We start from the raw sequence: 57,671 nt of genomic DNA, 5'->3' as shown, positions 1-57,671 counted from the left end.
AAGCGGCCCTAATATCGGATTTTGCACTTGTACATAAATCCGATAACAATCTAATTCATCATCATAACTTTCTATAATCTTTGCCTCTCCATATAAAAACCTTGGCAATGGAATTTTCATTCCACATAAGTAGAACCATTGTTTTTTTGATGAAATATAAATCGCTCCTTTTGCATCAACATGAAACGCAAGCGTCGATACGAGCAAATGTGGTTCACCGAAATAATCGACAATTTCTTCTTGTTTATCATTCAAATACATAACAGCATTAAAATAACGCTTTTTTTCACCAAATAGAAACATCCGATTCCATCTTACAAATACCTCTCCTCTACTATCTTTCTCTGCAGTATTCTGAATGATAAACGGTACTTCTTCCCCTCTTTCTGAAAAGAACATCCGGAATCTTGCTGCTACTTTTAAAAACATTCTTACAGCAACTGAGCCTTCTGTAATTTCATCCATCCTTCCTTCTCCTACAAAACTATATTTTTCTGTAATTGCATAACGTTTCTGTAATTTTGGATGTAACTGATGATAGGATTCTCCTAATAATGTTTCGTAAATGGAAGACAAATTCTCACCCCTTTCTGCTTCTTTTACAATGTTTTGCTTGCGGTAAATTATTACTATTTACATAACCGATTATTGAGAATCCAATTAGCATGATGTTTAAAGTAATTGGATTAAAAGGTTGTATAAAACTATCAATATTTGTGAATCCTGCTACAGCTGTCAATGCCAATAGTATAATAATATGAACGAAAAACAATTTCTTTTTTTGGAAAGGTATCAACCATGCGATTCCAAACACGATTTCCAAGAAGCCAATCATTTTAATAATCCATGCAACATTATCAGTTGCACCAATAAGACTAGAAAGCATTCGTACCTCTTCCGGGTGAGTATATAAAACTTTCGGAATAAAGCCTTGATAAATCCATACAAAAGAAAGTAAAAAGCAAACAAAATAGTACGTAACAGCTCTTTTCAATAATAAACGTGGATGAAATCCTTTTTCTAACCACAGTTTTAAAGCATCAAAACTCCATGCAGTTGCCCATCCTAATAACGGACGAAATATGTATGAATCTATAAATCCCCCTATATTTCCAAACCTTGTTTCATAATCATATTGCGTTTCAAAGCGAATCTTGTTCCCATTCGGTGTATACTTCCAATAGCCTCTTCCTACCGCAATCAACGAAAGTTTACTCTCTGTCCAAAATTTCAATGAAGAAATTCTTCCCCCATCTTCTTTTTGTAGTTCTCCTATTGATTCTCCTTCTCCAGCAATTTCAAGTCCAAAACCAATTTTTGTTTTATATAAAAAACGCTGCGGTTCGCCTTCTTTTCTCTCTAAATACGATATTTCTGTAAACCGCGCATCCCATTCTGTATGTATCTTTGGATCTTGTGTATATTTCCAAAGTTCATTCATTGTTGTTTCTATTTCAGCTTGCACATAAATAGGTTTTTGCTTTTCCATCCACACTGCCCCATCCATATAATATAATTTATATCTTTCAAAATATTGTTATAATTTCTTCTTTTAAACACATTTTATATCATTTCCACTTCACACTCTAATAGATTTAATTTTCTGAATTTTTATAACCCACTTGATTTCTCTCACCATTTTGATTACTATGGAACAAATGTTACCAACAACTTCATACAACCAATCACTCTCGCCGAACGACGTGAGATAGAGGTTGCAACTTTTATGAGTATTCTAAAGGAGACACAGAGATTGTCAGTGAGTTTAGAAGAAAGGAAAAGTTGCCGAAATTTATATGTTTCTCTGAACATGTAAATTGGGGCTGTTTTCGAATAGAAACAGAACTGTCATATATACAGCGGTGTATATATGAGGAGCTATCTACAAAAAAGAGAGATCATGTTTCTTTATGATCGTCTTCTTTTTTGGCGGTTTTTTTATTAGCTCCGTTTTCTGTTTCCTTTTTCCTGTAACAGCACCATCCTCACCTATTTGAGATGGTGTTTTTTTATTTGCTTTCGGTAACTTACAGGAATGAAAGGGATCTATATTTCCCATCTTATGTTTAACAACATTTTTCCTAATTTATTAACCAATATTAAATTGAAAGTGGGCTCTCATGATGGAAATTATTGTTCAAAAATTTGGAGGTACATCCGTTGGAAGTATCGAACGTATTCAACATGTTGCGGATTTAGTCATTGAAGAATATGAAAGAGGACATGGAATTGTAGCGGTCGTTTCCGCGATGGGACATAATACAGATGAATTAGTATCTTTAGCTGCTGGTATTACTGATCAGCCTAGTAAACGAGAAATGGACATGCTGCTTACAACAGGTGAACAAATTTCAATTTCTTTATTAACAATGGCTCTGCAAGCGAAAGGTTATACTGCAATTTCACTAACAGGCTGGCAAGCAGGTATTACAACCGAATCCGTTCACGGCAGCGCAAGAATTACCGATATTGATACAGAGCGTATTCAATCTCATTTACAAGAAGGAACAATTGTCGTTGTAGCCGGTTTCCAAGGATTAAGCGCAGAACAAGAAATTACGACGCTCGGCCGCGGCGGGTCTGATACAACTGCAGTCGCATTAGCTGCAGCATTACAAGCAAAAAAATGTGATATTTATACGGATGTAACAGGTGTTTACACAACTGATCCACGAGTTGTAAAAGATGCTTACAAATTAGATGAAATTTCCTATGATGAAATGCTAGAACTCGCAAACCTTGGTGCTGGTGTGCTGCATCCAAGAGCAGTAGAATTCGCGAAAAATCATAACGTTATATTAGAAGTTCGCTCAAGTATGGAACGAGAAAACGGAACAATCGTAAGGGGAGAATGTGACATGGAACAACAATCAATCGTAAAAGGCATTGCATTTGAAGACAATATTACGCGCGTAACAATTAAAGGATTACAACAAGGAAAACTTTCTACAATCTTCTCTACATTAGCGAGTGCTCATATTAATGTAGATATTATTATTCAAAGTATTACAAATGAAGGAACTGTACATTTATCCTTCTCTATTCATTCGAATGACTTAAAAGAAACATTAGCCGTACTAGAAGAAAATCGTGAGGTTATGCACTATGAATCTGTAGAATATGAAAATCATTTGGCAAAAGTATCAATTGTTGGATCAGGTATGGTATCTAATCCAGGTGTAGCTGCTCAAATGTTCTCAACATTACAAGAAGAAAATATTCATATTAAAATGGTAAGTACATCTGAAATTAAAGTCTCTGTCGTTATTGATCGTCTTAACTTAATAAAAGGTGTGGAAGCACTTCATGAATCGTTTATGGCAAAAATCGAGCCTCTCGTATCAGTAAATTAAATAAAACAAGGGATGGAGAAGTTATCAAGACCTAAATCACAAAACTCCCTAAATAAAGGAGAACACATATTAGTCATGTGTTCTCCTTTTTTCTTTTTCTCAAACTCAAGCCTCCTTTAATGAAGAAAGATTAGATGTATGTGCGGTTTTTAGCTGTATTTGTTGCAATGTTTACTTTATTACTTAAAGAATCGTTTTTTCATTAATTGTGAAGTAAAAAGGTGAAACTTCCATCAGTGGAGATTTTTTTCATCTCCCACTTATGGCTAGTTGAACCAATCGGGCTTTTACGGGTAGTTATCCCCTACCTATCTTCCTCGCTTCTCTCTCAATCTTGAAGCGGGGGTCTTACTGCCCGTTAATGCGGGATAAAAAAGGATCAGCCTTGATTTTTAGATAAGGTAAGAAAGCTTGTATAAGTTAATAGATGGCAATAAGTAAGTTTCCACTAATGGATTGATGCGTAGGTTAACTTTACCCATTGTCATTTATATCTTGATATAAATTATTAGACATCCAGGTTATAGCATAATTGGTATAACCATTACTTAGAAGCCACCCATACCCATTCCTGGGAAACCACCCATGCCCATTCCTGGAGGACCACCCATGCCCATTCCTGGGAAACCACCCATGCCCATTCCTGGAGGACCACCCATGCCCATTCCTGGGAAACCACCCATACCCATTCCTGGAGGACCACCCATGCCCATTCCTGGGAAACCACCCATGCCCATTCCTGGGAAACCACCCATACCCATTCCTGGAGGACCACCCATACCCATTCCTGGGAAGCCACCCATGCCCATTCCTGGGAAGCCACCCATGCCCATTCCTGGGAAGCCACCCATGCCCATTCCTGGGAAGCCACCCATGCCCATTCCTGGGAAGCCACCCATGCCCATTCCCGGGAAGGCTATAATACGTTGAGAATCTAATGTCATGTTTCCACCTACTTTTTCATAAATATTTCATAGTCTTTTACATGCTATGCTTAAAAAAAATAAAGGAGCTTATTCTCCTTTAAAGTTAGGCAGACTAACTACCACTAACAGGTTTTATGTCAATAAATTTTCACTTCCTGCACCTTGTTACGCCTCCCGCTGTGGCCTACGTCCCCTTCTTAACAAATGACCATTTGTTCCGTTATCGTTATATACATGTTAGACTACAGTTTCAATCTCTAGGTATGTAGTATGAGATGTATGAAAAAAGAGGATATATGCCCTCATGTTGGACATAGTATCCTCTTCTAATTATGGTATATTTATCAATTGCATCCCTTGTTTTCTTTTTAGAACAAGTGAATGTTTTGCTTTTTGCACTCTTCACGCATGTCATCTGGCCATACAGAAGTTTGAACTTCGCCAATATGTGCTTTGCGTAAGAAGTACATGCACATTCTTGATTGTCCAATACCACCGCCCATTGTAAGTGGAAGCACGCCCTCTAAAATGCCTTTATGGAAATCATAATCACGTTTGAAATCTTCCCCTTTTATTGTTAATTGTTCATCAAGAGATTTGCTGTCAACACGAATCCCCATGGATGATAATTCAAATGAAGACTGCAGTACTGGATTCCAGAATAAGATATCTCCGTTTAATTTCCAATCATCATAGTCAGATGCACGTCCATCATGTTTTTCACCAGAGCGTAGCGCCCCCCCAATTCCGATAATAAAGACTGCACCGTGTTCTTTCGCAATCGCATGCTCACGATCTTTCGGTGTTAATTCTGGATATTTATCTTCAAGCTCTTGAGATGTGATAAATACGATATCTTCCGGTAAGTACTTACCAAAGAACGGGTATTTTTCAAATAAATAATCTTCTAAATCTTTGAATATTCCATAAATTTCTCGTACTGTTTCTTGTAAGTAATCTACTGTACGCCATTCTTTTTGAATAATTTTTTCCCAATCCCATTGATCAACGTAAATGGAATGCGTTGCATCAAGCTCTTCATCGCGGCGAATTGCGTTCATGTTTGTATATAAACCTTCACCAGCTTCATATCCATATTCATGCAGGGCAAATCTTTTCCATTTTGCTAGTGAATGTACAATTTCTAACTCTTCTCCTGAATGCAGCATATCAAATTCAATTGGACGCTCTACACCGTTTAAGTGATCGTTTAACCCTGATTTTTTCGTTACAAATAATGGCGCAGATACACGGAATAATCCAAGACGTTTTGATAATTGCTCTTCAAAAAATGTTTTAACTTCCTTAATTGCGATTTGTGTTTCTCTTACTGTCATTAATGTTTGGTACATGTTGTTTTCCTCCTAAAATGTTTTGATGTAGTGAGGAAAGAAACCAATAAAAAAAGCCCTTCTTTCCCAAAAAACTGGGACGAAAGGCTTTGGTTCCGCGGTACCACCCAAATTAGCAACAGAGGTTGCTCACTTATTCAGTACGGAGACTAGAGATATCTCGATACTGTTCTTCTTGTAACGGCGAAGTTCCCGGCTAAGTCTACTTTCCTAAAAAGGATTTCGGTTAGCGACTCCAGGAGGTTCTTCATAACAGGCTTCGTATCAGGCTCACACCACCCCTGACTCGCTTGGACTACGTCCTATTACTACTCTTCCTTTCACAGTCGTTTTACTGTCACATCTCTGAAACATTTTATTAATGTTTATTCTATACAAAAAAATAAGAAAGTCAACAAAAAGTTTTAAAATATTTTTCAATTCTTTATTTTACGCATTTTCGAATAGTATGTAATAAAAAATATTGGAACTTGGTTCCATAAATACAATGTGTCACACTAGGACTTATCATTACTTGCACGGGAATACTCTTGTTCTTGAAAGAGGATAACATGTATTTTCTCTCTATAAATACAATCATATTTGCAGCAGGAATTTCAATTGTATTACCTTCTATCATTTTTCATATTGGACAAATAAGCGAAGAAAGAAAAGGAGTTGCGATGGCACTTTATACATTTACTTTATTTTTTGGATCTAGTGTAGGTCCGTATATCGGGACAAAGATAATGTTTAAATATGTCGTATTTATTATTTTCTCTATCTTATTCTTATTTATCCTAATGTCATTTTCTTTACGAAAAAAGCAACATTATTTCTACGAAAAGATACAAACTAACCAAAATGATTAGTTTACATACAATACATTTTTTATTACAAATAAGAGTTGCTCTAACAGTCATCTCACAACTTTTAGAGCAACTCTATACTTTTAATGTATAGTAATGTGCTTAAGTTTATCAGGATTCACAACATAAAATATTCGCTCAATCTGATTCGTATTTTGCTTCCAAGCGAAACTGAAAACACCAACCACCTCTTCATCTTTTAATATGAGAACGCCTGGCTGATTATTTACTATGATAGCTTGTGCTTCTTTTCCTTTGAAAAATTTTGTAGCAATTGCAGATAACAAGCTCAGAACACGTTTTTTACTAATAATTTGATTAATAGCCGTAGCGACATTCCCTCCCCCATCTGCAATAAGTATTACATCGCTAGTAAGAATTTCTGAGATTTCTTGAACATTACTTCGCGATAAGGCCGAAATAAACTTAGTGATTTGGTCTTGTTGAATTTCATATGGTGTATACTCCTCACCGAAAGATACATTCATTTTCTGCTTCGCACGGCTAAACACTTTACGGCAATTTATTTCCGTAATATTTAGTAAGTCAGCAATTTCATTATGTTTTAAATCTAATGCTTCTTTTAAGACATAAACGGCTCTCTCTGTAGCAGAGAGTTTTTCCATAAGAACAACAAATGTATAATATAGTTGGTCATCTTGAATGATTTTCTCTGAAGGGTCCCATTGCATGCCCTGTACAATAGGTTCTGGCAACCAAGTACCAACGTAAGTTTCTCTTTTTTTTCTGCTCGACTGTAATTCATTTACACAACGATTTACAACCATTTTGCTTACATACGACTTTATGTTTTTAATATCAGTTGGATGAATTTCTTTCATCTGCAGTTTTATAAATGTATCATGGACAATATCTTCGGCATCACTTAGAGATCCCAGCATTTTGTATGCTATAGAAATAAAATAAGATTTGTACAATATGTATAATTCACTTACATCCAGGCTATTTTGCCCCATAGTAGTCCCTCCTTAAAACTCTTTAATCAATAAATCTATCATAATATAAAATAAGAAATACCCTAGAAAAAACTTTCTAGGGTATACCTATGCAAATTTCTCTAAAAAACACTCTTACAAAAATGGCCTTCTTATGACAAAAATTATATTAGACAAATTCTACAAATTATGTTGAAACCCATTAGACCAAGAAGGATGAATGGGTTCCCATCCATATTCCTTTCGAGCTTTTTTATTGGAAGCGCCGCGCTCCCCACGATTACTACCAGCTTGACGAAGAGGCTGAGGCGCACCAATTGCAGAAGCATAAACAGGCAGCCAAACATTTCCTGGTGCAGGATGATCATCGACAATGTTAACAGGACCAGATGGCCAATCTAGAGCTAACAATGCAGCTCTTGCTGCATCGTCTACATGAAGAAAAGAAAATACACCATCAGTTGCTACAACTTCTTTCCGGCCTACCTGATCGGCAATCTTTCCATCTATCGCATACCAAGTTCCTGGACCATAAAGCGTTCCATAACGAAGTATAACAAATTCCGGAATTTGAGAAACTTTTTCTTCTAACACCGTAATGCCTTCTATGGTCGTTTTTCGTGGAAACGGAGCAGCAATGTCCAACATTTCTTCTTCTATAGCAGGCGTGTCTCCAGGTTCATATGCCCACGAAATACTTTGTGCAATTATTCGTCTAACTCCCACCGCTTTTGAAGCATCTACAAGATTTTCTGTTCCCTTAATTCTTATTTTTGCATTATCAACCAAGCTTCCTGCACTTAACGATGTAAGTTGATGAATCACTACATCCGGCTGACTTTTTTCCAGCGCTGTAAATACAGCATCTCGATTTAATGCATCCGCTACCACTGGCTTTGCACCCATTTTTGTCACTGCACTTCCATACGAGTCATCACGAATCATCCCAAATACTTCATGACCTTCTTTTACTAACAAAGGAATTAAAGAACGTCCGATTACACCTGTTGCACCAGCAAGAAAAACTCTCATTTCTATACCTCCATAATACATTTTTTAAAATTTAATAATTCGGTACCTTTAGAATGAAAAAATGACTATAAAATGTACTCTTTTTTTACGTTCATATTTAAGACAAATTGATCATGTAATGTGTGACATAACTATAAATATAATCACAAATTTTTTCATATCTCGGACTTTTTTTCTTTTTATGCAACGTAAAACTAAAAGATAACAATTCATATATAATTTTTTTGAAATATTACCAAAAATCTATTTTCTAAAAAAATATTGTATAATATTAATAAATTCAAGATTAAACACCTTTTACATAACACATTACTATCAGCAAAAATTAAAAGAGTCCTAACTGTGAAGGACTCTTTTTTCTACTTTAAAAGATTTCTATTAGCGGGATAAACCTGAGGATTTTGCGCATTACTGTCCATGTTATGATATACTATTATATCCTGCTGTTCATTTTTATGAACAACTGTCGGAAAGGAAAAAGTCATAAACCCAAATTTTATTTTAAAGATTTATTGACTACTGTGGAAACAGATTTGCTATACAATAATAACGGAGTGATTATATTATATGAGTAAAGCTAAAGGTAAAGGTGGAACAGGTAGAGGAACAGGCAGTAAGGGCTGGAACCGATGGAAAGCCAGTGCCAACAAAAAAAAGAGTGCCAAACCTTATACAAGCAAAGGTGTTAAAAAAGCGGGTGGCGCAAAGACAAACAGTAATACAGGTGACAAATCCGAAAGATAGGGACTGCTATTTACGCTTGGTATCTTTCGTGTAAGATAGATGTTGTGTGGGTTTATTTTGCGGAGAAAAGCAAAGATTTAAAACAACAAAACAAGTGGTTACTCATTGTAAAAAGACAACTTTTAAAATTCATTAATACGATAATCTATATTATGAAAAAAGCTATTCTTTTAGTAAGTACTTATACAAAAGAATAGCTTTTTTATGATGTGGATACAATTTTCTATTTACTCGATGACGATATGACAGAACCACTTATAGAAATTTTCAAGTTATATTTAAAGCACAATATCGTAATCCTTTATTTTAATCGTTTCTATCATACCTTTCGAGAGGACTCCCACCTCTAAACGTACGTGAAGGTGGCGAGGTGAATCGAAAAAGTGTATCTTATTTTCAGAAAATAACAGAAACATATGTTCCTTCTTGGTATAATCTTCTTAAGAAGGAGGTGAAAAGATGAAAAAGAATCAGGAACAACAATCCAACTATCAAACATTTCAAATTTGGATTAAAAAAGGACATCGTATGTATGCTTACTTTCAAGAATCTTGTCAGAATGCCAAGAATATGTACAATACGACCAACTTTTATATACGTCAGGTGTATACAGGACTGACACAAGAAAAAGAGTTACAGCCCCTACAAAAAGAAGTGTTGGATATGATAGATCAATATATCGAAAAGATGAATGATACGCAGCTTCTTGCCTATCGAAAGAAATTAGCAAAAGAGAAGATGAAACCGAAAGAAAAGCAGAAAGAAATCAAATGCAATTTGTTTTCCAAACCTACGAAAGAAAATCCTCATGTAGATTATTATTTTCTAGATGCCTTGTTTAAAGCTATGCTTCAAAAAGATTATCGTTCTTTACCTACACAATCCAGTCAATCCATCATGAAAACTGTATTTCAAAACTGGCATTCCTTTTTTTCAAGCTTACGAGATTATCAACAAAATCCAAACAAATATACAGGAAAACCGAGAATTCCCAAATATATTCGTTCTGTGGAAAAGGAGGTGCTGTATACAAACCAAGACTGTGTCATTAAACATCATACCTTTTTAAAATTTCCAAAGACAAAATACCAATTAAATATTGGAAAATTAGGTTGCGCCAAAGGCAAACTGAAACAAGTTCGTGTGATTCCTAAATATCATGCATATGTAGTGGAATTGGTGGTAGATGCTCCTTTCAAAATACCATCCGTTGAAGAGAATGGACGTTATATGGGAATTGATTTAGGCATTGATAACCTTGCAACTATTGTCACAAGAACAGGTATGAAACCTGTTCTTGTGAAGGGCAAGCAGATCAAAAGCATCAATCAATTCTACAACAAATTAAAGAGTGATTTTACAAGTGTTCTTCGACAAGGGAAACAAACAAACGAAGGACCTTATACTTCGGAAAAATTAGAAAAACTTCATCAAAAACGTTATCTGAAAATCAAAGATCGTTTTCATAAGGCAAGTCATGAGATTGTAAAACGAGCGCAGGAAGAGAGAATTTGCAAAATCGTGGTTGGTCAGAACAAAAATTGGAAACAGGAAACGGATATGGGAAAGAAACAGAACCAAACGTTTTGTCACATCCCACACAGTGTATTGATTCAAATGATTACATATAAAGCAAAAAAAGTAGGTATCGAAGTGATTGTAATCGAAGAATCGTATACATCCAAAGCAAGTTTTTTGGATCATGACTTCATTCCAACGTATAGAACAAATGACAAGCATGCAACTTTTTCAGGAAAACGAATCAAGCGTGGTATGTATCGTTCTGCGAAGGGAATCTTCATTAATGCAGACGTAAACGCTGCGGCTAATATTTTACGAAAAGCATTCCCGAATGCATGGACAAACGGGATAGAGGGGTTAGGCGTGAAACAGCTCGCCAGTGTGTTAACTCCACTAACGTTAATCGTCCGTTAGGTCGAAACGTTAGAAACCCCCACTTCCAGCTCTGCTAAGTGGGGGAGTATTCATATTTCATGTTCATTTCTTTTACTCTGCACGAACTATATCATACAATCCCTATAAGTTTTTATTAATCCCGAGTTTATTTTATTGAATTTTCAGAAATATAAGTTTATACTTATGGACAAATAAACAGGAGGACGAAAAATGCAACCAAAACTAAAACTGTCCATTGTTCTTATTCTTATGCTTTCTATTATTTTATCAGCATGTAACCAAAACAAATCAGAAACAGCCACTACTCAAACGCAAGAAAAAAGAAAACCAGTTTTAAATATTGTAGAATCAGGCGAAATCTCAACTTTAGATTCTTCAATTGCCTCAGATGGCTTATCCTTTGGCGCTCTCAATAACGTCATGGAAGGCTTATACATGCCTGGCCTTGAGGGAAAGCCTGTACCTGGAGCTGCAGAATCTCATACAGTGAGTAAAGATGGATTAACCTATACATTTAAACTGCGTGATACGAAATGGTCAAACGGCGATCCTGTAACAGCTCATGATTTTGTGTATGCATGGAAACGTGCAGTAAACCCTGAAACAGCTTCAGAATATGCACAAATTCTATTTGATATTAAAAATGCGAAAAAAATTAATAAAAAAGAACTTCCTTTAAATGAATTAGGTGTAAAAGCACTCGATAACAAAACATTAGAAGTTCAACTTGAACATCCTGTTCCATACTTCCTTGGATTAATGGGATTTGCTACGTTTTATCCTTTAAATCAAAAGTTCGTAGAATCACAAGGGAAAAATTTCGGATTAGAAGCTAAAAATGCAATCTATAACGGACCATTCGTACTAAGTGAATGGAAACATGAACAAGAATATAAAATGACGAAAAATCCAAATTACTGGGATAATAAAAATGTAAAATTAGAAGAAATTAATGCTCATATCGTCAAAGATATTTCAACAGCTGTCAATCTATTTGAAGCAAAACAAGTAGACCGAGCAACTATTAACGCTGAATTCGTAGATAAATACAAAGATAGTGATAGCTTAAAAAAATTAGCACGACCAACAACAGTTTTCTTACGTTTCAATCAAAAAAATCAAGTTCTTGCAAATAAAAATGCGCGAAAAGCCATTAGCTTAGCTTTTGATAAAAAAGGCGTTGCTAATACAATTTTAAACAATGGTTCTATTCCAGCCAATGCACTCATTCCACAGGGATTTGTAAAAGGACCTGATAACAAAGATTTTCGCAGTACAAGTAATGTAAAAATAGAGACGAATGTTGCAGAAGCAAAAAAATTATGGGAACTTGCTAAAAAGGAATTAGGCACCCAAACTATAACATTAGAAATTTTAAGCACTGATGATTCGAATGATAAAAAGATTACCGAATTTTTAAAAGGCGAACTAGAAAAAAATTTACCAGGATTAAGCATTACATTAACGCAACTTCCTGTTAAAGTATATTTAGAACATGAATCTAAAGAGGATTACGAAATTTCCCTTTCTGGATGGGGTGCTGATTATCCAGACCCAATGACATTCTTAGATATGTTTATAACAGGTAGCTCATTTAACCGAATGAACTATTCCAATCCAAAATACGACGAGCTTATCCATAATGCTGGTTCTTCCCTACTAACAGATTTACCTGCTCGCTGGAAGGCTTTCCAAGATGCCGAAAAAATTCTCATAGAAGACGATACAGCCATTGCTCCTATTTATCAAGCTGGACTTGTGTATCTGGAACGACCATATGTGAAAGATGTTTGCATTAGACCTTTTGCTGGAGTGTATAGTTATAAATGGGCGTATATTAAACAGTAAGGGAAATTATCATTGTAACTAAATAAGAAAGTTGTTTAAAAAATATTATCAAGACCTAATTCGTAAAAAGTCATAAAAAATAAAGGGTGATACATATTAGTCATATATAATATGTATCACCCTTTTACTTCTTGTTCAACAATCGCGCCCTTTAATTGAATAACTAAAATGTAGGGGCTTTTTTATTATTTCTAATTTTAATTCAAGTAAAAAGAAGAGCTTCAGCAACTCGTGCCTGACCATTCGAACCTATTGTTCTAATTTAATGTTTTCTCTTGAATAATATTTAACTAGCATACTGAAGGTTCTTTTTTTAAATTCCAGGAAAACGACTAGTAGGCAGCTGGCCTTTTCTCTACAAGGATACTGAAAAGATATAAGACAGACATAGTGATTTGGGCCACTTAATTATCCTGCGTTTCAAATTATTTAATTGAATCCTGCTAATATCATTTTATAAGTATCTTTCTTTTAGCTCGGATTAAGGTACTTTTAGAAATTCCGGTCATTTCCTCTACATGTCTATAAGAGTGGGTTTCTAATAATCCTCCAACACATACTGTGAACCCCGATCAGATAGGATCTCTTCACGAGCTGCCTGTCAGCTACGAGCCGACTAGGCTCTTACCTCGACCGGACTATACCAGCTAGTTGTGCCTGACTTGGTTAGACACGCAATAATAAAAAAGAGCTAGCAAAAATACCGCTAACTCTCGTATTGATCAATAAATAGCCTAATTACAATCTTTGAATCAACCAATAAAATGCCAGCACAAAAATAAGGCAAGACGTTGAAATCATCATTTTACGATACCACGGGAACTTTCGCAGCCATATCAAGAGGGGCAGTACTAGGCATAAGATCAATAGTTGGCCTGTTTCCACACCTAAATTAAACATCAGGAGTGAGCCAATCAGATTTTCTTTTGGAAGTCCTGTTTCAGCTAAAGCCCCGGCGAAGCCCATACCGTGAATCAGGCCAAATATGGCTGTCAATATCCACCGCCACTTCGCCTTTTGAACAAACATATTTTCCACTGCCACATAACAGATCGTCAGGGCAATCAAGACTTCGACCCAATGCGAACTGACCTGAATACGGTCGGTGGCCACCAAGAATAGTGTTATGCTGTGGGCGATTGTAAAAGCAGTAACAATTTTCAACGCATCCTTGAAGCGAGATGCGATTAATACTAAGGATAACAAAAACAGCAAATGATCATAACCTGTCAAAATGTGTTCGATTCCAAGCTTAAAGTATTTCCACAAAACAGCGCCAATCTTAGGCTGGGGAACGTCGCTCAGATTATCACTTTTAGTGCTATCAATATGGGGAAGGTTGATCAGAATATCTCTATTAGTGCTATCAATCATATCCTGCTGAAAATATTCCCCTGCATGGACCATGAGTACACTCGTATGAGCAGGCGCATCGTCAAACACCAAATCGTAATAAAGATTAAATTGTTTGATTTCTTCATCGGCGATAAACTTTAGTTGAAATTCCACGCCTCTTACGGCACCCTTTTGCGCCATGTTCATCGAAATCAATTCCATCGTTAAGGGCTTCGAATCTGCATCTATGCGAAGACCTTTCTGTAGATAGGATTCGATTTTTTGCTGGGCCAGTTCATCGTTCACTAGATTATCCAAGTCAGTACCGAATTGTGGAAACAAGTCTGTTTGTTCAATAAAAAGATCATAGAGAATCTCGTTCCCTTCAATGGTTAAATCCGAGTAATTCATATTTACGGAATGCGCAAGTGAAGTTGTGGCAGTCCCAAAAAATAATAAGATCATGATGATGAACATGGACAGAAATGAACGCTGCTTCATAGCGGAACCCCTTTTCATGAAATGTTAGTAATACAATCTGCAATATAGCTTATCCGGTTACGAACGTTCAATCTGCAACTTGAACATGTCGCTCGACTTATTTCAAGCTGTCCAAGAGTGTTTTTACTTGTGGGTTAAGGGTCAATGCGTTCAGAACGATCGTAAGTACCTCTGCGCGTGTGGAGTTGCCCTTCGGATCAAATAAGCCATTGCCCTTGACGCTGATGATTCCCGCTTTTTCCGCATCCTTGACTTGGTTTGCTGCATAAGAGCTTGCGCTTGCTATATCCGCAAAGTTGCCCCTTTGGCAAGCATCTTTGTCCACTTTACTTAAGTCCACAATACGGGATCGAATAATAACCACTTTTTCACGGTTAATCGTTTTGTTCGGTTTGAACGTCCCGTCATCATATCCGGTAATCACTCCAGTGCTAGCAAGCTTCTCAATGGCGTCTTTACCCCCAGTGTCTGTCAATATCTTTCACAACAACCGACTGACAACAATTAGGTCAATTTCTACACCGACGGCGCCAGCGACTGTCACATTACATATGAAATATGAGCCGGTATCCCGTTGCAGAGCGAGGAAATGCAGCTTTAGTACACCTTGGGTACCATTAATCGTCCAAATAATGAGGGGGAGAAAATTGATCTCCCCCCGTTTCATTACCGATCTATCCTAAATGTCACTAATGTGATGACACCTGCGTGTATACTTTTAGTTTCAAACACTTGAATTGCTCTACTTTTGTGTCAATACATATTGAGCGTCTCGCAACAAATATTCAGCCGCTTCGCTTGAGATGTGCTTCCCGCATCGGTAACCAGTTCGACCGTAGCAGGCAACCCAAGAGCCGCGGCCGTCTTCGCTGTATCGTTCGTCTTCGCTGTACCGTTGGCCAATTCGGTGATTGCTGCAGGTGGTTGGATGTTCAAGACCGTCTTACCTTGATCAACGAATTTTACTCGATAAGTCGCTTTCGCTTTTAACGTTGTTCCGTTCACGGTAAATGTGCCCGCCTTCGCAACCATGTCTGCTGTGATTTCCTCCCATACAACATTCACTGCCCCTGTTGTTCCGTCATTGTATATGGCCTCAACCTGTGCAGGAAGTGCGGGTATTTCGCCTATGTTCGTATCCATGGCAACCGGTTTGAAGTCTACCATGTCTTCGGTATTACAGTTTCTTATACAATATTTTGAACCAGTTGATATTAAATCCGTCTGCAGCTGCCTGAAGCCTTATTGTATGCTTCCCGGCCGTCAGTGTAACCTCATCGGACACTGTTGACCAATTCTGCCACCCTCCTGTATTCGGCAATGTCGTTGTCTTCTGCGGAACTCCGTCTACGATAAATGTGATGCCGGATCCTGTCGACTTATTGACAGCCACCCTGTATTGCAGGGTATAAGTTCCTGACGACGGAATATCGATGTCACTATATTCCATCCAAGAATCCGCACCAATCCATCCAAGTGCCTGTCCGCCGCCAATGTCATTGGTGTCCTCTTTCTTTACATTGTTCATAGAGTTATAGTTTTCCGCCTGAATAAAAGCTGCAGCATCAACAGTTACACTGATGCTTGTTGTCAAAGGGACGTTATTGGGATTTTTCACCCCAGTTGGCAAAGTTACAGTTCCATTGACAGCGAAGGTTTGTGCAGCCTTTACAGTGGGATCATAGTTTGAAGCATCTACATTCCATGTCACATTGGCTTCTCCCCTGCCTGCATCGGTATCCAACGATACTGTCTTTGGCAATCCAAGGGCATCCGCTGACTTCGCCGTTCCGATTGTCAACCCTGTTATGTCAGAAGGCGCAGTGATGCTGTTTAAATTAACACTTTGAGCCTCAATGTCAATGTCCTGCGACGAACGGTTATACATGGAATCGTCGGCGAATACCCTGAGTATATATGGAGTAGTCGGTGACAAATCTGTAAACTTATAATGTCTGTATTCATCGAATGGTTTGTCTAACGGCAGCGAAAGGCTGTTAAACGATTTGTCCACTTTCCCCGTGAGCTTGTTGATAAGCTGAATATTATATTCCAAAACGCGCACATTGTCTTTTGCTTGCTTTATTGTAAAAGCAAGTTCGTTGTTTTTGTAGGAATCGACCGTAATACCCTCTTCAAACTGCGGAGCCATGAGTTCTCTTATATCGCTCCTGCTATAGGTAAAGGCCTCTTTGCCTTCACCAACGACTTTTACAGAAGGTGTGCCTACATATTCATCTGTACTTAAATTATACTGTTTGATGATAATTTTTGAACCGTAAACCTCTATGAAATTCGCGATGCGAGGTGTGGTTTTGTAATTGATATACGAGCCTTCTATATATCCGCCGTACGGACCGTTATCAATATAGCTGGAATATGAACTCGCACCGCTGTCGAGATACGTAGCCGCACCTTGATAGTGAGAACGTTCGTCGGTCGGGTCGTATTGCGTATGACCTGACATATATACCACCTGCGAAAAATTATTGTCGGCAATATATTTACCTACATTATTACTTGCCGCGCTGCTCCATGCCGATCCCCACACGGTTCCGCTTATAGGGTAGTGAGAAGATACAAATATGGGTTTGGTTGGATCGTAATCCGCTTCTTTTTTAATTTGGTCAAGGAAATTTTTGGTTTTCCCCACCGTATTGTCGTTGTTATAATTTCCGTCAAAACCCACAAAATTATATCCTTTTACCTTTACCCTATAAGCACTATTAAAGAAATCGTTATCGTATGAATTCGTTGAGGCGTTCCACGCGCCCGCCGAACCGACAGGTATAAATTGTTCGGCGCCGCCCATATCATGGTTGCCTCTTACCATATAAAGCTTCGTATTGTCAAACAGACCCTCACCTTTAAGTTTATTGTATATGTCTGTCAGATTTTTCATCCACACATATTCATTGGCGTTGTTACCGCCGGTAACGTCGCCAGGAATAAAGAGTACGTCGGCCTGTGGGAATAGTCTCAGTTCTGTTCTGTAATCTTTTTCAATGCGCGCGATTGTTGCGGGATTAGCACTTACTTCTGGGTCGCTGTCCACAATCATATTTAAACTGGCGGGAGTTAATGTTTTATTGCTTTTTTGATAGATGAATATGGCGTTGTTTAGTTCACGTTCGTAATAATTGATGGTTTCCTGTGTATATAATTTTTCTTTTTGCGTTGTTGCAACCGTATTTGCCGTATTCAAGACCTTTTTCAAATGATCAAAATCGGTTTCGCTGAAGCCGTTGCCGAGACCGTCTGCTATTATTTTATTTGCTTCTGATATTGTGTCGTTAAGTGCCTTCATATCTACTTTATTTACAGCGTAACTATTATAATTCGCTTGAACTACATCACCGCTAAATGCACCTTCCCAAACATTAAGATCAGCTATATCGAATGAATTACCGCCATGTTTGCCCAATCCGTCGCTACCTATATTTAATGGGTTCGATGTATCTAAAGTTCCGACCCCCAGCGAAGTTTCAGTCATTTTGTAACCATCAATATACAACGATGCGAGCATTTTATCTCTGTCTACAACAAATGTCACGTAACGCCAATCGGAAGCATTAAACGTGTCGCGCCCAAATTTTACTGATGCGGTCGGGAATCCTAAATTCATATTGACCGAATTAGCTGATGTATAAATCGCCCAGCCTTCGTTAGAGCTCTTAGTAAAATCCTTGTTTGATAATATTACCTGATTATTGTTAGTGTCACCCTTATACCAGAAGGATGTGGTAAAACTGTCATTACCAAAATTCAAGCTATGCTTCGTACCGACATAATTGCCGTCTCCGCTTTCTAAGTGCAGAGCTTTGGTCCCTGGTAACACACCGTCTACATAACTATAATTTCCATTTGCTGTCAAATCCTCTTGATTTACATCGTCCTTTAAATTATTATCGAATTTCATCGATGCAATAAGGGGGTTGGCATTTAATACTGCGTTCGTGGATAATGAAGTTTTTTTGTCACCATTTGATGGTAAACTAACTACAACGCGTAATTTTTTACCAATATCATTTAACGTTACGGTGTAGCTTTTGGATGTACCACCCGATTTGACATTAATATATTTATCGCTTATACGTGATTCCTGTACTTGCCATTGAAATGTGAGATTTTTGCCATCTGACCCATGACCCATGATTGCACTGGCGGTGATCGTTTGACCGTAAACTGGCTGCATATTGTCGATTTTGACGAGTTTGTCGTCCGATTCGTTTGCAAGTGCGTCTGTGGTGGTCGATAACATAACGAATATCATCGTGAATACGAGGGAAATAGATAATATTCTTTTCATTACAGAAAACCTCCATATTTTAAGTATTTTAAGAGTCTGTTCAAAAAGCTTGTAAAATTGAGTAAAAAAACAGAGCCGTAGTGAAACTTTGATGCGGAACTCATTGATTATATCAATCATGTCGACGACTCCATTGTGCTGGAGAAGGTCGCCCCGCTTTACAAGGATGGCGGGCATCCTCCCATCGATCGGGATGAGAGGAGATTTTTCGTCATGGAAATCCCCCTTTCGTTTCCAAAAATGGTACTTTTTTAATAGGCTCTTTTTGAATTGTAATGTAAAAATATTATATTTATATTTTCTCAGAGTTAATTTATTGTAAAGTATGAAAATTTAGATTTATGTAAAATAATGGTATCGTAGGTAAAAGTATCTAGTATATTCAAGGGAAACTTAATAGTTTATCAACCAAATATTTTATTTAAGGGGTACCGCCACATGTCCATCAAGCTAAGGTTTTGAAATATCCCCAAAACGAAAAAACGTTATTCTCTCTGTAGAAATATACAGGAAGAATAGCGTTTTTTGACCTCTTCTATTAAATGTGCATGCTATGTTTACACATGATGTGATGGCTTGTATTAACCCTTTATTATTACTAAAGTAGGAAGTATACCAAAATAACATGATGAATAACATGTCCCAAAGCGTGTGCAATCATCGCATATTGTAATCTCAGCTTCTGGTACATCCAACCAAAAGCCATTCCAAAAATGCTATTGAGTAAAAAGCAGCGTATCAGGATAAGGTTGTTCAGACCGCCAAACATCGTAATTGTTGCATTATTTTTAAATAGAAAAACGTTATCTTTTCTTGCAACAATATAAAAAAGATAACGTTTTTCTTTATTATGATAAAAGTTGATATTTAAGAGTGTAACTAATCGCTTACCAACAACCTTTTCAGAAAAGGTAAAATGCCCCTCTTCTATCAATTAACAACTATTCATTTGTAATCAGTCCTTTAAAAATGATAGCAGTGCTTCATTAAATTCTTTAGCATGTGTTGCATTTAACCCATGTGGACCACCCTTTATTAAAGCTACCTTAGAATTAGGAATTGCTTCATGTGTTAGCTTCCCACTATATTCAAATGGAACAGTTGCATCTGAATCACCATGAATAACAAGGGTAGGTATATTAAACTTGGCTAAATCTCCTCTGAAGTCCGTTTTGCTGAAAGCAGCGATACAATCTAGTGTTCCTTTAGGCGATGCACCCGCTGCAATATCCCTATTGTAAAGTCGGAATGGTTCACTGACTAAGTCAGTTCGATCTCCAGCAGCAAAAAATCCTCTCGTAAACTCATCAAGAAATGCTAGGCGATCACTTTTTACTCCATTTTCAAATCCTTGAATTGCTGCATCATCTAATACTCCCTCAGGATGATCTGCTGACTTGTAAAGAAATGGTGGTACAGCTCCTGCAAATACAGCCTTCTCTACTCTATTTGTTCCATAGTTTCCGATATAGCGAGCTACTTCTCCACCACCCATTGAAAATCCGACCAGTGTGACATCTTGGAGATCCATATGCTCTAGTAACAGATGTAAATCAGTAGCAAATGTATCATAGTCATAACCGTTCCATGGCTGAGAAGATTTCCCGAACCCTCGACGGTCATAAGTTATGACTCTGTATCCAGCCCCAACGAGAGCAGGAACTTGGTATTCCCAAGATCGACCACTTAATGGCCAACCGTGAATTAATACTACTGGCTTCCCTGTACCATGATCCTCATAATATAGCTCAATGGGTGCTTGATTTTCGGTTCCTACAGTAATTTTTGCCATTCTTCTACCTCCAAAAAATATTTTAATATATATTCTTTTCTTCAATAATCCGGATGAATCTCGTAACCTATTTATGCACGTTTATGTTGTGGACTCTAAGCATGAAACTCTATTGTTCCGATGAATTCATTTTCTGTTTTTATAACAATTCCCCATCTAATACTTTTTTCATCATGAAATTAACCTAAAAGACGAAGCAATCCGATTAATTTCCTCTAAGGTCGGCATCTGTCGTTCCTGAAATTGAAACTCAGTCCACCTTCCAACTACTCGAACCCAATGAGGGGCGAGGGTTCGATCCACTTGTTTTTTCAACTTGCGCAAAGCATCAACCACCGATGGAACTCCATCCCAACGTAGCTCTAAATTTAAATTTAATCCTCCACGTATGAGATGAATGTGGGAGTCATTTAATCCAGGAATTAGGAGTCGCTTATTTGCATCAATCACTTTAGTCGAAGACCCTTTGTATTGCATTACATTTGAATCGTTACCCACAGCTAAGAAACGGTCACCTCTAATCGCAACTGCTGTTGCCATCGGATTAGCTATGTCCATAGTCACAACATTTGCATTGCGAATCAATGTTTGTTTCATGCGACATAATCTAATTACCTCCTTATTAAATAACGTTATGTTAATAATCATTGATGGTTTAACCACATCTTAGTCCAAGGAACTAGCCGTTCTCCTAAGAACATGCTAATTAGACCTATTAATCCTAGAATAGGAGGAGCAGGTCCCAGAATACGAAGTGTTTGCAAAAAAAGCCAAGGATGATACCTGTACCTAAAACTAATAAAGCAGAACAAATTAACTATCTTCCTTAAACAAATGGTCTTAATTGCTGAACATTCCTCATATTCAATTCTAATAACAAAAATAGGTGACTATCAATATTGTTCTATCTATAGAATGTATAGGTAAAACCAATCAATTTTATGGTGAAAATAACTATAGTTACCATCTATAGAAATTATAGATAATTTAGAATTGATTAATGAATTGGTTTTCAAATACTATAAATTTGTATAGCGCTTCATGTTCTGTGAATGCTGCTATAACTAATATAACGAAAGGAGGAAATATATGACTAAGACCATAGGCCTTATTTGTGGTAGTTTAAGAAAAAACTCTTATAATCGAATCATTGCTCAATCATTAACAGGGATGGATGATTCTCATCAATTTCGTTGGATCGAGATAAATGATCTACCTTTGTTCAATGAAGACTTAGAAATAAGTGTTCCAGAAACAGTGACATCATTTAAATCTGCTATTCAGGGCGTTGACGGTATCATTATTGTAAGTCCAGAGTACAATTCTGGAATTCCAGGCGTATTAAAGAATGCATTGGACTGGGCATCAAGACCTCGGGAATCTGCTGTTCTTAGCAGAAAACCAGTTGGTTTAATTGGTGCAACTCCTGGGGGATTAGGTACTGTTTATGCTCAAATGCAAATCAGAGAAATACTAGAAGCCATGCAAGTTCATGTTCTTCCATTTCAAAAAGTACTGATTTCCCAAGTACATGAAAAGATTGATTCCGATCAGAAAGTACTTACTGACGAACAAACAAAACGTTATCTTCAGCGTTATTTACAACAATTTATAAATTGGATAGATAAAGCTCCTATTTTAGATTAATAAAAGGAGATCAAGCATTTTTAAAAATTAGTCTAACTATTTTTCTGATTTTCAAGAAAATTATTGACGTGTCATAAGCTTATAGATAAATTAATTTTAACGGTCAGTTTAGTTATAAACTAATCGTAACAAACGAAGAAATTTATGATAATATTCCACTTTTTAAACTTTCTTCGATTACTTAATTTTTAGGAGGAATACATAATGTCTGATCTCTATTCTCGTATTAACAAAGATGATGCTGTCGTTCTTTTAGTAGATCATCAAACTGGTCTTATGTCCGGACTAGTACGTGACTATGGTGTTGATGAATTCAAGAACAATGTTTTAGCTCTTGCTCACACTGCTAAGTTTTTTGATTTACCAGTTATTTTAACAACAAGCTTTGAAAACGGACCTAACGGACCTTTAATGCAAGAATTGGTTGATCTCTTTCCTCACGCACCAAAAATAGCTCGACCTGGACAAATTAACGCATGGGATAATGATGATTTTGTAAAAGCAATCGAAGAAACTGGAAAAAAACAACTTATCATCGCGGGCGTAGTTACGGATGTTTGCGTTGCTTTCCCTGCACTTTCCGCTATAAAAGCTGGATATGAAGTATTTGCTGTTACTGATGCTTCAGGAACTTTCAGTAAACAAGTTGCAGATGCTGCCAATACGCGTATGGCACATAGTGGCGTGCAACTTATGAACTGGTTTAGCGTAGCGTGCGAATTACAACGCGATTGGCGCAACGATGTCGAAGGTTTTGGCAATTTGCTTGCTAGTAATCTTCCAGGTTATCAAAATATAATTGGAAGCTATATGGGAGCTCAGCGAGATCTTAGTAAACAAAATGCATAAATTTATTCCTAAGAAATAGCTATAAATCACTTTTTTTAAAAGTGGATAGTATAAATTTAGCGCTGATTTAATCAGCGCTCCCTTTTAAATTAAGAAGTATAGCAAGCTTTTATTTTTACGATTACAGCAGAAATTAACAGAAAATATAATTGTTTCAAAAAAAGGAGTGTTTTATTATGAGTAATTTAGAATTGTTAACCCCGGAGAACAGTGCATTAATTTTGATCGATTTTCAGCCTCAAATGACTTTTGGGGTTGCAAGCATTGACAGACAAACATTGATTAATAACGTTATGCTGCTTGCTAAATCAGCAAAAGCTTTTAACGTACCTACTATTCTTACTACAGTTGAAACACGCAGCTTTTCTGGTTATTTTTGGCCACAAATTCTTGACATATTACCAAACCATGAAATTATAGAACGTAGTTCAATGAACTCTTGGGAAGATTCAAAATTTGTTGAGGCAGTTAAAGCAACAGGTAGAAAGAAATTGATATTTGCAGCACTTTGGACTGAAGTTTGCCTTGCATTCCCTGTGCTTGAAGCAATTAAAGCTGGCTATGAAGTTTATGCAGTTGATGATGCTTCAGGTGGTACTAGTTTGACAGCACATAATGCTGCTATGCGTCGTGTAGAACAAGCTGGAGCAATTCCAGTGACAGCAATTCAAGTTTTACTTGAATACCAACGTGATTGGGCACGCAAAGACACTTATGATGCTGTTATGGAAATTGTAAAAGAACACACTGGCGCTTATGGTCAAGGCGTGGAATACGCATATACTATGGTACATGGCGCGCTTCCAAGTAGGAAAATATGAAACAAGAAAGAGTAACTGTCGGAGAAACTCATACAGGGAACACGATGGATGCTGGCGGTGCAGTAACAACGATTGTTACATGGGAAATTCAAGAAGGTAGAGAAAAACAGTTTGAAACATGGAGACATGAAATCGAAGCTGCCGCTACTAAATTTCCCGGGCATTTAGGCGTAAATCTAATAGTCCCCAATAACGGATCCAGGGAGTATACTGTTATTTTTCGCTTTGATACGTATGAGCATCTACGTGCTTGGCAAGAATCAGATATTCGTCGAGATTTGTTAAAAAAGGCAGAACAATTTCAAGCTACTAATCCAACTTACAAAACTGAAAGCAGTTTGGCTTATTGGTTTGTTACTCCGAAAACGCCAGTTCCACCGCCAAAATGGAAAATGTCTATTGTTACCCTTCTTGGTGTATGGCCTCTTAGCATGTTAGTTCCTAAAGTGATAGGACCTATTATAAAAAATATGAATCCTATTATGTCAGCTTTTTTTGTTTCTGTATGTATAGTGTCCTTACTATCATGGGTAGTCATGCCGATTCTCGGTAAAACATTTCATCCATGGTTACAGAATAATAGGAAGTAGATGAGGTGTGAACATGAATTTACCGGATATGATCTTATATAACGGAAAAATCACTACCCTTGACCCATCTCAGCCTGAGGTATCGGCTATCGCCATAACTGATGGTTTAGTCACTGCAGTAGGTGGAGATGAGCTTCTTGATAGTGCCACAGAAAAAACCAAAAAAATAGACCTTAAAAGAAAGAGAGCTATTCCGGGCTTGAATGACTCTCATATACACGTTATTCGTGGAGGTCTTCATTATAATATGGAATTGCGCTGGGAAGGTGTGCCATCACTTGCTATTGCTCTGGAAATGCTCAGAGAGCAGGCAAGGCGTACACCTGCTCCTCAGTGGGTAAGAGTAGTTGGAGGTTGGTCTGAATTTCAATTTAAAGAGAGACGGATGCCAACTTTGGAAGAGATTAATGCTGTTTCTGAAGACACGCCTGTCTTTGTGCTACATCTTTACGATAGAGCACTTGTAAATCGTGCAGGGCTGCGTGCACTGGGATACACAAAAGATACCCCAGACCCTCCAGGCTGTTTAATTGAGCGGGATAAACGAGGTAATCCAACGGGGCTTTTAATTGCCAATCCTAACGCTTCTATTCTTTATTCAAGTTTGGGTAGAGCTCCAGTACTTAATTTTGACGACCAGATTAACTCAACTCGCCATTTTATGCGCGAATTAAATAGATTAGGTATTACAAGTGCCATTGACGCAGGTGGTGGGTTCCAAAATTATCCTGATGATTACAAAGTTGTTGAACATTTAGCCGAGAAGGAACAATTAACTTTGCGTATTGCGTATAATCTATTTACGCAAAATCCAAATCATGAATATGAAGACTTTGCTTCATGGGCAAAAATTGTTTCTCCGGGTCAAGGAAATGATAAGTATAAAATGAATGGTGCCGGAGAAATGTTAGTATTCTCGGCAGCCGATTTTGAAAAATTTCAAATGCCGCGGCCCGAACTAGCTACGGTGATGGAAGCTGACTTAAAGAAAGTAATTTCTCTATTGGTGGAAAACCGTTGGCCATTCCGTTTACATGCAACTTATGACGAGTCAATAACACGTTTCTTAAATGTTTTTGAGGAAGTCAACAGAGAAATTCCTTTTAATGGTCTACGCTGGTGGTTTGATCATGCAGAAACAATCTCAGATCGTAGTATGGAACGTGTTAAGGCTTTAAATGGCGGTATCGCTATCCAAGACCGCATGGCTTTCCAAGGTGAATACTTTGTTGATTTATACGGAAAAGAAGCTGCAAAGCGTACTCCTCCGATTTATCGTATGCTAGACCTGGGTATACCTGTTGGCGCCGGTAGTGATGCAACCAGGGTTTCCAGCTATAACCCTTGGGTTGCTCTTTACTGGATGGTTGCCGGAAAAACCATTGGTGGTCTTTCGATATACGATAAAAAAAATAAACTTGACAGAAAAGTAGCCCTGGAACTATATTCCAAAGGAAGTGCGTGGTTCTCTGGTGATGAAGGTAAAAAGGGAACCCTTGCAGTAGGTCAGTTTGCTGATATTGCTGTATTGTCTGCTGACTACTTTACTGTGCAGGAAGAAGAAATCAAAGACCTTGAATCATTACTCACCATTATGGGTGGGCAAGTTGTTTATGGAAATGATGAATTTAAAAATTTGTCACCTGAATTGCCGCCAGCATCACCTGATTGGGCACCGACGGGAGTTTATGGTTATGGTGGTGCTAACCTAGCCCACAATATACTTTCTCACGATGCCCATGATCACAAGTTACATAGTTGCAGTAACCCTCTCCATCAACACACTCATACCGTAATAGGAAAAGATGGAACTAAATGGGGTATTGGTTGTACTTGCTTTGCTTTCTAAGTCAGAACCACCGGTCTAATGCCGGTGGTTTTCTTTCTACAATAAGGGTTTGGGGTCGAGGACGGACCCAAATAGTAATGGTATTAAGATCATATGCATGACTGCTAATCTCAAAATAATAGATGTAGCCGTGTCAAGAGACTTGAACCTTAACATTGGAAGGACTCAGCTCTTAATAAAATGAGGAACATGCGCATATGAAAAGATACTTGGCTGATTTGATTTTTCCATTTTTCCTTAAATAAAAGTCAATGGTATTCCCTTTTGAATCGACTGCACCATACATATACATCCACCGCCCTTTGACTTTAATATAGATCTCATCCCAAGATTTATAGATTATTTTCAATTTTCCTGAAATTTTAACACTAGAATCATTATTGTATCTATTATACTGATACTTTTTCAGGATCATTTAACTTCTGCATAAAGATACGTGCTGCAAAACTTAAAAATTTATCATCAAAGTGAATAAGATTAATATCTTGACTTGGTGTTGGATCAACAATACGAACTATGCTCAAGGAATCATTATTAACAAAATCAACCAGTGAGAGTGGTATTATGGCAACCCCATGTCCATTGCATACAAGACTCAATAGAGAAATAGAAGATTTTGTTTCTATATTTGCCTCAGATAAAGATAACCCTAAATTTTCACAATATATCTTAATTGATTCACGACAACTGCTTGAAGCCATTATTCTACTCAGCCCTACTAATTCTCGAAAAGAAACAAATGATTTTTCATTCAAAGGATGATTTTTTGGAACCACAAGGACGAGCTCTTCCCTATACAAAAGAGTGCTTGTTAATGTGTCTGGAGTTTGAAAACTACGTGTGATCCCTATATCAATATTTTTTTCAACGATTTGATTTACAGCAACTTCTGATTCTATGATTTTTACTAAGATGTTGGGATAGTGTTGTTGAAATTGCATAATATAAGGTGTTAAATAGGTGAGGTCCTCTAATAACCCTCCTATAGTAATCACACCTCTTTTCACACCCTTTAATTCAAAGATCTCATTATGAACCTCGTCAAATAGCTGCATGATAAATTTACCTTTATCAAATAGTAACTTACCTGCTTCTGTAATTTTGATACCTCTTCCAACTCGATGAAATAAAGGTGTATCAAGTTCACCTTCTAACACACGTATTTGTTGACTTAAAGTCGGCTGTGAAATACCTAGAACTTCCGCAGCTTTAGTAAAACTACCATTATTACAAACTTGAATAAAATACTCTAAATGGCGTAATTCCATTGTTGACACCCACTCTCAGCTTTTATTAAAGATTCACTCTTAAAAGAACACTTAGCCCCCGCACTATATAAGTAGAGCGGGATTCCTTTATGAATCTTAATTTTTAATTTTCTCACTAGTAAAATGATAATAACCGCAATCAATCCAACAATGTGAATAAGAACGCTGGCTTTATAGTTTCCTATAACTTCTGATAAGATGCCGTTTAATGGGATTATAAGTGCGATGAGAGCACCAATAAGTGCGGAAAGTAATTTATACATACCGCTTCTCCCTTGTATTTTTAAGGTTAATTTATCATGATTAGATTAACGAGTATTATGACATATGTCATAATCCAGAGGGGATTTTTTACTTTTATTCAATTTATATTTAATTAGGATATTACTAATTCGAGATATATGTTCAAAAAATTTATAGTTCTTGCGCATAATATCCTAATTTTTTCAACTGTTCGATTATCACTTTTTTCTCACTAGAGTCCAAACCACCAAATATTTGCCGAATCGCCTCTTTATGCTGAGGGAAAATAGTATCCATCAATTCAATACCTTCTGAAGTAATTGACGCATACGTGACACGGCGGTCTTTAGGACATGGTTTTCGTATTAAGAACCTCTTCTTTTCCAACTTATCAACTACATACGTGATACTGCTACTTGCAAGTAATATTTTGTCTCCAATTTTTTGTATAGGCTGATCGCCTTTATTGTATAGTAACTCAAGAACTGCAAATTCAGTTGGATTAAGTCCATAACTTTTTATATCTTCTTCAATACGCTTTGTGATTGACTGTACTGCTCGTGATAATATAACAAATAACTTTAAAGATAAATTCTCATCATTATTAATCACACTCATAATCACCAATCCTTTGTAAAATATTTCTAATTCGAGATTTATTATATGATCGTCAAAATATTATGTCAATAATTCATTTTAGTTTTATCAAACCACTTATAATTTATTTCTCAACATGAGACGTATGGAATCATAATAAGTCAATTGGTAATATATAGACATCTCAATTACGTTATTTCTTTTAAAGAGAGCTTGTTTTTTGACACAAGCTCTTTTTTTATCATAGTCTACATAGAATTCAGACATATTTTACATGGTGAGTTTTGTACCCTTACAGCGATAGAGACAAAAAATCTGGTTCTGGTGCAAAAAACTCAAAATAATTGCAATTAATCTCTAAAGCTTGGACATACCAAAACTTAAACAGTCAGACGAATCCTGACTGCTTAAGTTTAATTAAAGAACTATTTCTCTGTGGCAAAATAAAACAGTGCTATGATTGGAAAAGCGATTCCCATCCATAATGCTGCACTCCATCCCCCTGAGGCGTATGCCCATCCTCCGATAGAGGATCCAACAGCACCACCCAAAAAGAAAATAGCCATGAATAATCCGTTTAATCGACTACGAATTTCTGGCTCCAAAGAGAAAATCAAACGTTGACTAAGCACAAGATTTGCGGATACTCCCATGTCCAACAGAATAGCTGCAACTACTAAAACAGCTATTCCAACGGGCGAACTACTCTGAATCATGAGTGGTAGTAATAAAGAAACGATAACAACAGCGAGAGCTATCCCAGTGGCAAGCCGAGTCCATCCGCGATCAGCTAGACGGCCACCTACTGGCGCAGCTATCGCACCCGCAATTCCGACAAGAGCATACAGTGCTATATCTTTCTGAGAAAAATGAAAAGTAGGGCTAGACAATAATAACGGAACAGTAGTCCAGAATAAGCTGAAAGTCCCGAATACACACGCATGATAAATTGCGCGACGGCGTAAGATCGGGGTAGTTCGCAGTAGTTTCCACATTGAACCGAGTAAGGCCGTATAGTTTGTGTTTGCCATTGGCCTCCTAGTAGGGAGTACTTTTGATAATATGATCGCTAAGAGAAGAATTACTGCCGCAGACAAGGCAAATATTGCATTCCATCCCCAAATGTCAGCTACTAGGCTTGATATCGGACGTGACAGCATGATGCCAAGTAACAGACCACTCATGACATTACCAACAACGCGACCGCGTGTAGCTTCTGATGCAAGGTATGACGCAAAAGGTACGAGAACTTGTGCTGCGACCGATCCCAATCCGATGAAGAATGAAGCCACTAGGAAAAGAATTCCGTGTTTCACAAATACTGTGGCAGTCAGGGCGACTGTACTTAGAAGTAAAGATATAACTACTAGCTTTCGGTTTTCAACAATATCTCCTAAAGGCACAAGAAATAGTAAGCCGACAACATATCCAATTTGAGTTAGCGTTACAATCAATCCAGCACTACTAGTAGAAAGTCCAATTGCAGAGCTAATTAACCCAACCAAGGGCTGTGCATAATAAAGATTAGCTACAATGATACCACATGCAGTTGCTAGAAGTATGGTTAACCCCGTTGAAATATCTTTATCAATTGTTTGATTTTTTAAATTAGACATAGTTAACTCCTCCTATACCATTATCCCGAAGTTCTTGGATCATCTTGGCAAATGCTGCTGCAGTGTCAGACGCCATTTTACTAAATTGAGTCTGAACTGCATCCAACTCTTCTTTCAAGACTTTCAATTGTGCCATCTCTCCCCTCTCTTTTCCCATGTATTATTGTAATAAGTTCTTGTGGAGTCTTAGGCTTAGTTGCATCAGTTAACATCGTAAGATTTTTTAACTATTAAATACTAAACGTTTAGTCCATTAATTAAAATAAATAATATACTATACGTTCAGTTTTGTAAATGGGTTATTTTATTTTGTATTCAAATTAAGTATACTAAACGTATAGTTTATATTTTTGAAAGGAATGATTAATGTGCAAAGTAAAAGAGGTCGGCCGCGTAATGTCGAAACGCATAAGTCTATCCTTTCCGCATCCTATGAGTTATTGTTGGAAAAGGGCTTTAAAGCGGTCACGGTCGATAAAATTGCAGATCGTGCTAAAGTTAGCAAGGCCACGATTTATAAATGGTGGCCTAACAAGGCAGCTGTGGTAATGGATGGTTTTCTTTCTGCTACCGCTGCCAAGTTGCCTGTGCCTGATACGGGCTCGGCATTAAATGATATTCTAATTCACGCCACGAGTTTAGCCAGGTTTTTGACAAGTCGGGAAGGGATCATTATTACGGAGTTAGTAGGCGAAGGGCAGTTTGATTCAAAATTGGCTAAGGAATATCGTACCCGATATTTTCAGCCCCGGCGACTCCAAGCTAAGCATCTTCTGGAGAAGGGAATTCAGAGAGGAGAATTGAAAGAAACTCTCGATATTGAAGTAAGCATCGATCTCATTTACGGGCCGATTTTCTATCGTTTGCTCGTAACTGGCGAAAAGTTGGATGATTCCTATGTGCATCATTTGGTGATGAATGCATTTGAAGGAATCCGATTGACCTGAATAACATTCGAACAAAAATTTATTTACCACGAAATTGCCGATTCTCCACTCTCTCGATATAAACCGTCATGACCTTGCATCACTTTAATATAGCTGAGCGATATCGACCACCGGAGAATCAAAGAGCACTTTTTGAATCTATACCTGACCGATAAACTGGGTTTCCAACCACATTAATGAATTGGATAGTGTGAATTTAGAGAGTATTGAGGAGCATTATATTATACGGATACAAATTTATCTTAAGTTGATGGGCATGGGGTACCGCCAACATTTCGGAAATTTTGTACGCTAAGCGAATTTTAACCTAAAAAAAGTCGAATTCCTGTACGCTAAGGAACCGACTTTTTTAGATTGGCTTGTTCAACTATCCTGCTCCGTTAGTTTAAGTACATTCCTTCACAATATTATCTATATATTAACATGAATATCCAGTCTTCTTTAAAGGTGTTGTTCAATTATATGGCCCGATTGTGGAAAAACAAGAGCTTTTTTGTCCCACTAAATAAGATCTGCCTTATCAAACTAGAACTTTTTATAAACCTCCGCGTATACACTTTTCAATTGCTCACGTAATTTTTTATTTTCTTCCTCTAACTTCTTATCCTTACGTTTAAGCGATTCAATAAGAGCCTCCTTTTATTATACAACAAACGCGAAAACATTCTGATTATTAACATTTATTCTATGTACTTTTAACTTAGTTTACTTTATAGTTAAGTTAACTTAATTATTAAGTGAGGTGTTTTATGTATGAAAAATGATCTTATTCAACAAATTAACAGTTTACAAAATCATTTAAACGTTCATTTAGCAAGTAGATTTGAGCATAAAATTGATAATCAACTTACAGCTAAGCAAGTTTTATTATTAGAGCTAATCCGGATAGGTATCACTTCAACGAAAGATTTAGCTACCCAATTGAATATTTCAACGAGTGCAGTTAGTCAACTTCTTAATAAATTAGAAACAAAAGAATACATTACCCGCAATATTAATAAAGAAAATCGTCGTGAAATCATATTAAAATTGGCGATAAAAGGCGAGCGGTATTTCGAAGAATTGCAAATGCTCGAAGATGAAATCAATCACAATGTTTATGGACAGCTACCCTTAGAAGACTTGAAACATTTGGTCCGTATACTTGAAAAATTAAATACGATTGTAAAAGGGGAATAATCTATGTATGTGATTAAAAGAGGAAAGTACATTTGGTTATTATTGCTTTTCGCTATTTTTTGTAGTAATTATATGCTCTATCACACGCAAATAGGAAATAATCTTCTCCCACCAGAAACAAATATGGTAGTATTAGGGTCATTATTAGACCTAATTATTATGTTGCCTTTATTCTTTATGTTGTATAGCAAGAAGTTTTCTGTAAAAACAGCGATTATTTTATCAGCGACAGGATGTATATTAGCTAGGTTTCTAATTCCAAATCATCTTTTAGAACCATTTGTAGCTATTACTTGGGCTGGAATTGTAATAGAGGCTGCGTTAATCATCTTTGAAATTATATTAATTGTTACATTTGTTCGTTACATGCCAAAAATCGTGAGAAAGGTGAAAATGAGCAAATTACCGGTAGTTTTTTCTTTCCCACATGCAATTGATGACTATGTAAATAAAAATTCAATTATCCATGTGATTTGTTCAGAGGTGATGATGTTTTATTATGCTTTCTTCAGCTGGAAAAAGGCGCCACCTACAGGTATAACACTATATAAAAGTTCAAGTTACATAGCATTTCAAATCATGATGATTCATGCAATTGTTATTGAAACATTAGGTTTCCATTGGTGGCTTCATGATAAATCGATGGTTATTTCGATCATCTTATTAGTTCTTAATATTTATTCTGTAATTTTTTTCTTAGCGGATATTCAAGCTATTCGATTAAATCCAATTTATATAAACAATGGATCTATGTTTCTCTCTCTTGGATTATTAAAGCGTACAGAAATTCAATTTAAAAATATTGAGTGTATTATCGAAGATCCAGCGATTCTAGAAAGTAAGTTATCGAAAGATACGATTGATTTTATTGTACGAGATTTTGAAAAAGTTTATCCAGACATGATTTTAAAAATGAAAAAACCTGTAAGAGCAACACTATTTATGGGAATTCAAAAAGAATACTCACAAATAGCTATTCGTTCTGACAATCCAACACAACTTAAAGAAATTATTTTAAATAAAATAAGAATAAAAACCTAGATTTTTAAAATAGTCTATTAACCTATCTATTTGAGCTGCTGGTCCTTCTTGAATAGAACCAAAATAAAAAATCCATATTTTCTTTTAGATAACTAACTTTAAAGAGCCTTGCTACATAAAAATTGTAGGAAGGCTCTGATTTTTTTAGCTAAAAATTAAACGACCTTATTAGCTCTATATAATCCTTATATATACACAAAGATGTTTGCTACAAACGAGCAAACATCTTTTCTTTCAGCATTCTTTCTCAGAACAGTATTCACTTAGTCTACTTCGGTCAACCGCTTCGCTTCAAAATATAATACTTGAATAAATTTCTTCGTATTAATTCTCGTATGTCCAGATGGGGCTGGTTCATCTTTTGTCAGTTCTGTCATACGTTTTCGTATAATTGTAAAATCAAAAAATTTCGGAGCATAGCTTTCAAACTTCGGATTTGAAAAATCTGTTAAACCGAGAGAAGCTAAATGATTTAACGATTGATAAATCGCTCGTCGTACTCGTTGTTCAGAAGCTTTTCTTTCTTTATCAATCTCCGCTTCCGAAGCCGTTTCTCCTAATTTTTTAACAGTAATATGTTGAAAAATATCTTTTAATGCTGGGAATCCATACTCAAAGGTTTCTTTCTTTTCTTGCCCAAATAAATATTCTAACATACTCAGTAAATCTTTACTTCCGTTCTCTCCGGCAATTCCGAGTTCCGATAATAAATATTGACCCGAATCAATAATTTTTTTCTCTTCTAACTGTGGTTCACTTCGTAATCCAGGCTTCTCCCACTGAAATACATTATTCAGTGATTTTTGAATATCTTGAATCGATCGTTCTAAACGAATACGCTCTATCACTTTTCGTACAACTGACAAAACCTCAAGTTTATTAAGAGGTTTTGTAATATAATATTCAACCCCAAGAGAATAGGCTTCACCAATTAATTGCTTCGATTCTACTTGAGAGATCATAATCACTTTCCCTGTAAACGACGGAATAATGTTCCGAACAGTTTCAATCCCATCACGAAGGGGCATTAATAAGTCAATAAATAATATATCTACTTTTTTAAAATTCAACTGATCTCCTTCTATGAAAGCACCATCTTCTACTTCTCCTACTATTTCTCCAAGGTCTTCATCTTCAATGATTTGTGATAGCATAGAACGAAATACTTCGTCATCATCTACGATGTAATAAAACATCCCCTCACCCTTCCTTAGTCAGACTAGACTCCGGCAGTCTCACAATAAACTTGCAGCCTCTTTCATTGTCTCCGTCTTGTAGTATAACCTCTCCCCCGAGTTCCGTCACCATCTCTTTTATATAAGACAATCCAATTCCTGTTGATGGCGTTCCTGTTTGATCATACTTCGAGGTAAAACCAGGCTTAAACACCAGTTCCTTATATTTAACTGGGATCCCCGGACCATCATCCATTACTTCAAATATGACGAATGCTTCTCTCTTCTTTGCATGAATCGTAATGACACCAATACCATCAATCGCTTCTACAGCATTGGCAACTAAATTATTTAAAATCGACAAAATCGTGTATACATGATACTGCGTATGCTCCCCTTCTAAACGTTTAGAAAATGATATTTTTTTCTCTAATAACTGCGCATACTTCTCGTTAATTCTTATAATCATTTCTATTAGTTCATTTCCATTTATATATTCTGAAAGATTTTTATCTAAAAGAAGTTTGGATAACCCCGCAAAAATTCTTTGATTATCTTTTTTTATTTCGTGTACTTCCCCTGCAATTTTCAGCGCCTTTTTACTATACGCTGCTATGTCATTTTCAGTGTTTCCTACTTTTTTCTGTTGTAAGTTCCGATATAGTTGATACGCTTCTTGTGTGATCATTTCCGCATTTTGCAGCGTTTTCTTCAAATGAACAGATTCCACATACAAATTAGAAAGATGCATAAACATCTTTTCATTTTCTTTCCGAACCTGAGCTTCTTTTAATTTTGTTTCATATAAATTCATCATATTTAAAAAACCGAGAGCAAAAAAGCTCCGAAAAATAGCAATAATAATAATTTTATTGAATTCTGAAACTGTAATCATCGTCCCAAGCACAAAAACGTGATAGAAAGCAAGTTCTGACATACTCGAGATAATTTCAATCGTTATCCCCAAACATCCAATGATAAATGGTTTTTGGTGAAATCTGTTTACTTTACATAGTGAAAAAAGACTTCCATAAACGAAATAGTAAAAAAAGACTGGATAACGCATAGAAAAGGAGTCTGAAAAATGAAAAGAACCTTGCAGCATCCAGTCAAGACCAATGCGAAATGTTACAACAGCTGCGCCAACAATTATACCCGCTAAAGCAGCTGGAATTTTCCTTAAAAATAATAATAAAAAGAAAAAAAGCGGTGTTCCAAAGCTAACACGAAACGTATCATTAAATGGATGAAAATTCAGTTCTCCAGCGATCGGAACAATCAAAATTGCAAGGATTAAAATTGAAATATCTTTCTTCCATAATTGACGCCAGTCCAAATATGCCACTTCCTATTATTTAGTATTCTTATCTTGACTCGTAATATTGAAACATAATAAGGAAAGCCCGCTTATTATATAAACGGGCTTTATTTCTATAGTGTTACCTTTTCAACTGCTTTTATTTGACGATAAACAGGTTGCCACATTGCAGCTTGAACAGCCTTCCTGATATCGTTATCATTTAATTCCTCACGAGCAACACCTTCAGATACTGCCGCTTTTGCCACTGCAATTGCAACTATCTCTGAAATATTACGCAGTTCTTCTACTTCTGGAAGAATCGGTGCACCAGGCTGACTTGTATCTACCATACTCGCTACCGCTTCTGCCGCTGCCGCAAACATGCCATCCGTCATCACACGAGCATGAACAACAATTGTACCAAGACCAAGACCCGGGAAGATAAGCGCATTGTTAGATTGTCCAATTACATAAGTAACACCATTATATGTAACTGGCTCAAACGGACTTCCCGTCGCAACAAGTGCTCGTCCTTCTGTCCAAGAAATTAAATCTGCCGGCTTCGCTTCTGCAAGAGGTGTCGGATTAGACATTGGTAAAATAATTGGTCGTTCCACATGAGCTGCCATCTCTTTTACGATTTCTTCTGTAAATGCCCCAGCAACTGTTGATGTACCGATTAAAATAGTCGGTTGTACATGTTTCACAACTTCAGCAAGACCAATCACTTCAGTTGTTTTCCATTCTTTCACTTCTGATTCTTCACGCGCATACGGACGTTGGAAATCAAGAAGATCCCCCATGTTATCTGTAAGTAAACCATTACGATCAATACACCAAAAACGGCGATTTGCTTCTTCCTCTGATAAACCTAGGCGTACCATCGCATCGCGTACTTGATCTGCAATTCCAATCCCAGCAGTACCCGCACCGAAGACAACAACGCGATGTTCACAAAGCGGAATACCAGAAGATTTCACAGCTGATAACACTCCTGCAAGTGAAACAGCACCTGTTCCTTGTATATCATCATTAAATGTACATACATTATCGCGATATTTATCTAAAATTCTACGTGCATTTCGTGAGCTGAAATCTTCCCAATGTAGTAATGCATTCGGAAACTTGTTACATACAGCCTTTACAAATAAGTCAATAAATGAATCATACGCTTCTCCAGTTACACGCGGATGACGATTTCCAATATAAAACGGATTATTTAATAAATCTTCACGGTTCGTACCAACATCTAAAATAACAGGTAATACACGGCTTGGATCGATACCAACTGCCGCTGTATAAACGGCTAACTTTCCAATGGCAATATTAATACCACCTACGCCCCAGTCACCAATTCCTAAAATACCTTCACCGTCTGTTACAACAACTAAATCGATATTTTCTGCGGTTGCACCCATGTTATCAAATGCTTCTTCAATGCCGCTTGGATCATCAATTGATAAATATACACCGCGCGGTTTACGATACTCATGACTATATCTTTGAATCGCTACACCAACAGTTGGTGTGTATACAATTGGAAGCATTTCTCGCAAATGATCTGTGAGCAAACGATAAAATAATACTTCATTACGATCATGCAATGCTGTTAAATATACGTTCTTTAACAAGTCATCAGGCTGTGAACAAAACTGCTCATACGCACGTCGCGCTTGTTCATCTAACGTTAACACAGCTGGTGGTAACAATCCTTTTAATCCTAGTTCTTCTCTTTCTTCAGCTGTAAAAGCGACACCTTTATTTAAAAGTGGTGTTGCTAATACTTCTACTCCTCGTAATGTCGTTTTTAACGTTCCATCCGAGGAAACCATAAATTTACTCATACAATCCCTACCTCTATTTATATATACCATTTCATATTGTAAACAAAAAAAGGGGGAAAATCCCCCCTCTTTTAATTTTTCTTTAAAAGAGCTGCTCCCGCAATTCCTGGGTGCGTCATTTCAAATGGATCTAAAATTAAGTCTAATTCTTCTTGTGATAATACACCGTTTTTCAAGCAAAGTTCTCGAACAGATTGACCAGTTGCAATTGCTTCTTTTGCTAAACGAGCTGCTGCTTCATATCCAATATGTGGATTTACAGCTGTAATAATACCAACGCTTTTCTCAACATACTCTTTTAAGCGTCCTTCATTTGCTTCAATTCCTTTTAGACAGTTATCTGTAAAAGCACGGAATCCATTATTCATAATGCTGATGGATTGAAGTAAGTTAAAGACAAGTACTGGTTCCATTACGTTTAGCTCTAATTGGCCCGCTTCTGAAGCAAGACAAATCGTATGATCGTTCCCAATTACTTGGAACGCAATTTGGTTAATAACTTCTGGCATTACAGGATTTACTTTTCCTGGCATAATAGAAGAACCAGGTTGACGAGCTGGAAGCATAATTTCACCTAATCCAACGCGTGGACCGGATGCCATTAAGCGCAAGTCATTTGCAATTTTGGACATATTCATCATACATACTTTCAGTGCAGCTGATACTTCTGTATAAGCATCTGTATTTTGCGTTGCGTCAACTAAATCCTCAGCTCCAACAAGAGGAAGCTCACTAATAGCAGCTAATTGTTTTACTACAGCCTCAATATACTGTGGATCTGCATTTAATCCTGTACCAACAGCTGTCGCTCCCATGTTTACTTCATATAAGTGTTGACGAGATTGCTCAATACGCTTCATGTCACGTCCAAGTACACGAGCATACGCTTTAAACTCTTGTCCAAGACGAATCGGTACAGCATCTTGTAAATGTGTGCGTCCCATTTTAATTACATGATCAAATTGTTCTGCTTTCAATTCAAAGATATCATGCATATATCCCATTGTTTGCAATAATTCTTCTAATGAATTTAACGTTGCAATATGAATTGCCGTTGGGAATGCATCATTTGTTGATTGTGCCATATTTACATGACTATTTGGGCTAATATAATGATAGTCACCCTTTTCCATTTCTAATAATTCAAGGGCACGATTGGCAATGACTTCATTTGCGTTCATATTCATAGAAGTCCCTGCTCCTCCTTGAATTGGGTCAACGATGAAATGCTCATGCCATTTTCCTTCTAAAATCTCTTGTGCTGCTTGTGCAATTGCTGCACCTTTCTTTAACTCTAATCGTCCAACATCTGTATTCGCAAGCGCAGCCGCTTTTTTCACGATTGCTAATGCTTTAATTAATCCTTCATGGATTTTATAACCTGTAATCGGAAAGTTTTCAACTGCACGCATCGTTTGAACACCGTAATACGCATGCATCGGTACTTCTTTTTCACCTAAAAAGTCTTTTTCAATTCGTACATCTTTTTTAGCTTCAGTTATTGTTGCCATGTTTGTTCACTCCTCAATCTATTTTGTCCCTCATTAACAAACAATCATTCCCATACCTCAAAAATTGTGCAAGAAATAAAAAATTGGGCAGGAGATATACTACTCGTAAAGATCCGATTCGTTCAACGAATAATCAGCGAGAGATAAAAATCCCTCACTGATTAAAATTTCGTTTTTTACGCTGCTTCTGTTGTGTTTACAGTTTCTAGATAATTCTTCGCTTTCTCTTGATCGAATTCACCTTCCCATTTCGACATGACAATTGCTGCTAATGCGTTTCCTAACACATTGACAGCCGTACGAATCATATCTAAAATGCGGTCAATACCAGCAATTAAAGCAATTCCTTCTACTGGAAGTCCCATAGAACCTAACGTTGCCAATACAACAACAAAGGAAGCACCAGGAACACCAGCCATTCCTTTAGATGTTAACATTAGAACAAATAACAATGTAATTTGTTCCGTCAATGACATGTGTACATTATACATTTGTGCTACAAATAGTGCTGCCAACGCTTGATAAATAGCTGATCCAGTTAAGTTAAATGTATAACCAGTTGGTATAACGAAAGAAGCAACAGCCTTCGGACAGCCGAACTCTTCCATTTTCCGCATCAGATTTGGTAAAACCGCTTCTGAACTTGCTGTTGTAAAGGAAAGAATCAGTTCTTCTTTTAAAACTTTCATTAAGGTGAAGATATTTACTCCCACCATTTTTGCATTAATGCCTAATACAACAACAACAAATAAGATAACTGTTACATAAACGGCAAGCACTAATTTTCCTAGCGGAAGCAGTGTACCTACTCCAAATTTCGCAACCGTTACAGCAATAAGTGCAAATACGCCAACCGGAGCAAATTTCATAACTTGGTTTGTCACCCAAAACATCGCTTCTAATACACCTTCAAAGAAATTAAAGACCGGTTTGCCTTTTTCTCCAATTGCAGCAACCCCTAGGCCGAATAAAACTGAGAAGAAAATAATCGGTAATAAATCACCTTTTGCAATCGACTCAAATACGTTTGTTGGCACAATATGAGTAATTGTATCTGCAAAGCCTTTTTTCTCCGTTGCCTCAGCCGATGCTTGGTATGATGAAATATCACTATGCTGCAAATGGCTCATATCAACGCCCGTTCCCGGATGGAACACGTTTGCTGCGATTAAGCCCATTAAAATTGCAATCGTTGTAATAATTTCAAAATAGAGTATTGTCTTTCCGCCTAATTTGCCGAGCTTTTTCATATCTCCTACACCAGCTACTGCTACAACAAGTGCAGAAATAACAATTGGAACAACAATCATCTTAATTAAATGAATAAAGATATCTCCAAGCGGTTGAATATAGGAAATAGCTGTTTTATTACCAGAAAAGATTGCCCCTACTACAACCCCTAAAACAAGTGCTACAAAAATTTGTGTAGCTAATCCGAATTTTTTCATGTATTTTCATCCCCTTCATGCGAACGCTTTCAATTTGAATGTATAAAAGCTTTATTCACATGATATAGATAAACCTACAAAATCAGACAAAAATCTACAAGTTCGTCACAAAACTTTCAAAAATTTTTCTTAAAATGTTCATTGATGCGCATCTTCAGTATACAACTAAAAAATAGTATTGATAAAACATCTAATTATTTTGTATAATCTAAAAAATACGTCTATTTTAAAAATGAAACAAAAAGGAGTGGATGTTATGAAAAAACATACAATGACTTTCATTATATACCGTTCTTTTTTGTTTCATTTTCTCGTAAAGGAGCAAAGGCATTCGCCTTCGCTCCTTTTTTATTGTCATTATTAAAGGGGGAAGTAACAATGAAGCCGTATAAGCGAGTATTAATCAAACTAAGTGGAGGCGCTCTCGCCGATCAAGATGGAAACAGTTTTGGTTCCAAACACTTAGAACATATCGCAACTGAAATTTTATCTATTGTTGATTTAGGTATTGAAGTTTCTATTGTTGTGGGTGGAGGGAACATTTTTAAAGGGAATTTAGCTGAAACATGGGGTATTGATCGCGTAGAAGCAGATAATATAGGTACATTAGGCACAATTATTAATAGCCTAATGTTACGTGGTGTCTTAAAAAGTAAAACAAATAAAGAAGTTCGCGTCATGACATCTTTTCCCGTTACAGCTGTTGCCGAACCCTACATTCATTTACGAGCTGTTCATCATTTAGATAGAGGATATATTGTTATTTTGGGCGGTGGAAATGGCCAACCTTTTGTTACAACTGATTATCCAAGTGTACAACGAGCAATCGAAATGAATAGCGACGCCATTTTAGTCGCAAAACAAGGCGTAGATGGTGTCTTTACAAGTGACCCTAAACAAAATAAGTCAGCAAAAATGTATCGTCATTTAAATTATAATGATGTTGTTCAGAACAATATAAAAGTGATGGATCAATCAGCCTTATTACTTGCTCGTGACTATCATTTACCAGTCCATATCTTTAACTTTGATGAATCAGGAGTAATGAAAAAAATATGTTTAGGAGAACATATCGGCACCTTAATCAGTCATAAGTTAACAAAGCTTGAAGATGAAAACTAGCCCTTTCAAAAAATTCTACTGCCATTATGAAATAAGGTGCGAATTATACCGCACCTTATACTTTCTACAAGAGGGAGCGAGAACATAGAAATATTCAACGCCCATAGTTCATAACCCTACAATCACAAACCATTAAATACAACTACCGGTTCTTCTATATTATTATTAATCAAAACTACATCTGCACATTCCTTTGGCGCATGCTCTTCTATGTACATGTGACAAGCCGCATGATATCGCTGTAAAAACATTTCGTCTGCCTTCTCTTCACTTCCAAAAGCTTGCGCCTCTCGCTTGGAACCACGTTCTCTAGCAATATTAAAATCTGTTTCTACAAATATTCTATAATCAAACAACTGTTTTAGTTCTTGCTTAAATAAAAAGGTTCCATCTACTATAAATATCGTATCTTTTGAAGCCAATATTGGGTCTGAAGGAATATACATATCTGTCTCTAAATCATGTGATTTTATCTCATAACGCATCGTACCATTAGGCCCTAATGGCATTAATAACCGTTCAGAAAATGCTTTATAATCATGAGCATCTTCATAATACCCTTTCGCCGATTCCTTCCCTTGTGAATATCTAATTGCCCTCGGATGATGGAAATAATCTATACTTGTTCGAATTACTTTTCTTCCTTGATTTTGGATTTCTTTTGCCAATTCATTTGCAAATGTTGTTTTCCCTGAAGCTGTAATGCCGCTAACACCTACTCTTACAGGATGATTGAATTCAAGCATACATATATACTCTGCAACCTCACGAATAGCAGTTTGACGTTTCACAATAATTCCTCCTCATGGAATCTCATCACATATTTTCCCGTATTAATGGAAAATAATTGCTCCCTGCCATTTTAGTTTATCATCCCAAATATATGTTGTAAAAATATGTTTTCGTTTCTCGAAGGATTATTATAAAGTGAAACTTCCATCAGTGGGGGTTTTCTTCCCTCCCACTGATGGTTAGTTGAACCAATCGGGCTTTTACGGGCAGTTATCCCCCACCTATCTTCTTCGCTTCTCTCTCATTCTTGAGGTGGGGGGTCATACTGCCCGTTAATGCGGGATAAACAAGAAAAAATGCCGCATTACGCCGCACTTTTTCTTATTTATATTACTACTTCTATAAATAATAATTAAACAACCCTGCTATCTTTTCTTTACACCGATCCCAAAAAGATAAATTATCAAAGAATGATATCGTCATTTCTTTTGAATCTTGAAAATCTTGTGCTAATACCTTATTTAATTGTTGAAGAATAGGACCACCCTTTATATAGAAATTCATCTCGTCATTAATACGAAAACTACGTGAAGTAAAATTTGTTGTTCCTGTAACGATTGTTTCATTATCAAATACCATAGCTTTTCCATGAAACATTCCTTTTTTATATCCGTATACGGAAATGCCATTCTCGATAGCTTGACGAATATAAGGATATGCAGCCTCTTTTATAAGAGGGATATCCGGTTTGAAAGACCAAAGTATTTTAATGGAAACACCACGCTGCCTCGCTTGAATTAAGGCATTCATAAGTTTTTCATCTTTTGGTATAAAATACGGTGTGGCAATAATGATAGATTGCTTTGCCTGCTTTATTAATTCAATGTACTTATTTATCACATCATGACCATTATAACAAGACAATGTGTGTAATGTTTTTCCTGGGACAATCTGCTTAGAAGTACTTGTTATTCCTTCAGAAGTATCTCGTTTCCAGTCTAATACAAACTGTTCTTCTAAATCTTTCACTCCTTCTCCCTGTATTCGTACATGATAATCTCGCCAATATCCAAAACGCTTGTCTTTTCCTAAGTACTCATCGCCTATATTGAAACCACCGCTATACCCTATTTTTCCATCAATTGTTGTAATACGGCGGTGATTCCGATGATGCAGTGAATAAAAAAAGAATGGAAATTCAGGTTTTCTACTATATGTAAAATGAACACCGCTCGCTTGTAATTCATTTTTCATTTTTCTTTCGAAAGACAAATCATTAATCCAATCTACTGATAAGTATACTTGTACACCTTCTTCTGCTTTTTCTTTTAACAAATTCAAAAAAGAATGACTGCTTTTATCATCTGAAATAATGAAGAAATAAGTGAAGATGGAATGTTTCGCCTCTTTTATATCAGAAAATAACTGCTCATATAAGGATTTCCCCTCAGCATATAATTGGAAATCACTATAGTGCAGCTCATATTCTTTAGATTGATTTTTTTTCGCCTCTATTTTTCTCCCTAGTGTTACATCAATATGCATCCAAATAATGAGAAAAGCTAATATGGCAATAATAATAGAAATAATCCGAAATATCTTTTTCACCATTTTGTTTTCCTTCCGCACAAAATAATTTTCTCTACATAGTATTTCAAAAGTTGCTTGCTTTAATGCTTAACGTCATTACGAATAGTATTTTTCTTTTAGAAGGAGACTGTATAGAACTCTATAAAAGCATATCAATATTACATAAGCTGCTTTAGTTAGCCAAGATACAAAAAGGGATGCAGTATCAAACTGCATCCCTTTTGTATCTTGAATTAAATAAAATTCCTCGCATCGTTATTACGCCCAAACTTATAAATTGCGATTAGGAAAAAGGCAATGGCAAAGGCAAATAAGATTAAAATGTTTAAATATAAATCTGCGAAATGTGTTCCTTGCTGTAATTTCGTGATTGTGTCTAATAACCAACGCTGCGGAAGAAATTCAGCAACTTTTTGCACAGATGCTGGCATAATTTCAAATGGAAAGAAGCATCCGGCAAGCAAGCATGTTGGTGTAATAATAATATTTTGCATTGCATTCGCAGAAGTTGAGTTTTTCGCAAAAGATACAATCGCTAACGATAAACCAATTGCGACTAAGCCAAATAGCATCAGTACTCCAATCATAACAATTAAAGGCATATTTATATCAATATGAAACACATTGGTCATAAATAATACTGTTATAACAATTTGCACGATCAAAATAAGCATATTAACAGCAACATTAGATAAAATATATTTCTTCCCATCTATCGGTGTTGATAATAACCTGAAATACGTTCGGTTCTCTTTTTCTTTCAAAATTAATTCTGAGAAATTCACTGCTGAAAAAAGCATAAACATAATGAGATAGCCAACTGTTTGATTCGTCATATCTTTATTTTTCGAAGTATCCTTAAGCGTCTCGGCTGTTAACTTAAATGAATTTTTTTGATAACTTGCATACATCTTCTCAAACTTACTTTGATCATCTTGTGCTACTTTACTAATTGCCGTTATATTATCAATATAATTATACAAATACGATTTTATAAACCCTGTTACTTGAGCACCTTTAATTGAAGAAATTTGAATGTGACTCGGTTTACCATTTCGAACACTTTCTGAAAAACCTGAATCTAACGTAATCACTGCATCAAGTTTTTTCGAGGCAAGCTTCTCTTCGACTTCTGATTCTTTAATTTTACTCACTTTCACATGATTTAATCCTTCTATAAATTTCACGGTATCATTTGCTATATAATGATTTTCATTATTTACAACCCCGATGTTTAATGTCCCTTGCCCTGCATTTCCATACATCAGAAAAGAAATTAGTGCTCCCGCTATCGGTAAGCCGATAATAATAAGTAACCCTTTTTTATTTTTCAAAAGTACCGATAATGTTTTTTGTATGAGCCATAAAATATCTTTCATATTATAGCCCCTCCCGTCTGCGTAATACGATAATCGCAATCAATAAAAACAATGCTGAAATTCCAATATTCAAAGAAATTACCGGAAGTGCTGCCCCTAAATCATTCGCATAAATAATTTTCATAATTGCTGTATTTGCCCATGTTAATGGCGACATATTTGTAAGCACATTTTCTTCGACTACAAAATATGCTCCACCAAAAATAGAAGCCAATTGTACAACAACCATAATCACCGCTTTAGCTGCCTCACCCGTTTTCGTAATATATCCAATCCCTAATCCGAAGCTAATTGCAAGGAATACTTCTGTTAGTAAAATCAGAAAGACTACTCCAAGATGGTCCCCCCAATTTGCGCCATAAACAAATTTACTAAAGACAACGACAAGAAGAAGACAAAGTACATTTACTACAAGACTACCGAGTATTTTCCCAACGAAGATTTCCGCTTTACTAACAGGCGCGGCAATTAAACGATCTCCCGTTCTTCGTAATCGCTCTCCGCGAATGAGATAACTCGCTCCCATCGCTCCATACAAGGCAATCATCGTCGTCATCACAACCGCATAATAATCCATAGAGCTTGGTTTTTTAGCAGCTTGTAAAGATGTCTCTTTTATATAATCATCATGATTTCCACTTGAAATAACTGTGCTAACTTTCCCTGGATCTACTTTCGCAACTTCTACCGCTACGTTGTACTTATCAACAAATGTAGTAAGCATCCCCTCAACAATACTTCCTTCAATACTATTTCTATCACTCTCATATAACTTCACGCCATCTTGATTCATTTCTACATAGCCAGCATATTTATTTTGTTTCACTTCTTCTTTTCCATCTACATCAGTTGAAGCTTTTTTAAAGTGAATTCCAGATTTATCTGCTTCTTTTATAAACGCTTCAAAGGCCTGCGAAAACTGACTATTAGCTTCATCTTTATATAATACCTGTATATTTTCAATAGAAAGACTGTCACTATTAAATGCATTTGTTAAAGCTGTTCCCAAGACTAGCATAAGTACAATTGGGAATGCTAACATAAAAACTAATGTTCTTATATCTCGAAAATCTCTTTTAATTTGCACGATTGCAATATTGAAGATGTTCAAGCGATGAACCTCCTTTTTCTATTTACTATTAATCTTGTTAATCTCGTAATTTTCTCCCCGTTAACGTCAGAAACACTGTTTCTAAGTTGGGTGCCTGTTCTTCTACCGATCGTATTTCTATATCATGACTAATAAAATATTGAATAATTTTATTTAAATTGTTCACTCCTGTATCGGAATTCACTTTAATTACGTTTTCTTCTATTTGAACAGCTTTAACCCCGCTAATTTCTTTTAGTTGATCCATATCCATATCTTCAATTGCTTTTACTTCAATCCAAATATCTTTCGTATCAGTAATGATTGCTTTTAACTGTTCTTTCGTTCCTTCTGCAATAATCTTTCCGTGATCAACAATCGCGATTTTTGTACAGATCTCCTCCACTTCCTCCATATAGTGACTTGTGTAAATGATTGTGCTACCCATTTCGTTTAATTTTCGTACAGACTGGAGGATGTAGTTTCTTGACTGTGGATCAATCCCTACTGTCGGCTCATCCATAATAATTAACTTCGGACGATGTGCAAGCGCACAAGCAATGTTAAGTCTTCGCTTCATTCCACCAGAGAAGTTTTTCGGATAGCTTTTATGTCTATCACTGAGCCCTACAAACTGGAGCGCTTCTTCTACTCTCTCTTTCAATTCAGTTCCTCGCAATCCATATAATCCTGCAAAGAATTTTACATTTTCATAGGCGGTTAACTCCTCGTAAATCGCTATGTCTTGCGGCACAATACCAATGTTCATTTTTGCAAATCGGCTATACTTCTTACTATTTTTCCCTAATATGTTAATCTCACCTTCATTACTTCTTAGCAATCCAGCAATCATATTAATTGTTGTACTTTTACCAGCACCATTTGAACCTAAAAATCCAAATATTTCTCCTTGTGCGATAGATAAAGACATATTATCAACTGCGATGAAATCACCAAATTTTTTCGTTAAGTTTTTTATCTCCAATGCGTTCATCATTTCACCCCTATTTCGGTTTCTCTGCTGTTATTATAAACAAAAAGAATGAACCTGCTCAGTGCATAAGTTCATTCTTTTCACATGAGAATATTCACTTTTTTCCAGTGAGATCATTCATCTTATCTATTCCTTACTGTATCGGCAATAACATTGTTACTGAAAAACCATTGGTCCCATCTACAATAATTTTCCCATTAATAGACGCTGTTCTCTCCTCCATCCCAATGATACCGAGGCCTTTCTTAACAATGGTTGCCCCTTTTCCGTTATCTTTCACCTGCACCTTTACCATCTTGTTAAGCACATTAATATCTATTGAAATGACCGTCGCATCAGCGTATTTCATCGTATTCGTTAACGCCTCTGTAACATTTTCACCAATGATCTTCCATTGGATAGGAGAAATTGTATCCAAATTTCCTTTATGCACAAACGGAATTTTTATATTATGCTTGCTCGCAAATTCATCTATGAATAATTTCATACGATGAATTCCAATTTGTTCAGTTGGCGGTTTCACATTTTTAAGGGTAATTCTAATACTTTCAATACCATCTTTAGAAATATGAATCGCATTTTGAAGTAACTCCGCAGCTTTGTCCTTATCTATTTCCATTAACCTCTTTGCTGCTTCCATTTGAATAAGTGCCCCTGTCATGGAATGACCAATTTTATCATGAATTTCTTGTGATAATCGATTTCGTTCTTCTAGCTTAAATGTGTATTCAGATTGCCTTATGTATTCTTTATTTTCATGCAAACTTTTTGTGAGCCTTTGCATATCTTTTCGCATGATGTCATTTTGCGTTTCAAATTTCACCAATTTTTCCGTATATAGCCTTGCCATTGTGAAAATAACAAAACTAAATACAGCGATTAAACCGTATGTCATACGTATATCTTCCTCAACAAACAGAACCGGAAGAAGCATAATGAAAAACATCAGCCATTTTTCATATATGTAATAAAAAGTAAATTCATATAAATTCAGAGGTAAAAATAAAAATAATAACGGATGAACCTGTCCATATGAAACAATTGTAATGACAATCGATGCCAATATAACTACTTTCTTCGCTGTATCTTTTTTCAAAATATAAATCGTAACATTTACACAAAGATAAAGAAGTAAAGTAAATACAATCCATGGTAGATTCGTAACGTTGGAATGGGCATAACTGAACACAATATATAGGAAAACTATGAGCTTACTAATAATGATCCAAAATTCCATATTTCTAATCCACTGTTCCCGTTAAATAGTAAATGGCGATTTGCGTACGATGCTCAAGCCCCGTTTTACTAAGAATTGAGGTAATATAGTTCGCAATCGTCCCTTCTGATATAAAAAGCTGTTTTGAAATCTCTTTATTTGAAAAACCTTTTGCAATAAGAGCAATAATACTAAGTTCTCTTTCTGTGAAAAGACTCTTATCTATTTTCGGTTCTTCTTCTTTATTTTCTTGTAAGTTTGATTTAAGTTTATCGAGGACTACATCTTGAATGACAGTATGTCCGTGATAAACACTTTTTATCGCATCTCGTATTCGCTCCGGATCATTATTTTTTAATAAATAACCTTTCGCTCCATTTTTTACTGCATCTAAAATGTATTCGTCATCATCAAATGTCGTTAATATGAGCGGCTTTGTTTTTGTTTGTTCACAAATTAATTTCGTTGCTTCCACGCCGTTCATATTCGGCATACGTACATCTAAAAGGGCAATATCAACATCATGTTTTTTGCAATACTCTAGTGCCTCTTGCCCATCATTTACTGTTACTAACACTTCAAATTCCGCGTATGTACTTAAAATGATTTTCATACCTTCTCTAATAAAAGAATTATCATCAGCTATTATCACTTTTATTTTCATAGTTGTTAGTAGGTGTTACCTTACTAACATTCGCCTCCTTTCAATATACAAATTTCACCATCTCATAAGTAACATTTTTCATTTTCTTTCCTACTCTTCAGTTACAGTAAAAGTTTCTTTCTTATCCTATTAAATTCACTTTTTCAGCACCCTTATTACTGAAATACTAATAAGGTATTTAGAATTACACAATTTTATAAACAAATTAACTGTCCGATCTGATTACATTCTTCAGCAAACCATATTGCTCCATCTGGTCCTAGTACAATCCCATGCGGTTCAGAGTTTTTCGTAGGAATTTGATATTCCGCAATTTCTCCATTCACCGTAATTCGTCCAATCTGATTACTTCCCCACTCCGTAAACCAAAGTACTCCATCCTCACCTGCAACAATAGCATGTGGTCGGGCATTTACAGTTGGGATAGGGTACTCGCTAATTTTTCCCGATGTCGTAATTCTTCCTATTTTATTTCCGTTTATTTCTACAAACCATAGCGCTCCATCAGGTCCATTTGTAATGCCTACTGGAGCAGAATTCATTGTAGGTATAGAGTACTCAATAATTTGACCGGATGTTGTAATTTTCCCTATTTTATTACTTTTGTTCTCCGTAAACCAAAGTGCCCCATCTGGTCCTGATACGATAAATGACGGATAAGATTCCGAATTAGGTAATGTATACTCGGTAATCTCGCCTAACAATGAAATTCTTCCTATCTTATTACTTGTTAGTTCCGTAAACCATATTGCTCCATCAGGTCCTTCTGTTATTCCATACGGAGCTGATTTTGTAGTAGGTAGCATATATTCAGTAACCTCGCCTTGCATTGTAATCTTTCCAATCTTATCCGTCTTGTATTCTGTAAACCATAGATCTCCATTCGCCCCAGATACTATACATGAAAGCCCAGCATCTGATGTAGGAACGAAGAATTCCTGTATTTCACCGGTTACAGTCATTCTTCCTATTCTATTTCCCTTATGTTCCGTAAACCAAAGAGCTCTATCCACACCGACCGTTATCCCATAAGGGCCTGATTCAGCCATCGGAAGACGATATTCATTAAATCTTACTTGCACTGTACTAAAACCTCCTTTTTATTGATGCGTGCACTTATCATATGAAAATAAATATGTAAGTATTTCCGTGAATATAATTCATATACCTTCATTACTTAGAAGAAAAAACCACAAAAAATTGCACTCAATAAAACATTGAAGGAAAACCCAATAAAAAAAACCTTTCACTGCTACATTTAAAGCTGTGAAAGGTTTTAATTTTTATCTTTCATAAGTATGAAGAGGATATATATTTTTCCTTATCACTATTCAAATTGTTTTTTATTATATAACCGCTTTTAAGCCTTCCAAAACCAATCCAATCATAAATCCACAAACGGCACCATTTACACGAATCCACTGCAAATCTTTTCCTACGTTATTTTCAATCATCTCAATAAGTGTTTTATCATCTAATTTATCTAAATTTTCCTGTACGAGTTTTCCGATTTTAGAATGATTGCTTTCAACGACGTTTACAATTTGTTTTTGTAGCCAATCTTCCATACGTTGAACTGTTGCTGCATCTTCTTTTATTTTATTCATTTGTGTTGTCATAAACGGTAGAAGATATTTGTCCGCAAATTCATCTTTTTGAATAAAATCTACAAATTTTTGCTTTGCTTGCTCAAGAAATTCTGTTATCTTCTCAGCTGCCTCCCAATTCACAATCCAATTTTCTTTCCAATTCTCTAGTTCTTTTAATACCGATTCATTTTCCTTCATATGTAGGATTTCGTGGCGAATTTTCATCAATAGAGCTTGTCTCGTGCTATTATCAACGCTTTGCAAACTACTAATATTATTAATAATAAACTTTTGCAGAATGCTACCAACTTTTTCTTCATCGGCAATACTCATAAAGGATTTAAGCGCAAACTGTAAGAAACCATCTACTTTTATATTTTCTAGCGCCTTCATACCTAAACTACCAAGTTGATATCGAGCTGCATCTTGTGCTGTCCATTCTTTCGCTTTGACTAATAAACAATCTAACGTCTTTTCATCATATTCTTGTGTAACTATTTGATCAACAAGCACTTGAAGAATATTACCTACGTTAATTGTATGTAAGTACGTTTTTAATTCTTTTTCCAAAACAATAGCTAACCGTTTTGTGTTCATTCGCAGAATCGCCTTTTCAGCAATTGTAACAATCCCTTTCTTTAACGCATCGGAATGCAGCTCTCTTTCCGCAATATGTAATACCGTTGCAGCCAACTTCATTTCTTTTATTTTATCGGTAATACTTTCTTTCGTAAGCCAATCATTTTCCAGCGTGGAAACAAGTCCTTTCGTAACCCGTTTCCGATTTTTGGGCAATAGAGCTGTATGCGGGATCGGTATCCCCATCGGGTGACGAAACAGTGCTGTAACTGCAAACCAATCCGCGAGTCCCCCTACTAAACCAGCTTCAAATCCACCTTGTATAATATTCCCTGCTATCGTTCCTTGAAATGGGATTGTTGCAACAAAACCAACCCCCATTATTCCAAGTGAAATTCCTGCTAAATATTTTGACTGTAATGACATTGTATTTCCACATCCTCTTATTATGTAAAGTAAACCTTTGTAAATTCATTGAATCATTTAGACCTTTGTGTATAGATTCCAAATTTTCTTCAACAAAAGCATATATATATACTATAATAAACCACGTTGAAAATAACAAAGAAATACATAACAAAAACGAGAGGATTTTACGCCCCTCGTTTTACAACTTCATGATATTGTTAACAATTCAGCAATTGGCCCAAGTACAAGTACTGGTAAAAATGTTAAAGCACCTACTACAAATATCGTACCAAGTAAGATTCCTCTAAACAAGTGATTGTCAGTTTGGAACATGCTAATAGTTTCAGGTACACTTTTTTTCTTTTTCAGTCCAACTGCAACGGCAAGCATCGTAATGATACTGAAATAACGACCAATATACATAACGATACCTGTTGAAATATTCCAAAATGGTGTATTATCATTTAACCCTTCAAATCCAGAGCCATTATTTACAACAGACGATGTATACTCATATACAACTTGTGTTAGACCGTGAAAACCAGGATTCGAAATTGCATCTGTTCCGAAATGTGTTGAAAAAGCAACTCCCGCAGCTCCAAGAATGAGAAGCGGCTGGGACACAATCGTAGTGGCAATTAATTTCATCTCTTTTCCTTCTAATTTTTTATTAAGAAACTCCGGTGTACGTCCTACCATTAATCCAGCTAAAAATACTGCTATCATCGCATACATGATCACATTCATAAATCCAACTCCAATCCCGCCAAACACAGTTCCTAGAAGCATATTTACAAGTGGAACCATTCCTCCAATTGGCGTTAACGTATCATGTGTTGTATTTACGCCCCCTGTCCCTGAAGCGCTTGTAACAGTTGCGTATAAAGCAGAAGATGTAACACCAAGACGCATTTCTTTCCCTTCCATATTTCCTTGAGAACTGTCTATACCAATTTGGTTTAACAGTGGATTCCCTTTCAATTCAGATATAGCGAGTGTAGAAAACCCAACAATAAATAAAATAAGCATCGATACAAAAAACATTCTTCCTTGTTTACGGTTTCCAACCATTCGTCCGTATACAAACGGAAATGCCATTGGAATTAACATTTGCAGCATCATCTGGAGTACATTACTAATCATATTTGGATTTTCAAAAGGATGTGCTGAAACTGTTCCAAAAAAGCCTCCGCCATTATCTCCAAGTTCTTTAATAGAAAGTAAAGACGCTACTGGTCCACGAGGAATTGCCTGCTCTGCCCCTTCCAACGTTTTTGCGATAATCGTGGAATCTAGTGTTTGCGGTGTTCCTAGCGCTAGAAAAATTAGCGATGTTACAAACGAAATTGGTAATAATACCCTTGTAATAGATTGAACAAAATCAACAAAGAAGTTACCAATTTTTTTACCTGCTAAGACGCGAATAAACGTAATACCAATCGCCATTGAAGTTGCAGGTGCTGCAAACATCATAAACGTTACTCCAGCCATTTGAGAGAAATAAGATAAATTACTTTCGCCCCCATAATGTTGTAGATTCGCATTTGTCATAAACGTGATAGCTGTATGAAATGCTAATGTCGGCTCCATTCCTGAAACATGATTTGGATTTAGCGGCAACATCCCCTGTAACCGAAATATAGAATACACAACAAGGATAAAAAACAAATTTGTTATGATTAAGCAAAACAAATAGTGTTTCCAGCTTTGACGATATCCTTTAATTCCTGCGACTTTAAACAAAAGTTTTTCCATTGGACCAAATACCTTTTGGAATGGTCCATTTTGCTGAAACACATTGTATATGTAATCTCCCATTGGTTTTGCTACAACTACAAATAGACAAATTGTAATTAGACTTGTAAGCCAGTTCATCCTTTTTCTCCCCTCTGTTTCACCTACAATTATTTTCTATCCTACGCAGTATTTTTGTAAAATTTTACCATTAACAGAATAAAAGAAAACACTAGGTTGCACCTAGTGTTTTTACACACAAGTCCCCCCCTCTCAAAACGCTGACGAGGTTAGCTGTCGGATTCGGGCCTTGAGAGTAGCCCTACCTAAAAAGGATTCACCCCAAGTGACAATGCACAAAATTGGTTCCCCCGCTCCTAAGTGGATTAAGCGATATTTGGCTGTAAAATTTGCTATTTGTTTGTTAATATACTCCTCTAACTTCTTATTGTAAAGATAGAAAATACAAAAAAGAAAGACTATTAAATCAATTTTAAAAAAGAAACCCTATTAATAAAAGGTTTCCTCACACAAACTAATCACTACCTAGAACCGCCATCACAAAAATAAGAGCAATATACAAACAAAGCGGACTGTATAACAACGTATCATATATCGAAAATTTCGTTCCTTTTACCTTTTTAAAGAACCCAACGTACTTCATATCCCCTACTGCACGTAAAAAGAAAATCCCCGCTAGAATCATACATCCCCATTTTGTGTAATCACTCGCATTCCAAAAAAACAAATATCTGCTTTGAGCTAATAGAATCATAGCAAAACATAGAATAGCAATCGCCACTGCAAAAGTCCCTATTTTCCGCGGAACAAAAGTATACTCTCCGCTATCTTTTTTCATCGGAAGAACAACCTTACTTCCCCAAGTTCCACCACATGCCCAGTACATATGAATAAGACTAATGAACACAAGGATACAAGCGCCTACAATGATTAAAAATGATGTCATTATATCCTCTCCCTACTTGCATCATTCTTTCTCCTCCATAATTTCTCTAACTTCTAGCAACTTACCTCCTATTTGTTTTGTTCAATGTGTACGAGTGTAAATTTTATATTTATACCCTTTAATCAGTAGCATATGTACTAAAAAAGGAAGCATAGCTTTACGTAAATTGAAGATTTATGCTTCCTTCTTTATTTTGAAATGTAATCTTTAAAATTTGTATTTTTATTGGGCGTTTTTTGGTTTAATGCATAGTAAAGATAATAAAGCTCCTACAAATGCTAAAAAAATTGACAGATAAAATATATAATTATCCGGCCCTTTCATTAATACTGCAAACAACGGAGGGCCTGCGGCTACTCCTACAAATCGCATTGAGCTATAAAGAGATGTAATCGATCCTCTCTGTTCCTTCTGGATTCCTTCTGTTACTAGAGCGTCTAAGCTAGGAAGAGCAACACCAATCCCAATTCCACTAATTACAAGACTCGTGATAATGATGTAAATGTTTTTGAAGAATATCGGAGTTATTAATGTTATTCCTAATAAGAAAAAACCAATACATATACACCACTTCATCATTATTTTCTTATCCCCAATTTTTTTCCCTGTTATATAAGAAGTAAGAGAAAGTGAAGCTAACGGAATAGCTAATACAAAGCCTTTCCAAACACCCTCTAAGTGATATCGCTTTTCTAAAATGGAAGATAAATAAAAAAGGATACCAAACAGAATGAACATAATAATGCCTCCAAGTATAAAAATTGGAAAAAGCCAACGACCTTTCTCACATAAAATCAACTTTACATTTTGAAGAAAAATACGTAATGGAGGAGCTTCTTGTTTTTGTTTAGGTGGCTTCACAAAAAAGAGAATTAAAATAATGGATATTATACACAAAATCGGGATGAACCAAAAAGGAAGGAACCAAACAAACGAAGCTAGTAAGGACCCTAAAATTGGACTTAAAACCTTACCTAATGTATTTGATGTTTCGACTAGACCTAGGCCACTGCTCACTTGTTTTTCATCTTGAAACATATCACCTACACAAGGAATCACAACAGGCATTGCCCCAGCTGAGCCAATTCCTTGAATAATCCTCCCTATTAAAATCCACGTATAAGGATTTTCAAGCTTCCATGATACCCAACCCGTAATAGCTCCCCCTATAGCTGCTATAAATAAACTAGGTATAATTACTTTCTTTCTCCCCCACTTATCAGATAAATAACCAGCTATAGGAATTAAAATAATAGCGACAATAGAATAGACAGTAATGATAAGAGAAACTTGAAAATCATTAATATCTAATTTCTTTTCAATTAATGGAAGGACAGGGATTAACATGGAGTTTCCAAGTGTCATAACTAAAGGAACAGATGAAAGTGCCCATAAGCTCCATTTTTCTTTTTTATCCATATTTATAATACCTTCACCCCTTAATGACTTCATTTCAAAAATATACTCTTACTTTTTCATAATAAAGTTACTATTCCCCATGCCTGCATTAATGTTGCATGAAAACATAAAAATCCCCTCCAGATAAGCAATCTAGAAGAGATCTTTTGTTCACATAACTATTTTTGTATCTTATTTCTATTAGTGCTCATTTATTTAACAAGAAAAGTGATACCAAACCTTTAGCTAATAAGACGCGTAATCCGCTTCTTCTTCCACGACAACCTGTAATATCCGTATTGTAAAAGCAAACTCACAATAAACGCAGCTGGATATCCAATCCATATTCCTTTTATCCCAAGGCTCGTATGATACGAAAGGAAGTATGCCACTGGAACTTCCACACCCCAAATCGATATAACCGCAAAAATAGTGGGCCACAATACAGTTCCACTCGCACGCATTGTCGCACCAATAATTTGCGCATGACCGAAAATTAAGTAACTCCATAACGTAATCATAATGAGACTATGTGCAATCTCAATCGTACTCTGACTCGTTAAAAAGAGCGCTAAAATTTCTTTTGAAAACAAATAAATAAAAGAGATTAATATTCCTCCAATTACATAGTTCATAACAAGTCCCGCTCGGATTACTTTTTGCAGACGATCAAATTGATTAGCTCCAATGGACTGAGCTGCAAATATAGAAACGGTAATCCCAAGACTAACAGCTGGCATCTGTACGTAACTTGCTACTTGGTTTACTACTCCGTACGCCGCAGTTGCGTCTGATCCGAAGCGATTTACAAAGGAAATAACGGCAATCTCAGATAATGAAACGAGTATCATATTAATACTTGCTGGAATGCCAAGACGTAATAATAACTTTAACAAGTCCCCATCCATGCGAAGATACTTTCGAACTGTTGCATCAAATTGCAATGGATGTTTCGTTTTTCTCAAATAAATTAACAGAATAATAAATGTAACAATTGTTGATATAACAGAGGCATACGCTGCGCCGTACACACCCAGTTTCGGCAAGCCTAGCCAACCAAAAATAAGAATAGGTAATAATGCCATATTTAGTCCTGTACTAACAATTAAAAAATAAAATGGTGTTTTAGAGTCCCCTGTCCCGCGCATAAATGTTGTATATGCAAAATACAAAAACAGCACCGGCATGAAAATAAATAAAATTCGTGCATAGTGAACACTTATATCAATGATATTTTCTGGCGTACCAACAAGGCGCATAATATCCATTGCGAACATACTGCCCACTACCGCTAAAATTGCTCCAAGTACAAACGTAAATGTCAACGTTGTACCGACAATCGCCTTTAAACGTTCTTCATTACGAGCCCCA

The 57,671-nt window shown here is 36.3% G+C and carries 49 protein-coding genes, 4 pseudogenes, 2 riboswitches and 1 other annotated feature (2 of these 56 running past the window's edge); of the genes and pseudogenes, 14 read left to right on the top strand and 39 right to left on the bottom strand.

Going from position 1 to position 57,671, the window contains the following annotated elements; genetic code table 11:
* A protein-coding gene (locus tag NKR74_RS08410; RefSeq protein ID WP_253629215.1) for a DUF4166 domain-containing protein crosses the window boundary here: on the bottom strand, nt 1-576 show its 5' portion. Its footprint begins 54 nt before the window's first position; only the first 576 of its 630 coding nucleotides appear in the window; the start codon lies at nt 574-576; the stop codon falls past the left edge of the window.
* Nucleotides 577-580: 4 nt separating this feature from the next.
* The gene (locus NKR74_RS08405; protein WP_253629214.1) at nt 581-1,489 is read right to left on the bottom strand and encodes a DoxX-like family protein; all 909 of its coding nucleotides are present in this window, start codon (nt 1,487-1,489) and stop codon (nt 581-583) included.
* A gap of 212 nt (nt 1,490-1,701) precedes the next feature.
* Nucleotides 1,702-1,889, top strand: a riboswitch (Lysine riboswitch).
* 234 nt (nt 1,890-2,123) lie between these two features.
* Here NKR74_RS08405 and NKR74_RS08400 point away from each other — a divergent pair.
* Nucleotides 2,124-3,353 carry an aspartate kinase gene (locus NKR74_RS08400; RefSeq protein WP_253631110.1) on the top strand — a complete coding sequence of 410 codons (1,230 nt, stop codon included), beginning with the start codon at nt 2,124-2,126 and terminating at the stop codon, nt 3,351-3,353.
* Between the two features lie 548 nt (nt 3,354-3,901).
* On the opposite strand, the gene NKR74_RS08395 is transcribed toward NKR74_RS08400, so the two are convergent.
* Complete coding sequence (locus tag NKR74_RS08395; protein WP_253629213.1) at nt 3,902-4,297, bottom strand: hypothetical protein; 396 nt, start codon at nt 4,295-4,297, stop codon at nt 3,902-3,904.
* A 350-nt stretch (nt 4,298-4,647) separates the two neighbouring features.
* Nucleotides 4,648-5,631 carry an aspartate--ammonia ligase gene (asnA, locus tag NKR74_RS08390; RefSeq protein WP_253629212.1) on the bottom strand — a complete coding sequence of 328 codons (984 nt, stop codon included), beginning with the start codon at nt 5,629-5,631 and terminating at the stop codon, nt 4,648-4,650.
* A gap of 72 nt (nt 5,632-5,703) precedes the next feature.
* Nucleotides 5,704-5,964: a binding site (T-box leader), on the bottom strand.
* Nucleotides 5,965-6,113: 149 nt separating this feature from the next.
* On the opposite strand from asnA, the gene NKR74_RS08385 reads away from it, so the two are divergent.
* Nucleotides 6,114-6,482 carry an MFS transporter gene (locus tag NKR74_RS08385; protein ID WP_309247649.1) on the top strand — a complete coding sequence of 123 codons (369 nt, stop codon included), beginning with the start codon at nt 6,114-6,116 and terminating at the stop codon, nt 6,480-6,482.
* 80 nt (nt 6,483-6,562) lie between these two features.
* Here NKR74_RS08385 and NKR74_RS08380 read toward each other — a convergent pair whose 3' ends face one another.
* Complete coding sequence (locus NKR74_RS08380) at nt 6,563-7,456, bottom strand: sigma-70 family RNA polymerase sigma factor (RefSeq protein ID WP_098311290.1); 894 nt, start codon at nt 7,454-7,456, stop codon at nt 6,563-6,565.
* 159 nt (nt 7,457-7,615) lie between these two features.
* The gene (locus tag NKR74_RS08375; RefSeq protein ID WP_253629210.1) at nt 7,616-8,467 is read right to left on the bottom strand and encodes an NAD-dependent epimerase/dehydratase family protein; all 852 of its coding nucleotides are present in this window, start codon (nt 8,465-8,467) and stop codon (nt 7,616-7,618) included.
* A 567-nt stretch (nt 8,468-9,034) separates the two neighbouring features.
* On the opposite strand from NKR74_RS08375, the gene NKR74_RS08370 reads away from it, so the two are divergent.
* The 3 genes from NKR74_RS08370 (at nt 9,035) to NKR74_RS08360 (ending at nt 12,976) form a co-directional block, all read left to right on the top strand.
* Nucleotides 9,035-9,211, top strand: coding sequence for a DUF3934 family protein (locus NKR74_RS08370; protein WP_020060606.1), 177 nt, complete (start codon nt 9,035-9,037; stop codon nt 9,209-9,211).
* Between the two features lie 459 nt (nt 9,212-9,670).
* Nucleotides 9,671-11,146, top strand: coding sequence for an RNA-guided endonuclease InsQ/TnpB family protein (locus NKR74_RS08365; RefSeq protein ID WP_253629209.1), 1,476 nt, complete (start codon nt 9,671-9,673; stop codon nt 11,144-11,146).
* Between the two features lie 192 nt (nt 11,147-11,338).
* Nucleotides 11,339-12,976, top strand: a complete 1,638-nt coding sequence (locus tag NKR74_RS08360) for a peptide ABC transporter substrate-binding protein (RefSeq protein WP_253629208.1) — start codon at nt 11,339-11,341, stop codon at nt 12,974-12,976.
* 449 nt (nt 12,977-13,425) lie between these two features.
* Here the strand turns inward: NKR74_RS08360 and NKR74_RS08355 are convergent.
* The 8 genes and pseudogenes from NKR74_RS08355 to NKR74_RS08320 form a co-directional block, all read right to left on the bottom strand.
* Nucleotides 13,426-13,521, bottom strand: a pseudogene (locus NKR74_RS08355) (recombinase family protein); the annotation flags it as partial.
* A 193-nt stretch (nt 13,522-13,714) separates the two neighbouring features.
* Entirely contained in the window at nt 13,715-14,812 is a 1,098-nt protein-coding gene (locus NKR74_RS08350; RefSeq protein WP_253629207.1) for a HupE/UreJ family protein, read from the bottom strand.
* 97 nt (nt 14,813-14,909) lie between these two features.
* Entirely contained in the window at nt 14,910-15,287 is a 378-nt protein-coding gene (locus tag NKR74_RS08345; protein WP_253629206.1) for an S-layer homology domain-containing protein, read from the bottom strand.
* Between the two features lie 278 nt (nt 15,288-15,565).
* Entirely contained in the window at nt 15,566-15,955 is a 390-nt protein-coding gene (locus NKR74_RS08340; protein WP_253629205.1) for an Ig-like domain-containing protein, read from the bottom strand.
* A 34-nt stretch (nt 15,956-15,989) separates the two neighbouring features.
* Complete coding sequence (locus NKR74_RS08335) at nt 15,990-19,121, bottom strand: carbohydrate-binding protein (RefSeq protein WP_253629204.1); 3,132 nt, start codon at nt 19,119-19,121, stop codon at nt 15,990-15,992.
* A gap of 955 nt (nt 19,122-20,076) precedes the next feature.
* Complete coding sequence (locus NKR74_RS08330; protein ID WP_253629203.1) at nt 20,077-20,913, bottom strand: alpha/beta fold hydrolase; 837 nt, start codon at nt 20,911-20,913, stop codon at nt 20,077-20,079.
* A gap of 171 nt (nt 20,914-21,084) precedes the next feature.
* Nucleotides 21,085-21,510, bottom strand: coding sequence for an amidohydrolase family protein (locus NKR74_RS08325; RefSeq protein WP_253629202.1), 426 nt, complete (start codon nt 21,508-21,510; stop codon nt 21,085-21,087).
* A 47-nt stretch (nt 21,511-21,557) separates the two neighbouring features.
* A complete protein-coding gene (locus NKR74_RS08320; protein ID WP_253629201.1) occupies nt 21,558-21,677 on the bottom strand; it encodes a DUF1427 family protein in 120 nt (39 codons plus the stop codon).
* Between the two features lie 325 nt (nt 21,678-22,002).
* Here NKR74_RS08320 and NKR74_RS08315 point away from each other — a divergent pair, with 325 nt between their 5' ends.
* The 5 genes from NKR74_RS08315 to NKR74_RS08295 all read left to right on the top strand — a co-directional run bounded on the left by NKR74_RS08315 (nt 22,003) and on the right by NKR74_RS08295 (nt 26,669).
* The gene (locus tag NKR74_RS08315; RefSeq protein WP_253629200.1) at nt 22,003-22,560 is read left to right on the top strand and encodes an NADPH-dependent FMN reductase; all 558 of its coding nucleotides are present in this window, start codon (nt 22,003-22,005) and stop codon (nt 22,558-22,560) included.
* Nucleotides 22,561-22,764: 204 nt separating this feature from the next.
* Complete coding sequence (ycaC, locus tag NKR74_RS08310; protein WP_098308570.1) at nt 22,765-23,409, top strand: isochorismate family cysteine hydrolase YcaC; 645 nt, start codon at nt 22,765-22,767, stop codon at nt 23,407-23,409.
* A 176-nt stretch (nt 23,410-23,585) separates the two neighbouring features.
* Complete coding sequence (locus NKR74_RS08305) at nt 23,586-24,230, top strand: hydrolase (RefSeq protein ID WP_098308568.1); 645 nt, start codon at nt 23,586-23,588, stop codon at nt 24,228-24,230.
* On the top strand, nt 24,227-24,820 hold the full coding sequence (locus NKR74_RS08300) for an antibiotic biosynthesis monooxygenase (RefSeq protein WP_098308566.1): 594 nt from the start codon (nt 24,227-24,229) through the stop codon (nt 24,818-24,820). The genes NKR74_RS08305 and NKR74_RS08300 overlap by 4 nt, the downstream gene beginning before the upstream one ends.
* 13 nt (nt 24,821-24,833) lie before the next feature.
* Complete coding sequence (locus NKR74_RS08295; RefSeq protein ID WP_253629199.1) at nt 24,834-26,669, top strand: amidohydrolase; 1,836 nt, start codon at nt 24,834-24,836, stop codon at nt 26,667-26,669.
* 196 nt (nt 26,670-26,865) lie between these two features.
* Here the strand turns inward: NKR74_RS08295 and NKR74_RS08290 are convergent.
* From NKR74_RS08290 to NKR74_RS08265, 6 genes and pseudogenes are all read right to left on the bottom strand, one after another.
* Nucleotides 26,866-27,000: pseudogene (locus NKR74_RS08290) on the bottom strand (DDE-type integrase/transposase/recombinase); the annotation flags it as partial.
* Nucleotides 27,001-27,058: 58 nt separating this feature from the next.
* Complete coding sequence (locus NKR74_RS08285; RefSeq protein ID WP_253629198.1) at nt 27,059-27,937, bottom strand: LysR family transcriptional regulator; 879 nt, start codon at nt 27,935-27,937, stop codon at nt 27,059-27,061.
* Between the two features lie 53 nt (nt 27,938-27,990).
* Nucleotides 27,991-28,200: pseudogene (locus NKR74_RS08280) on the bottom strand (DMT family transporter); the annotation flags it as partial.
* Nucleotides 28,201-28,351: 151 nt separating this feature from the next.
* Complete coding sequence (locus NKR74_RS08275; RefSeq protein ID WP_098308560.1) at nt 28,352-28,798, bottom strand: MarR family winged helix-turn-helix transcriptional regulator; 447 nt, start codon at nt 28,796-28,798, stop codon at nt 28,352-28,354.
* Between the two features lie 404 nt (nt 28,799-29,202).
* Entirely contained in the window at nt 29,203-30,393 is a 1,191-nt protein-coding gene (locus NKR74_RS08270; protein WP_098308558.1) for an MFS transporter, read from the bottom strand.
* The gene (locus NKR74_RS08265) at nt 30,386-30,529 is read right to left on the bottom strand and encodes a hypothetical protein (protein WP_176524567.1); all 144 of its coding nucleotides are present in this window, start codon (nt 30,527-30,529) and stop codon (nt 30,386-30,388) included. Before NKR74_RS08265 ends, NKR74_RS08270 begins: the two co-directional genes overlap by 8 nt.
* 232 nt (nt 30,530-30,761) lie before the next feature.
* Between NKR74_RS08265 and NKR74_RS08260 the strand changes: the two genes are divergently transcribed.
* On the top strand, nt 30,762-31,340 hold the full coding sequence (locus NKR74_RS08260) for a TetR/AcrR family transcriptional regulator (RefSeq protein ID WP_176524565.1): 579 nt from the start codon (nt 30,762-30,764) through the stop codon (nt 31,338-31,340).
* Nucleotides 31,341-31,865: 525 nt separating this feature from the next.
* Here the strand turns inward: NKR74_RS08260 and NKR74_RS08255 are convergent.
* Nucleotides 31,866-31,979, bottom strand: a pseudogene (locus tag NKR74_RS08255) (DUF6262 family protein); the annotation flags it as partial.
* 114 nt (nt 31,980-32,093) lie between these two features.
* Between NKR74_RS08255 and NKR74_RS08250 the strand changes: the two are divergent.
* Nucleotides 32,094-32,519, top strand: a complete 426-nt coding sequence (locus NKR74_RS08250) for a MarR family winged helix-turn-helix transcriptional regulator (RefSeq protein WP_253629197.1) — start codon at nt 32,094-32,096, stop codon at nt 32,517-32,519.
* A gap of 3 nt (nt 32,520-32,522) precedes the next feature.
* Nucleotides 32,523-33,560 (top strand): beta-carotene 15,15'-monooxygenase, encoded by a 1,038-nt coding sequence (locus tag NKR74_RS08245; RefSeq protein WP_253629196.1) that lies wholly within the window; start codon nt 32,523-32,525, stop codon nt 33,558-33,560.
* Nucleotides 33,561-33,823: 263 nt separating this feature from the next.
* Here NKR74_RS08245 and NKR74_RS08240 read toward each other — a convergent pair whose 3' ends face one another.
* From NKR74_RS08240 to NKR74_RS08220, 5 genes are all read right to left on the bottom strand, one after another.
* Entirely contained in the window at nt 33,824-34,756 is a 933-nt protein-coding gene (locus NKR74_RS08240; protein ID WP_253629195.1) for a response regulator, read from the bottom strand.
* Between the two features lie 4 nt (nt 34,757-34,760).
* Nucleotides 34,761-36,071 (bottom strand): ATP-binding protein, encoded by a 1,311-nt coding sequence (locus tag NKR74_RS08235; RefSeq protein WP_301287673.1) that lies wholly within the window; start codon nt 36,069-36,071, stop codon nt 34,761-34,763.
* Nucleotides 36,072-36,166: 95 nt separating this feature from the next.
* Nucleotides 36,167-37,900 carry an oxaloacetate-decarboxylating malate dehydrogenase gene (malS, locus tag NKR74_RS08230; protein ID WP_253631109.1) on the bottom strand — a complete coding sequence of 578 codons (1,734 nt, stop codon included), beginning with the start codon at nt 37,898-37,900 and terminating at the stop codon, nt 36,167-36,169.
* 50 nt (nt 37,901-37,950) lie between these two features.
* Complete coding sequence (gene aspA / locus NKR74_RS08225; RefSeq protein WP_253629193.1) at nt 37,951-39,390, bottom strand: aspartate ammonia-lyase; 1,440 nt, start codon at nt 39,388-39,390, stop codon at nt 37,951-37,953.
* Between the two features lie 176 nt (nt 39,391-39,566).
* On the bottom strand, nt 39,567-40,838 hold the full coding sequence (locus NKR74_RS08220; RefSeq protein WP_098308544.1) for a cation:dicarboxylate symporter family transporter: 1,272 nt from the start codon (nt 40,836-40,838) through the stop codon (nt 39,567-39,569).
* Nucleotides 40,839-41,216: 378 nt separating this feature from the next.
* Here NKR74_RS08220 and pyrH point away from each other — a divergent pair, with 378 nt between their 5' ends.
* A complete protein-coding gene (pyrH, locus tag NKR74_RS08215) occupies nt 41,217-41,960 on the top strand; it encodes a UMP kinase (RefSeq protein ID WP_098308542.1) in 744 nt (247 codons plus the stop codon).
* Nucleotides 41,961-42,082: 122 nt separating this feature from the next.
* Here pyrH and NKR74_RS08210 read toward each other — a convergent pair whose 3' ends face one another.
* The 13 genes from NKR74_RS08210 to NKR74_RS08150 form a co-directional block, all read right to left on the bottom strand.
* Nucleotides 42,083-42,751 carry a nucleoside/nucleotide kinase family protein gene (locus NKR74_RS08210; RefSeq protein WP_253629192.1) on the bottom strand — a complete coding sequence of 223 codons (669 nt, stop codon included), beginning with the start codon at nt 42,749-42,751 and terminating at the stop codon, nt 42,083-42,085.
* A gap of 340 nt (nt 42,752-43,091) precedes the next feature.
* Nucleotides 43,092-44,303 (bottom strand): phospholipase D-like domain-containing protein, encoded by a 1,212-nt coding sequence (locus tag NKR74_RS08205; protein ID WP_098308538.1) that lies wholly within the window; start codon nt 44,301-44,303, stop codon nt 43,092-43,094.
* A 212-nt stretch (nt 44,304-44,515) separates the two neighbouring features.
* Nucleotides 44,516-45,661, bottom strand: coding sequence for an ABC transporter permease (locus NKR74_RS08200; RefSeq protein ID WP_253629191.1), 1,146 nt, complete (start codon nt 45,659-45,661; stop codon nt 44,516-44,518).
* Nucleotide 45,662: 1 nt separating this feature from the next.
* Nucleotides 45,663-46,772, bottom strand: a complete 1,110-nt coding sequence (locus NKR74_RS08195) for an ABC transporter permease (RefSeq protein WP_253629190.1) — start codon at nt 46,770-46,772, stop codon at nt 45,663-45,665.
* A 37-nt stretch (nt 46,773-46,809) separates the two neighbouring features.
* Nucleotides 46,810-47,745, bottom strand: a complete 936-nt coding sequence (locus NKR74_RS08190; RefSeq protein WP_098308532.1) for an ABC transporter ATP-binding protein — start codon at nt 47,743-47,745, stop codon at nt 46,810-46,812.
* Nucleotides 47,746-47,878: 133 nt separating this feature from the next.
* Nucleotides 47,879-48,982, bottom strand: coding sequence for a sensor histidine kinase (locus tag NKR74_RS08185; protein ID WP_253629189.1), 1,104 nt, complete (start codon nt 48,980-48,982; stop codon nt 47,879-47,881).
* A 4-nt stretch (nt 48,983-48,986) separates the two neighbouring features.
* Nucleotides 48,987-49,625: a response regulator transcription factor gene (locus tag NKR74_RS08180; RefSeq protein ID WP_253629188.1), complete on the bottom strand. Its 639-nt coding sequence runs from the start codon at nt 49,623-49,625 to the stop codon at nt 48,987-48,989.
* A 194-nt stretch (nt 49,626-49,819) separates the two neighbouring features.
* Nucleotides 49,820-50,707 carry a Vgb family protein gene (locus NKR74_RS08175; RefSeq protein WP_309247628.1) on the bottom strand — a complete coding sequence of 296 codons (888 nt, stop codon included), beginning with the start codon at nt 50,705-50,707 and terminating at the stop codon, nt 49,820-49,822.
* 264 nt (nt 50,708-50,971) lie between these two features.
* Entirely contained in the window at nt 50,972-52,219 is a 1,248-nt protein-coding gene (locus NKR74_RS08170) for a DUF445 domain-containing protein (protein WP_253629187.1), read from the bottom strand.
* Nucleotides 52,220-52,408: 189 nt separating this feature from the next.
* Nucleotides 52,409-54,076 (bottom strand): potassium-transporting ATPase subunit KdpA, encoded by a 1,668-nt coding sequence (gene kdpA, locus NKR74_RS08165; RefSeq protein ID WP_253629186.1) that lies wholly within the window; start codon nt 54,074-54,076, stop codon nt 52,409-52,411.
* A gap of 122 nt (nt 54,077-54,198) precedes the next feature.
* A riboswitch (cyclic di-AMP (ydaO/yuaA leader) is annotated at nt 54,199-54,338 on the bottom strand.
* 132 nt (nt 54,339-54,470) lie between these two features.
* A complete protein-coding gene (locus NKR74_RS08160; protein ID WP_253629185.1) occupies nt 54,471-54,902 on the bottom strand; it encodes a DUF3995 domain-containing protein in 432 nt (143 codons plus the stop codon).
* Nucleotides 54,903-55,124: 222 nt separating this feature from the next.
* Entirely contained in the window at nt 55,125-56,354 is a 1,230-nt protein-coding gene (gene bcbE, locus NKR74_RS08155; protein ID WP_253629184.1) for a bacillibactin exporter BcbE, read from the bottom strand.
* A 188-nt stretch (nt 56,355-56,542) separates the two neighbouring features.
* Nucleotides 56,543-57,671 carry the 3' portion of an MATE family efflux transporter gene (locus tag NKR74_RS08150; RefSeq protein WP_253631107.1) on the bottom strand. Its footprint extends 200 nt past the window's final position, so 1,129 of the gene's 1,329 nt are visible here — the last part of the coding sequence; the start codon falls outside the window, past its right edge; it ends in the stop codon at nt 56,543-56,545.

Origin of the sequence: Bacillus sp. 3103sda1 (assembly GCF_024159135.1) — a bacterium.
Lineage (GTDB): Bacteria > Bacillota > Bacilli > Bacillales > Bacillaceae_G > Bacillus_A > Bacillus_A rhizoplanae.
The sequence above is the reverse complement of the archived record's forward strand: the minus strand, read 5'-3'. Positions and strand labels throughout refer to the sequence as shown.

Coding starts and splice junctions, on each gene's coding strand:
- NKR74_RS08405 (WP_253629214.1), bottom strand. CDS start 1,489: ATGGAAAAGCAAAAACCTATTTATGTGCAAGCTGAAATAGAAACAACA.
- NKR74_RS08400 (WP_253631110.1), top strand. CDS start 2,124: ATGGAAATTATTGTTCAAAAATTTGGAGGTACATCCGTTGGAAGTATC.
- NKR74_RS08395 (WP_253629213.1), bottom strand. CDS start 4,297: ATGACATTAGATTCTCAACGTATTATAGCCTTCCCGGGAATGGGCATG.
- asnA (WP_253629212.1), bottom strand. CDS start 5,631: ATGTACCAAACATTAATGACAGTAAGAGAAACACAAATCGCAATTAAG.
- NKR74_RS08380 (WP_098311290.1), bottom strand. CDS start 7,456: ATGGGGCAAAATAGCCTGGATGTAAGTGAATTATACATATTGTACAAA.
- NKR74_RS08375 (WP_253629210.1), bottom strand. CDS start 8,467: ATGAGAGTTTTTCTTGCTGGTGCAACAGGTGTAATCGGACGTTCTTTA.
- NKR74_RS08370 (WP_020060606.1), top strand. CDS start 9,035: ATGAGTAAAGCTAAAGGTAAAGGTGGAACAGGTAGAGGAACAGGCAGT.
- NKR74_RS08365 (WP_253629209.1), top strand. CDS start 9,671: ATGAAAAAGAATCAGGAACAACAATCCAACTATCAAACATTTCAAATT.
- NKR74_RS08360 (WP_253629208.1), top strand. CDS start 11,339: ATGCAACCAAAACTAAAACTGTCCATTGTTCTTATTCTTATGCTTTCT.
- NKR74_RS08350 (WP_253629207.1), bottom strand. CDS start 14,812: ATGAAGCAGCGTTCATTTCTGTCCATGTTCATCATCATGATCTTATTA.
- NKR74_RS08340 (WP_253629205.1), bottom strand. CDS start 15,955: ATGGATACGAACATAGGCGAAATACCCGCACTTCCTGCACAGGTTGAG.
- NKR74_RS08335 (WP_253629204.1), bottom strand. CDS start 19,121: ATGAAAAGAATATTATCTATTTCCCTCGTATTCACGATGATATTCGTT.
- NKR74_RS08330 (WP_253629203.1), bottom strand. CDS start 20,913: ATGGCAAAAATTACTGTAGGAACCGAAAATCAAGCACCCATTGAGCTA.
- NKR74_RS08325 (WP_253629202.1), bottom strand. CDS start 21,510: ATGAAACAAACATTGATTCGCAATGCAAATGTTGTGACTATGGACATA.
- NKR74_RS08315 (WP_253629200.1), top strand. CDS start 22,003: ATGACTAAGACCATAGGCCTTATTTGTGGTAGTTTAAGAAAAAACTCT.
- ycaC (WP_098308570.1), top strand. CDS start 22,765: ATGTCTGATCTCTATTCTCGTATTAACAAAGATGATGCTGTCGTTCTT.
- NKR74_RS08305 (WP_098308568.1), top strand. CDS start 23,586: ATGAGTAATTTAGAATTGTTAACCCCGGAGAACAGTGCATTAATTTTG.
- NKR74_RS08300 (WP_098308566.1), top strand. CDS start 24,227: ATGAAACAAGAAAGAGTAACTGTCGGAGAAACTCATACAGGGAACACG.
- NKR74_RS08295 (WP_253629199.1), top strand. CDS start 24,834: ATGAATTTACCGGATATGATCTTATATAACGGAAAAATCACTACCCTT.
- NKR74_RS08285 (WP_253629198.1), bottom strand. CDS start 27,937: ATGGAATTACGCCATTTAGAGTATTTTATTCAAGTTTGTAATAATGGT.
- NKR74_RS08275 (WP_098308560.1), bottom strand. CDS start 28,798: ATGAGTGTGATTAATAATGATGAGAATTTATCTTTAAAGTTATTTGTT.
- NKR74_RS08270 (WP_098308558.1), bottom strand. CDS start 30,393: ATGTCTAATTTAAAAAATCAAACAATTGATAAAGATATTTCAACGGGG.
- NKR74_RS08265 (WP_176524567.1), bottom strand. CDS start 30,529: ATGGCACAATTGAAAGTCTTGAAAGAAGAGTTGGATGCAGTTCAGACT.
- NKR74_RS08250 (WP_253629197.1), top strand. CDS start 32,094: ATGAAAAATGATCTTATTCAACAAATTAACAGTTTACAAAATCATTTA.
- NKR74_RS08245 (WP_253629196.1), top strand. CDS start 32,523: ATGTATGTGATTAAAAGAGGAAAGTACATTTGGTTATTATTGCTTTTC.
- NKR74_RS08240 (WP_253629195.1), bottom strand. CDS start 34,756: ATGTTTTATTACATCGTAGATGATGACGAAGTATTTCGTTCTATGCTA.
- aspA (WP_253629193.1), bottom strand. CDS start 39,390: ATGGCAACAATAACTGAAGCTAAAAAAGATGTACGAATTGAAAAAGAC.
- NKR74_RS08220 (WP_098308544.1), bottom strand. CDS start 40,838: ATGAAAAAATTCGGATTAGCTACACAAATTTTTGTAGCACTTGTTTTA.
- pyrH (WP_098308542.1), top strand. CDS start 41,217: ATGAAGCCGTATAAGCGAGTATTAATCAAACTAAGTGGAGGCGCTCTC.
- NKR74_RS08205 (WP_098308538.1), bottom strand. CDS start 44,303: ATGGTGAAAAAGATATTTCGGATTATTTCTATTATTATTGCCATATTA.
- NKR74_RS08200 (WP_253629191.1), bottom strand. CDS start 45,661: ATGAAAGATATTTTATGGCTCATACAAAAAACATTATCGGTACTTTTG.
- NKR74_RS08190 (WP_098308532.1), bottom strand. CDS start 47,745: ATGAACGCATTGGAGATAAAAAACTTAACGAAAAAATTTGGTGATTTC.
- NKR74_RS08185 (WP_253629189.1), bottom strand. CDS start 48,982: ATGGAATTTTGGATCATTATTAGTAAGCTCATAGTTTTCCTATATATT.
- NKR74_RS08180 (WP_253629188.1), bottom strand. CDS start 49,625: ATGAAAATAAAAGTGATAATAGCTGATGATAATTCTTTTATTAGAGAA.
- NKR74_RS08170 (WP_253629187.1), bottom strand. CDS start 52,219: ATGTCATTACAGTCAAAATATTTAGCAGGAATTTCACTTGGAATAATG.
- kdpA (WP_253629186.1), bottom strand. CDS start 54,076: ATGAACTGGCTTACAAGTCTAATTACAATTTGTCTATTTGTAGTTGTA.
- NKR74_RS08160 (WP_253629185.1), bottom strand. CDS start 54,902: ATGACATCATTTTTAATCATTGTAGGCGCTTGTATCCTTGTGTTCATT.
- bcbE (WP_253629184.1), bottom strand. CDS start 56,354: ATGAAGTCATTAAGGGGTGAAGGTATTATAAATATGGATAAAAAAGAA.